This is a genomic window from Streptomyces sp. NPDC001980, from assembly GCF_040296885.1.
GTDB lineage: Bacteria > Actinomycetota > Actinomycetes > Streptomycetales > Streptomycetaceae > Streptomyces.
The window spans coordinates 1-57,671 of the sequence record NZ_JBEOYD010000054.1 but is presented as its reverse complement, the minus strand read 5'-3'; the positions used below and the strand labels follow the sequence as shown (position 1 = coordinate 57,671).

The following is a 57,671-nucleotide window of genomic DNA, read 5'->3' as shown; positions in this document are numbered from 1 at the left end:
CTCCACGAAGCCGTTGGAGGTGCCGGGGGTGAAGCCGCCCGCGAACTGGCCGTCCTTGTTCCTGGCCTGGAGGTAGCCGGTCTGCGGGTTGAAGACGTTCATCCAGTCCTGGGCGCGGGTGGCGAACTTCTCGTAGACGTCCGTCCTGCCGAGCGACTTGGCGAAGGCGGCGAGGGCGTAGTCGGCGCTGTCGTACTCCAGTTGGGTGGAGACCGGGCCGTAGAAGTTGCAGCAGTTGTAGTCGTTCTCGTCCAGCGGGAGGTAGCCCTTGGCGTCCCGCACGGACTCGCCGGGGCGGTCGTTGTTCGGGACGGTGGCCTCGTGCTGGAGGGCGGCGAGGGCCTTGGCCGTGTCGAAGTCCGTGGCGCCGAAGGCGTACGCGTCGGCGATGATGCCGGCGGCCGGGTCACCGACCATCACGTAGCTCTCGCCGTTGTTCGAGGCCCACTTGGGCAGCAGGCCCGTCTGGTCGTAGCCGTTGAGCATCGACGTGACGACGTCACTGGCGACCTTGGGCTCGGCCAGCGCCATCAGCTGGGTCTGGGAGCGGTAGGTGTCCCAGCCCGAGTAGTTGGCGTACTGGGCCTTCTGCCCCTTGGCCAGCTTGTGGATCTGGTTGTCCATGCCCATGTACTGGCCGTTGGCGTCGGAGAAGACGTTCGGGTGCAGCAGGGCGTGGTAGAGCGCGGTGTAGAACTGCGTCTGCTGGTCGGCGGATCCGCCGCCCACCTCGATCTTCTTCAGCACCGCGTTCCAGGCGTCGTGGTTGGCCTTCTCGACGGCGCCGACGTTCCAGTTCTTGATCTCGGTGGCGAGGTTGCCCGCCGCGTTGGCGTCGCTCGTGTAGGAGATGCCGACCTTCGCCGTGACCGTGGTGTTCGAGGAGGTGTCGAAGGTCAGGTACATGCCGTTGGCGCCGGTCGTGGGCGGCTGGGCGGCCGCGGCGGCCTTGGACAGCCGGGAGGCGGCGCTGGCGCTCGGGGCCGCGGAGGCCGTGGCGGAGGCCTTGGCGGCGCTCCCGTGGACCGTCGGGGCCGGCTTCGCCGGGACGGTGAAGTGCTTCTCCTTCAGCGGCTTCGACGTGGACTTCTGCGGGGTCTGGCCGACCTTGCCCGCCTTCAGCGACTTCGCGTCCGGGGTGATGGTGCCGCCGACCCAGGTGCCGCTCGCCGCGAACGGCCGGTCGAACTTGATGTCGAAGTGCAGCGTGTACCGGTTGCTCGCGCCGCAGAAGTGGCCGCTGTCGACCGCGCCGCTGATCTCCTTGCTGTTCACCACCTGGACGCGGGTCCCGTCCACCTGGGTGGCGCCCCCGCTGAGCTTGAACAGCAGGTTCGCCTGCTGTCCCGCCGGGAAGGTGAAGGTGCCGAGGCCGGCGCGGGTGGTGTCGGTCAACTCGGTCTTCACGCCGTTGGCGTCGGTGACCTTGTACGACCCGATGGCGGACTGCTCGTCGGCATGGCTGAAGCCGACGGAGGAACTGCCGAGGTCGCCGGAGAGTGCGCCGGTCACCGGCAGCACGGGCAGGTCGCCCGCGACCGGGCAGCCCGGGCCCGAGACGTGGGTGAGGCTGAAGCCGGAGATCTTCTTGTCGGCGTACTCGTAGCCGCCGCCGTCGGGGCGGTTCGGCGTCGTGTCGGGACCCCACTGCACCATGCCGGCCGGCATGTCGGGGCCGGGGAAGGTGTCCACCGCGCCGGAGGTGCCGATGAGGGGGTTGACGAGGGACGCGGGATCCGTCACGAGGGCCGGCGTCCCGGCGCTCGCGGCCAGGGCGCTTCCCGTCGCCGAGAGCGGCAGGGCTGCCATGCCCAGGACGCAGACCACGGCAAGGCGTCGGCGGAATCTCGCTCGGGTGGAGGGTGGTGCGGCTGAACGTCGGGGTCTCACCATCGGTTGCCTCCGCAGCAGTTCGTGCTTCGCACATCAGGTGTCGGCGCGCCGAAAGTCACCGGAATGCCGGCGACAGGCAACGAATCCGGTCGCTCCCACGGCCTGACAACGTTGCCATGCACGAGAGTTGAGTGAAACGCCTGTGCTTGCGGCATGTCAACGAGGCCAACAGGACTTTCTGAGCGCGAAGTTCGCGGAGAGGCGTGCGCCGGGCTCGATGCCGGTATCGCTTGCGGGAGTTACGGCGCTTCGGCAACGCCCCTACAGCCCCCGGGTGACCAGGCTGAGTGCGTCGGCGAGCTGTTCGCGGTGCCGGCGCAGCGCCTCGGAGGTGACGCCGTCCCCGGCCACGGCACGGGCGAGGTCGTCGGTCGCCACCTTGAGGACGGCACTCATGGTGGCGGCCCGCATCCGGACGTCGAGCAGGTCGGCGGCCCCGCCCGCGCGTTCGGCGAGCACTTCGGTGAACGTGTCCTCCGCGCGTTCCCGGAGCACCAGGTAGACGGCCCGCAGCGCGGGTTCGTCGTGGGTCAGCCGGATCACGGTGAGGACCGCCTCGGCGTCCCCGGCGGACGACGAGTCGAGTGCGGGCTCGTAGGCGGTGCGCAGGTGCTCGGTGAGGTCGACGCCGGGTGGCCAGGCGCGCAGGACCGTCCGGAAGGCCGCGATCGACTGGGTGAGCAGCGGCTCCACACAGCTTTCCTTGCTGGGGAAGTGGCGCCACAGCGTGCGTTCCGAGACGCCGGCCGCCCGTGCGATCTGCTCGCCGGAGGTGGCGGCCACCCCGTGTGCGGCGAACAGCCGGACCGCGTGCCGGGAGATGTCCAGGCGCTGCCGCTGCCGTTGCCGGTCGCTCACCGGGGGCCGTCCCCGGCGGGGCGCTATCGGGCCACTGTCCACCGTCACGTCCTCCATCGGCCGATCCAACCACGCCGGGGCCGCGGGGCGACTGGCCGAAAACATTATTGGCAGTGACTGACAATAAAGTGTTACGGTCGAAGTGCCGGAAGATCGCGTTCCGAGGTCCAGGAGGAGGACCATGAACGGTGCCGCCGAGCGTTCCCGACTACCCTTCGCACGGCCGAACGTGCTCGATCTCGCACCCCTCTACGAGGTGCTGCGCCGGGAGGCGCCGATCACGCCGGTCACCACACCGGCCGGGGATCCGGCCTGGCTGGTCACCCGTTTCGAGGAGGTCCGCGACCTCCTCGGCGACAAGCGGCTCGGCCGCTCCCATCCCGAGCCGGAACGGGCGTCCCGCATCACGAGCGCCGCGGTGCAGGAGGGCCCTTCGGGCAACTACGCCACCGAGGAGGCCGACCACACCCGGATGCGCCGGCTGCTGACCCCGGCCTTCTCCGCCCGGCGCATGGTGATGCTCTCCGATCACGTACGGCAGCTGGTGGACGGCTGCATCGACCGGCTGCTCGCCGAGCGGGCCGCCGCGCCCGACGGGGTGGTCGACCTGCATGCCGGGCTGGCCTTCCCGGTGCCCGTCGCGGTCATCTGCCGGCTGCTCGGCGTGCCCGAGACCGACCGCGAGCACTTCGCCTCGCTGTCGGAGCGCATGGCCGACTACGCCATCGGTGACGAGGCCGAACGGGCGCGGGACGAGTTCAACGACTACATGGTCACGCTCGCCGAGGCCAAACGCGCCCGGCCGGGCGAGGACGTCATCTCCGACCTGGTCCGCGCCCAGAGCGCCGACGCGGACTTCGACTACTCCGAAATGATCAGGCTCTGCGTCGGGCTGCTGTTCGCCGGCCACGAGACCACCGTCAACCGCATCGGGCTGGGCACGCTCTTCCTGCTCACCCGCCCCGACCAGTGGCAGGCGCTGATTGCCGACCCGGCCGGCCGGGTCAACGCCGCCGTCGAGGAGATCATGCGCCTGGGCGCGCCCGGTGACCTCGGTCTGCTGCGCTACGCCCACACCGACGTCGACGTCGCCGGGGTCACCATCCGCAGCGGCGACGCCGTGATCCTCTCCATCAACTCGGCCAACCGCGACGCGTCCGTCTACACCGACGCCGAGACGTTCGACCCCGACCGTCCGGAACGCAACCACCTCGGATTCGGCCACGGCTCGCACTTCTGCATCGGGGCGAGCCTGGCCCGCACGGAGCTGCGCATCGTCTTCGCCGCCCTGGCCGAGCGCCTGCCCGGTCTGCGGCTCGCCAAGGACGTCGACGACCTCACCATGCGCACCACCCTCACCGGTGGGGTCAGCGAGCTGCCCGTGACCTGGTGAGGTCACCACCCCGACACGGGCGTGGTGCGGCTCGGCCGTGGGGCCGGGCCGCACCGCGCCCGCCGCGTCAGCCCTCGTCGCGCAGCCGGGCGGCCAGGGTGGTCAGCGGCTCCGTCTCCTCGGTGTGGCCGAGCGGGGTGAGGCGGGAGACCGCGCCGTCGATCCGGGCGAGGGCGGGCGCGGGGCGCTCCAGGTAGAGGCCCTCCACGACGGCCGCGAGCCGGACGCACTCGGCCCACTCGCCCGCGTGCTCCTGGTCGGCGCCCGGTTCGCCGAGCAGGGTGAGGGCCTTGTCCAGGGCGGTCAGGGCGGTCTCGTACTCCCTGGCGTAGGCGTTGACCCGCCCGTGTTCGTAGGCGAGGGCGCTGTCCAGGTCGCGGCCCCGGGCCTCGTACCCCGCGGCCCGGGCCTCGTCGGCGACCCGGCCCGCGTCGGCGAGCAGCGCGAGGGCGTCGGCCAGGCCCTCGGCCCCCTGGTGCTGGGCCTGGAGGCGGGCGAGTTCGCGCAGGCAGTTGCTGAGCTGCTCGTAGCGCGGGGTCCGCTCGTGCGCGGCGAGCGCCTGGTCCGCGGCCTCGCGGGCCCGGCCGAACTCGCCGGACTCGGCGAGGAGTACGGCGGTCTCCGCGGCGATCATGGCGTGGCTCGCGGGGTCGTCGTCCCAGCCGGCCGACTCGGCCGCGAGGGCGGCGTACTCGGCCGTCGCGGCCTTGAGGTCCTCCCCCGCGTGCAGCGCGCGGGCGCGGCTCAGGCGCAGCTGGGCGACGAGCCGGTCGTCCACCTCCCCGGCGGCGATGTCCGGTTCGGCCAGGAGGGAGTCGAGCAGCGCGATGCAGTCCTCGACGCGCCCCAGGTCGAGGCTGAGCTGGGCCGCGTTGCTGTAGGTGCAGAACGCGTCGATCCGGCTGCCGCGGCGCAGTTCCAGCTCCGCGGAGCGGGTCAGGTGCCGCAGTGCCTCGTCGGGGCGGCCCAGACGCATGGACGCCTCGGCCAGATCACTGTGGAGGCGGGCGATGCCGCCGGCGTGGGACGGCCAGTCGGCTGCCAGTCGCAGGCCCTCGGTCAGGTCCGCGTGCGCGGCCCGTGCGTCCTTGAGGCCGAGCTGGATCCGGCCGCGCAGGGCGAGCGTGCGGGGCAGGTGCCAGGCGGGGCCGTGCGCCTTCAGCCGGTCGAGGAGGGCGTCGATCTCCGTGATTGCGGCGGGCAGGTCGCCGGCGACGGCGTACGTGCTGGCCCGCAGCAGCTGGGCGCCGGAGGCCTGTCCGGCGATGTCGTGCCGGGTGGCGAAGGCGAGCAGCAGGTCCACCTCGGCGAGGACCGGCGCGCTGTGCTCCTCGTTCCTCGACGTCTGCAGCCGCATGCCGAGCGCGGTCGCCCGCAGCCGCAGCAGCCGCGCCTCCTGGTACGGGGCGAGGCCGGGCGTCTCCTCGTGCAGCCGGACGAGGGCCGCGTGGGCGGCGGTCAGCGCGGCGGCCTGCGCCTCGGCCCCGGTGTGCTCTCCGGGAAGGCCGCCCGCGGGCAACAGCGCGCAGGCGCGGGCGAGCGCCGCGTGGCCCGGTGCCCCGGCCTCGTCGTACAGGCCCGCCGCCTCCTCGTACAGGGCGGCCGCCTCGTCGAACTCCTCCTTCTCGCCCGCCCTGCCCGCCTCGTCCTCCAGCAGGTCCGCGCGCAGCCGTACCAGCGGTCCCACGGCCGGGTCGTCGGGGTGGGCGTAGCCGGGCGCGGCGGCGAGGGTGCGCAGCCGGGCCCAGCAGGCCACTGCGTCCGGATGCCCCTCCTCGTCCAGCTCCCGTGCCCTGACGATGAGTTCGGGCAGCGACTCGGGGACGGCGGCGGTCGTGCGGGCGGCGGTGGGGGCGGCTGCCGGGGCCACGTCGTCGAGGCCGCGGGCGCGCAGGGTCAGTTCGAGTGCGTCCAGGAGGGGGGCGCGGTCGAGGCGGGCCCGGCGCCGGTCGGTGTGGGCCGTGGTGCCGTTGCGGGCGTCGAAGCGGGCGGCGAGGTCGTCGGCGCGGCCGCGCACCTCGGCGCGCAGGCCGGCCACCGTCCAGGCGCGGCCCGCGTATCCGGCGGCGGGCAGCTCGCCGTGGCCGAGGGCTTCGACGCGCTGGAGGAGGACCTCGACGCCGGTGAGGAAGCCGAGCACGTCCAGCGGCGAGTCGACCTCGTCGAACAGGTTCCGGTTCTCGGCGAGGAGTTCCAGGCCGCGTGCCTCGTTGCCGGTGAGCGCGCAGAACTCCAGGTGGCGGCCGACCTCACCGGACATCGAGGGGTTGCGGCGGCAGGCGCGGTACCCGGTGAGGTGCAGTGCGCGGGCCTGGTCGGTGCGGCCGACGCGCAGCAGGGGAAGCAGCGCGTACGAGACGGAGCGGGCGGGCTCCTCCTGGCAGGACTCCTTCCCGTCCAGGACGGGCTCCCAGGTGCGCAGCGCCCGCTCGTCGTCGTCCGCGGCGAGGTGGTACAGGGCGCGCTCGCAGATCTCGCAGGCCTCGCAGTCGCTGAGCTGGGTGCGGGTGCGCCCCGCCCACAGTTCGTAGGCGAGGTCGGTGTCCTCGCCGACGTGGGCGGCGAGCCGGTAGGCCTGTGCGTAGGAGGGCTGGAGCGCGAGACCGGCCTTCTCGTACCGGTCGCGCATCTCGGTCAGCCACTGGCGCAGACTCGCGAGGGGTATCTCGGGCAGCGCGACCAGGGCGTTGGCCACCCACTTGAACCGCCAGAACAGCATGTGCCGCAGCCGCTCGTCGAAGACGTCGGGCTGCTCGTCGAAGAGGGTGAGCAGGCGGGCGAAGACCACGGGCGACTTACGGGGTTCGGAGCCGTAGGTGTAGGCCTCCTGGAGTTCGAGGAGCGCGTGGACGAGCGGCCGGGGCTCCGCGAACTGCTCGGCGGCCTCGGCCAGTTCCTCGGCCGTGACGGTGCGGGTCCGGCCGTAGGGGCGCCGGTCGTTCTCCTGGAGCGCCTGGTACAGCTCGTCCGTGTTCTGGGGATGGGGTGCTGTGGGCATCGTCAGCTGTCCTTGCGGAGGGCGTGGGCGAGGAGATCGAGGAAGGAGCGGTTGATGAGGCTCGACTCGGCCGGCCTGAGGGGGCGCCTGGACAGCATCGCGGCCTGCCCGTAGAGGGCTTCGGCGCTGGTGCGGGCCAGTTCGGGCTCGTCGATGGTGACCGCGGTGCGGACCAGCGGGTTGAGCTGGTTGAGGATCAGCTGGGCCCGCGGGGCCTCCTGGCGCAGGTGGCCGAGGATGTCGCCCCACACGCCGCCCTGCTGCTCGCGGGCGAGCTGGGAGCGGGTGCGCTCGTGCCGGGCCTCGCGGCTGTCGAGGAGGAGGGCGGGGGCGGAGGCGGGCTGGAAGGTGCGCAGGGCGACGTCGCAGTCGAAGACGGCGAGGGCGTCGCGGGCCTGCGCGAGGTAGGCCGCGGCGGCGAGTTCCGTCTCCCGGTCGACGGTGTCGAGGTGGGCGGTGAGGGTGCCCGGGTCGAGGTCGGCGACGGCGACCTCGGGCCTGATCTCCGGCAGCCGGTGGACCAGTTCACGGTCGTAGGTGTAACCGCCGTTGACGACGCCGAGCCCGGCAGCCGCGGCGATCGCGGCGACCTGCCGGAACTCCTCCACGCTGGAGGTCACGAGCACGGTGCGGTGGGTGCGCGCGAACTCGTCCAGCGTGGCGTGTCCGTCGGTGGTCTCGAACGGCAGCCACGGCAGCAGCATCCGCAGGATCTCGTCGTCGTGCACGGCCAGCGACTTCACGGCCAGGTGGTGGGTCTGGAGGAAGCGGCCGAGGAGGTCCGGGTCGCTGGCGGCGGTCCGGGCGATCCAGGCGCGCAGCCGTTCGGCGAGGGCGTCCCGCACCGCGGCGAGGGTGTCGTCCTCGTACAGGGACTCCCGGGACGCGGTCGGGCGCAGGCTCTCGGCGTCGAGGACGCAGCGGACGAAGAACGCCCACTCGGGCAGGATCTCCTCGGCCTGCTCGGACAGCAGCATGCCCTTGACGTGCACTCGATGGCCGTGGCGGCGCCCGGCCGGCACCGCCTCGGGGAGCACGCACGCGATGCCCTTCAGGCCCACGGCCGGCAGGTCCAGGTCGATCGTGTCCAGCGGCGTGAAGCCGAAGATCTCCTCGCCGTAGGCGGCCAGCGCGCGGGAGCGTGCGCCCGGTGTGGGGTAGGCGCGCGCCCAGGGCGCGGGCTCGGGGTTGACGGGTGCGGCCGGGCCGCCGGTGCCGTCGTCGAAGGTCACCGGGTGGCGCAGCAGGGAGCCGAAGTGCCGGGCGAGGGCCTGCACCTGGACCGGGCGGGTCCACTCCCCCGCGTCCGCGCGGGGCGTGAGCGTGACGGTGGTGCCGGGCCGCGGGCGGGCGGCGGCGGGCAGGGTGCGGACGGTGTAGCTGCCGTCGCCACGGCCCCGCCACTCCACGGCGGGCGCGTCGGGAGTGCGGGCGGACCGGCTGACGACGTGGATCTCGTCGGCGACCAGGAAGCAGGAGAGCAGTCCGATGCCGAACTGGCCGATGAAGTCGGCACGTTGCTCGGCGACCTGGTCGGCACGCTTGCTGCTGCGGCCGATGGTGGCGAGGAAGGTGTGCACGTCGGCCTCGGTGAGACCGACCCCGTCGTCCTCCACCCGGACCACCGAACCGTCGGCGTACACGCGGATGCCGAACGCGTCGGCGGCGGCGCCCGGTTCGAGGCCGTGCCGGGCGGTCAGCGCGTCCACCGCGTTCTGCAGGAGTTCGCGCAGGTAGACGCGGGGGCTGGAGTAGAGGTGGTGGGAGAGGAGGTCGACGAGGCCGCGCAGGTCCACCTGGAAGGTGCGGTCGGCGCCGGCCGGGCTCGCGGGGGTGTGGGGCAGAGTCATCACAGAGTCCGGGATGGGGTGATCGAAGGGTGGCGAGAGGAAGGTGCGTCAGGCGGCGCGAGAGGCGCCGGTGACGGCGGCCGGCTCAGGCGCGGCGCCGGAAGCGGGCGTACGTCTTCTCCGGCTGCGCCATGTAGGTCCAGGGCCACCGGGTGTAGGCGCCGTCCAGCTCGTGGTAGACCCGCGGGGCCACGACGCTCTCGGCCGCCAGCGACAGGGCCATGGCGAAGATGTTGAAGTCCTCCTGCCAGCCCGGGCGGCGCTCGTAGCCGGGGTGGAGGATGCTGCGCTCGGCCGCGTCCCTCAACTCGCGCTGGATCTCGGGGGTGTCGAGGCAGTCCTTGTCGTCCGACTCCACCCAGTCCTCGATATGGGCCATGGCGACCACGCAGCCGAGGCGATGGCCGTCGGGAGCGCCGGCGAACGCCGTGCGGGCGAACTCCAGGGCCTGGCCCGGCTCGCCGTGCCACCGGGGCTGAAGGTGCGACACCCACTCGAGGTGGATCGCCAGGTCCAGCGGGTCGCGGCGCAGGGCGGCGTCGAGCCGGGCCTCGTTGACGGCGGTGCCCACCGACATGCCGCGGCCCGAGGTGAGCAGGCGCCGCCACGGCGTGATCCACTCCGGCCGCAGCTCGGCGGCTTCGAGCAGGTGCTCCTCGGCGATGTGCAGCCGCTCGTGGAAGAGGCGCCACTGCTCCCGCGAGACGTCCGTGGCACGCGCGGAGCTGCGCGCCTCCCAGCCCCAGCTGATGTGGCGCGCCCCGGATATCAGGAGCGCCGTCGCCCGGTGCTCCTTGTCCTCCTCGGCGGCCCGGCCGATCCAGTCCTGCAGACCGTCCACGTCGGACAGCTCGCCCAGCACCTGGTGGTCGCGGCCGAGATCGAAGTGGGCCGACGCCATCTTCACCGCGTCCCAGTCACCCGACTCCGCCGCCACCAGCAGCGCCATGACCCGGGTGTCCCCGAGGGACTGCAGCTTGTACACCCCGTCCTGCCTGCGCGGCACGGGAAGGGCATGCGGATCCGCCGCCGGTCTCTCCCCGCCTCTGCCGAACAGCTTGCCGAACATGCCGCGCCCTCCCCAGGTTCCGCGTGATCATTCCGGTGCAGCATAAGGGGGCCCACTGACACTGTTTCCACAGGGTTTTCACCGGGAGGTCACGGAGACCGGTCCCGCCGGGCGCGTGACAGGCGCAACGACCTGGGGTTTCAGCGGCGGTGGACGGGTTTCAGCGGCGGTGGACGCTGACGGCGTACCCGTCGCCGTCGTAGGGGTCGGCGTCCCAGGTGGCGAACCGGTCGACGAGGGTGAGGCCGGCCGCGGCGCAGCAGTCGTCGTACTCCGGCAGGGTGATGCCGGGCGGCACGGGCAGATGGGCCTCGTCCAGGCCGAACCCGGCGACCAGCAGACCGCCCGGGCGCAGGGCCGCGGCCAGGCGCTCGACCACGGTGGCCTCGGTGCCGGCGGCGAGCAACGGGAAGACGTTGCCCGCGGCGACCACGAGATCGAAGTCCCCCGCGATGCCGAGCCGACGCGGCTCGAACGCGGCCAGGTCGCCCTGGAACCAGGGCAGTTGCGGCGCCTGCTCCCGCGCCACTGCCAGCATCGACGCGTCGACGTCCACCCCGACGCAGTCGTAGCCGAGCTCCGCGAGCCGGATCATGACCCGTCCGGTACCGCACCCGGCGTCCAGCACGCGCGCCCCGGCGGGCACCAGCGCCGCGCAGAACCGCGCCTCACCGTGCACGTCCTTGCCGCTCCGGGCCACGGCGGCGAACCGGGCGGCGTACTCCCGCCCGGACGTCCCACCGGTCAGCTCATGCCAGCGACTCATGCGACGAACTATAGGCCGACGGTGTGCCGCTCCAGGACGCGCCTGAAGCACCCGCGAAGGCACCGCGAGGACCACGCGGACCACGCGCCACGCGGACCACGACCGTGCGACCGAGGCCGTGCGACCGAGGCCGGAGCGGGTCAGTTCCCGGTTGCCGGACTCAGTTCACGGTTGCCGGAGTCAGTTCCCGGGTGTCCGCGAAAGCCGTCCAGGGAGCGTGGTCGACGACCAGGCGGCGCAGCGTGCGTACCTGGCGCGGTGCGTTCCAGCCGAGTACGCCGACCACCCTGCCGCCGTGTCCATAGGCGGCGGCGAAGTGGCCGTCCGCCGGGTCGCCGTGGACGATCCGCATCTCCGCGTCCGGCGGGAAGATCCCGTACGCCTGGATCCTGGTGTCGTACTGGTCGGTCCAGAAGTAGGGCACGGGAGCGAACGGAGTTGCGTCGCCGAGCAGGTTGCCGACCGCGGCGATGGCCTGTTCGGTGGCGTTCATCCGGTGCTCCACCCGCATGCGGGTGCCGAAGTGCGCGTTGGGCCAGGAGGCGACGTCCCCGGCGGCGTAAATCCCGGCTGCGGCCCGGCAGTACGCGTCGCACCGCACCCCGTCTCCCAGCCGCAGGCCCGACCCTGCCAGCCAGCCGGTCGCGGGCACGGCGCCGAGGGCCAGGACCACGACGTCGGCGGGCAGCGTGGTGCCGTCGCCGAGTTCCACCCCGGTCACCCGGTCGCTCGCGCCGCACAGCCGGCGTACCGGCACCCCGCAGCGCAGCCGCGTTCCGTGGTCCCGGTGCAGGTCGGCGACCAGCTCGCCGACACGGTCCCCGAAGGGACGCCGCACCGGGACCGGTCCCGGCTCGATCACGGTCACCTCCAGGCCCGTGGTGCGGGCCGCCGCGGCGACCTCGGTGCCGAGGAATCCGGCCCCGACCACGATCACCCGGGGCCCGGCACGCAGCGCGGCGCGCAGGGCGATCGCGTCGTCGAGGGTGCGCAGGACGTGGACTCCGGCCAGGTCGCTGTCGGGCAGGCGCCGGGGAGCCACACCGGTGGCGATGACCAGGCCGTCGAAGCCGACGCTCTCGCCGCCGTCCAGGTGCACGCGGTGGCCCGGGACGTCGAGGGCGGTGGCGCGCTGTCCGAGGCGCAGGTCGGCCCGCAGCCGGTTGAGGTCCGGCAGGGAGCGCAGGGTGGCGCGTGCGGGTTCCCAGGCGCCGGTCAGGATCTGTTTGGACAGCGGGGGCCGGTCGTAGGGAGGGCGGGGCTCCTCGCCGATCAGGGTGAGGTGCCCGTCCCAGCCGCGGCGGCGGAGGGTCTCGGCCGCGGTCAGCCCGGCGGCCGAGGCTCCCACGACGACGATCCGCTTCACGGTTCGTCCCCCTGTTCCTCCACCTGTTGCTCCACCTGTTGCTCCACCTGTTGCTCCACCTGTTCCTCCACTTGTTCCTCCACCCAGATCGCCCGGGCCGGGCAGAGCGCGGCGGCCTGCCGGACGTCGTCCGCCAGGCCCTCCGGCGGGGTCTCGGCGAGCAGGACGACGATGCCGTCCTCCTCGCGCTGGTCGAACACCTCCGGTGCGCTCAGCACGCACTGCCCGGAGGCCACGCACTTGTTCTGGTCGACGGTCACAGTCACCTTCATCGGATCCTCCTTTCCCGCGCGGCAGTTGGCCGCGGTCACCAGGTGACGGGCAGTTCGTAGACGCCGTAGACGCTGCCGTCGTGCTTGAACGGGATCTCGTCGAGACCCACGGCGAGCCGCAGCGTGGGGATGCGGCGGTACAGGGTGCTGTAGACGACCTGCAGCTCCACCCGGGCCAGCGGCTGGCCCAGGCACTGGTGGACGCCGAAGCCGAAGGCCACGTGGTGGCGGGGGTTGCGGTCGAGGTCCAGCCGGTCGGGGTCGGGGAACGCCTCGGGATCGCGGTTCGCGGCGTCGTTGGCGAGGACGACGCCCTCGCCGGTGCGGATGGTCACGCCGCCGACCTCGATGTCCGCCAGGGCGACCCGGCGGCGCCCACCGTGCACGATGGTGAGGTAGCGCAGGAGTTCCTCGACCGCCGAGGCGACCGTCTTCGGGTCGCCGCTCGCGCGCAGCCGCTCCAGCTGGTCCGGGTGTCGCAGCAGGGCCAGGGTGCCCAGGGCGATCATGTTCGCGGTGGTCTCGTGCCCGGCGGTCAGCAGCAGCATCCCCATGCCGGCCGCCGCACGCCGGGAGAGCTCACCGGCCCTGACGTGCCGGGCCAGCGTGGAGAGCACGTCGTCGGCCGGGTGGGCGAGTTTGGCGCCGAGCTGCCGGTCCAGGTAGTCGAGCAGCTGCCGGGTGGCCTCCCGTGCCTGCTCCACGGTGCTGGTGCGCGTGATCAGGATCCTGCTGTTGGCCTGGAAGAAGCCGTGGTCGGCGTACGGGACGCCGAGCAGGTCGCAGATCACCAGCGACGGCACCGGCAGCGCGAACGCCTGGACCAGGTCCACCGGCCCGGGCCCGGCGAGCATGGCGTCGATCAGGGTGTCGACGATCTTCTGAATGGCCGGCCGCAGCGCCTCCACCTGCCTGATGGAGAAGGTCGCGGTCACCATGCGGCGGAGCCGGGCGTGCTCCGGATCGTCCATGTTGATGAAGGTCCGCGACTGCCTGCGGCGCTCCCGCTGGGCCGGGCTCAGATGGGGGTAGTGCGGGAGGTCGCTGTCCGAGCTGATCCGCGGATCGGCGAGCAGGGCCCGTACGTCCTCGTAGCGGGTGACCAGCCACGGGGTGCTGCCGTCCCACAGCCGGACCCGGCTGACGGGGGCCCGGTCCCGCAGCGCGCGCAGGGCCGGCGGCGGATCGAAGGGGCAGCCGGCCGCCCGGGTCATGGGGTACTCCGGTACCTGCGCCGACGGCGTCTCGGTGCCGGGGGCCGATGTGATGCTCATGGTTCTCCGCCCTTTCCGAGGTCGGAGACACCGAAGAGCGTGGCCAGGAGGCTCAGGAGGCCGGTTCGCCGCCGGAAACAGTCGGCTGCGGGGCGGGGCGGAGCATCCGCCGCACGAGGGGCAGGGCCGTCCGCATGGCCTCGCCCAGGGCCCGCACGTCCTGCCCGGGCAACGCGGCCAGCATGTCGGCCACCCGCGCACACTGTGCGCGCCGGCGCCCGGCCATCAGCTCCCGCCCGGCCTCCGTGACGGCGACCAGGCGGACCCGCCCGTCCCCGGGATGGCCCACCCGTGTGGCCAGGCCCTGGTCCTCCAGTCGCTGCACCAGGGCGGTCATCGACGGTTGGGCGATGCCCTCCGCCGCCGCCAGCGCGGTCAGCCGGACCGGGCCTTCCCGCTCCAGCCTGCTGAGCGTCGCGGCGGTGGTCAGGCTCATGCCCTGTCGCTCCGACAGGAGGTGCCTGACCATCTCGGTGGCCAGCTCGTTCAGCGCCGCCGCCACCTCCTGGTGACCCTCTTCGGATGTCTCATCCATACCGCCAGCTATATCACCTCACTATATAGTTTGTCTATATTCTCCATCTATATAGACAAACTATATAGATTAGTGATATACAGGCCGCAGACCGTCAGGGATTCCGGTGACAACCAGGGCGCCGCGACGGCGCCGGAGGAAGGTGATGACCATGACCTGCACCCAGGCCCCTCGCAGGTGGTCGCTGGCACACCGCCCGGAAGCCGCCGGAGAAGCCCGCAGGATCGCCAAGGAGCTCCTGACCCGGTGGAGCGTCGGCGAGGACGCGGCCTACTCGGTCCTTCTGACCGTCTCCGAACTCGTCACCAACGCCGTGGAACATGCCCGGCCCCCGCTGGACCTCGGACTGAGCCGCGACCCGGGCACCCGGCGCGTGCACATCGAGGTGTCCGACGGAGGCCCTGCCGCCCTGCACGGCGACTGGGCAGCCGGTTGCGCCCCCGACGAGCGCGGCCGCGGGCTGGACATCGTCGATCGGCTCACCGCCGCACGCGGCGACCGCGAGGAACCCGGCCGCGCCGTCCACTGGGCCGACGTCACCGGCGCGGCCGGTTGAGGGCGCCGGCCGTCAGGCGCCGAAGACCTGGAACTCGGAGACCTGCCCGGCCGGCCAGCCGTTGTTGGCGGTGAAGGTGAGTCGCACGTAGCGGGTGGTGGCCGTGGCGGGGAGGGCGAGGGTCGCGGTGTTTCCGGTCGCCGGGTCGAAGGTGTAGCCCGCGGAGGCGAGCAGCTGGGTGAAGGTGCCGCCGTCCGTGCTGCCCTGGACGGAGATGGTCTGGGTGCGGGTGGCCCAGGCGGTCGCCGGGGGAAGGTTGAGAACGATCCTCCTGACGCCGGTGGCGGCGCCCAGATCGACCTGGACCCACTGCGGGAAGGCGTTGTTGGCGGACTCCCAGTAGGTGTTGGTGTCGCCGTCGGTCGCGTTGGACGAGGCGTAGATCTGGGTGTGGCTGCTCTCCGAGGTGGGGCGGTGCAGGGCGAGGTTGGTGGTGCTGGAAGGGGGGTCGGTGGTGACGGTGACCTGGTTGGAGGGCTGCGACACGTTTCCCGCGGCGTCGTAGGCGACGACGTCGAAGGTGTACGCGGTGGACGCGGCGAGGCCGGTGACGGTGAACGAGGCGGCGCCGGTGGTGCCGACCTGTGTGCTGGTCGAGCCGGACACCTGCAGGATCCGGTAGCCGGTCACGCCGACGTTGTCGGTCGACGTGTTCCAGGCCAGCGAGACGGAGTTGCCGGTGTGCCCGGTGACGGTCAGGCCGCCCGGCGCGGCCGGCGGTGTGGTGTCGCCGGTGGGGACGACCGGCTGGGTGGGGCGGGTGGCGGTCAGCGCGATCTGGCCCTTGAGCATGCGGCCGCCGTCGCCGGTCAGGCGCAGGTAGTAGTCGGAGGAGCAGGCGGTGCCGTCCTCGTCGAGGGCGAGGAATCCGGAGTCGGTGGGCACCCATGCCTGGGTCTCGGCGGTCTTGGCGATCTGGTTGCCCTCGTTGTACTCGTCGAACATCGAGATGTAGATGCCCTGCACCCCGGCCCGCACCATGTTGTAGAACTGCCGCCACATGAAGTCGCCGTGCGCGCGCTGCCGGCCGGAGACGTCACCGGGCAGCACACAGGGCTGGAAGTCGATGCCGTTGGCGTTGCAGTCGGCCTGGTCGGGGACCGTGTACGTGTTGTACGCGTTGTCGGCCTCGGTGACGTTCCCGATGGCGCCGACCATCCACGGCGAGATCATGTTGAAGGCGTGGTAGACACCCAGGAAGCCGGGCTGCGAGCCGCCGGTCCCCGTCCGCCATTCGCGCGGGACGCCTCCGATGACGTAACACCCCTGGCCCTTGAACCAGTTGACGACGTCGAGGCAGGCGTCGGCGGTGAAGGGGTGGTTGGGGTCGTTGAAGCCGAAGCCCCAGATGCACACGACCGGCTTGCCGTTCTGCTTCGCGTACGCCGAACTCGCCGTGTGCGCGGACATCTTGTTCGTCCAGTCCGTCTTGATCTCGGACTGCATGTTCGTCCAGTTGGAGACGTCGTACATGATGTAGAACTTCCGCCCGTAGGCCTCGGCGGCGCTGCGCACCTTGGTCGCCATGGCGTCGCGGGTGGGGCCCTCGCCGCCGGTGGGGTTGAAGCGTTGCAGGGCCGCGGTGTCGATGCCGTTCTGCTGCATCCACAGGAAGTGGGTGTTCACCGTCTGCTGGTCGTACGAGGAGAACAGGGTGGCGGGCCGGCCGTTGCCGAGGGCGGCGTACGAGGTCTGGTACGTGCTGGTGTAGTCACGCATGTCGGGCCAGCACTTGATGTTGGTGTTGGTCGGGGACGGCGACCGGCCCCAGTCCTGGCTCCAGTGCCACCAGCCGTTGATGGGCGCGCCGTCGCCGACGCAGGCGAACCAGCCCTGGTAGCCGACGGTGATCTTGCCGACGACGTCGCCCGGCGCGCTGGCCGCCGACGCGGCCGGGGCGAGTACGGTCTCGGTGGCGCCCGCGGCTCCCACCGCGGTGGCCGCCACCGCGGCCCTTAAGAAGACTCTGCGTGTGACACCCATCTGGACTCCTCTGGTCGAGTGGCCTTCGGTGGCCGGTGCCGCCGGGCGCGAGCCCGCCCGGCGGCACCGGCGGGGCGGATCAGGTGTTCCAGACCTGGAACTCGGAGATCTGACCGGCGGGCCAGCCGTTGTTCGCCGTGATGTTCACCCGGAAGTACCGCTGGGTGGTCGCGGTGAACGTGATGGTGACCGTGTTGTTGGTGGTGGGGTCGAAGGTGTACGTGGCCGACGACTTGATCGTGGAGAAGGACGAGCCGTCGGTGCTGCCCGACAGGGACAGCGTCTGATTGCGGGCACCCCAGGTCGCGGGGAGCTGGAGGACGACGCGGCTCGCGCTCTGCGCGGAACCGAGGTCGGCCTGGACCCACTGCGGGAAGGCGTTGTTGGCGCTCTCCCAGTAGGTGCCCTGGTTGCCGTCCGTCACGTTCGACGACGAGTACACGTCGGTGTGGCTGGACTCGGTGGTGGCCGCGCCGGCCGCCAGGTTCCTGCTCACCGTGCCGGCGCCGGTACCGGTCAGCGCGACCGTGGTGGTGCCGTTCGACGCATTGCTGGAGATGCTGAGATCACCGGTACGGGTGCCGGACGCGGTGGGCGTGAACGTGACGGCCACCGTGCAGGAGGCCCCTGCCGCGATCGACGACCCGCAGGTGTTGGTCTGCGAGAAGTCGCCCGTGACGGCGACACCGGAGACCGTCGCGGCCGCCGTACCGGTGTTGGTCACCGTGACCGTCTGCGCGCTGCTCGCGGTGTTGAGCGCCTGGGTGGCGTACGTCAGCGACGTCGGGCTGGCCGACAGGGTCGCCGGCGAGGAGCCGCCGTCGCTGGGGAACACCTCGAAGTCCGACAACTGGGCGGCGTTCCAGCCCGTGTTGGCGGTGATGTTCACCCGCACGTAGCGCGCCGTGGCGGCGCTGAACGTGATGGTCGCCGTGTTGTTGTTGGAGTTCGGGTCGAAGGTGTACCCGGCCGATGCCTTGATCGTCGAGAAGCTGGAGCCGTCCGTGGACCCCTGCACCGACAGCGTCTGTGTGCGGGCCGACCACGCCGTCGCGGGCGGGAGCTTGAGCACGACCTTGCCGACGCTGTAGTTCTGGCCGAGGTCGACCTGCGCCCACTGCGGGAACGAGCCGTTCGTGCCCTCCCAGTACGTCGACGCGTCCGTGTCGGTGAGGTTCGAGGCGACGTACGGGCTGTTGCTCGAACTCGCCGTCGCCGGCCGCCCGGCGGCGATGTTGGTGGTGGAGTCGATGCCGCTGCCGGACAGGGCGACGACGGTCGGGCTGTTGTTGGCGTTGCTGGTGACGGTCAGGCTGCCCGTGCGCGAGCCGCCCGTGGTGGGCTTGAAGCCGACGGTCACCGTGCAGGACGCGCCGACCGCGAGGGTGGAGCAGTTGTTGGTCTGGCTGAAGTCACCGGTCGCCGACACGCCCGAGACGGTCGCCGACGTGGTGCCCGAGTTCGTCACCTTCACCGTCTGCGTGTCGGCCGAGGAGCCGACCACCGTGGCGGCGAAGGCCAGGCTCGCCGGGTCGGTGTTCAGGACCGGGCCCGGCGCGGTGCCGGTGCCGGAGAGGGTGACCGTGTTGGTGACCCCGCCCGCGTTGACGGTCAGCGTGCCGCTCCGGCTGCCGGTCGCCGTCGGCGCGAACTTCACGCTGACGGTGCACGAGCCGTTCGCCGCGATCGACGAGCCGCAGGTGTTGGTCTGGGAGTAGTCGCCGCTGGTCGAGATCGACGAGACGGACGCGGCCGTGTTCGTCGGGTTGGAGACCGTCACGGTCTGTGCGTCGCTCGTCGAACCGGTCGCCACCGAACCGAAGTTGAGCGCGCCCGGGGTGGCCGTGACGCCTTCGGACGGGTAGGGCGGGTAGACCGGAGCCGGCCACCCTCCGCAGTACGGCGTGCCGCTGATGCCGGAGTTGCCGCCGCCGTCGGTCACCGTGAAGCTCCCGACCGAGCAGCTGTACACCGGCGAGGAGTAGCCGACGCCGGTCGCCGTGACGTTGGTGAACTTCGCGGCGCCGCCGGTCTGTTCCTGGAGGGCGAAGGTTCCGGTGCCGGCGATGGTCACGTTGTTGAGGTTGACCCCGCTGATGGTGCCCTCGACCCACTGGATCGCCTCGTACGGGCTCTGCTGGATCAGTGCGTTGGTCACGTTGATCGGGCCGGTGATCGCGCCCTGGCTGCCGTCGAACCACAGCGCGCCCACGCCGAACTGCCAGTTCGGGTCGAGGCTGCCGTCCCGGATCATGGTGTTGTCGGAGATGGTGGTGGTGCCGACCGGCGTCGACGAGAAGCGCTGCCCCACGTGGATGCCGCCGCCCTGGGTGATGCCGGAGTCCACCACCCGGTTGCCGCTGACGGTGTTGTCGTGGCCGCCGTAGATCGCGATGCCGTTGGCGAGGATCTGGAGTGACACGGTGTTGTTGGAGATCGTGTCGTTGGCGTCGGCGCCGATACCGGAGTCCGCCCAGGTGGCGATGCCGTCGTCGCCGGTGTTGCGGATGTCGCTGTTGGTCACCTTCGAGTTGGTGACGCCGCCGTGGAAGTTGATGCCGTCCGCGGTGGTGTCGCGGATGCGCAGGCCGCTGAACGTCAGACCGTCCATCGGCCCGTCCATCCAGGCGCCGACCTTCATGTGGTCGATCCACAGGTCGGAGACGGTCGAGTTGCTCATCGCGCCGCCGATGCCGTTGACCTGGGCGCTGTCGTTGCGCTCCTGCACGTTGCCGAAGACGGCGAAGTTCTGCAGGTGCACGCCGGTGCTGGGCGAGGGTGCGGAGTTGCCGTAGAAGCCGGGGGCCGTGCCGGTGACGGTCGAGTACCACATGCCGGCGCCGGCGATCGTGACGTTGTTGACGCTGATGTGGCCGGGGATGTTGTAGGTGCCCGGCGGGATCCACACCGTGCCGCCGGGTCCTGCCGCGCTGATCGCGGCGTTGAACGCGCTGGTCGCGTCGGTCGCGCCGGTCGAGTCGGCGCCCTTGCTGGTCACCGACACCGACCCCGAGGGTGCGGTGAGGGCGGCGCCGACCTGCTCGAAGTCGGCGAAGTCGATCGTGTACGAGGAGGCGGTGTCGCCCGAGTCGACCTGCAGCTTGAAGGTCGTGCCCGCCGGGTAGCTGGTGGAGAACAGGCGGTGGGCCTCGTCGTAGAAGTGGTGCGGGTTGCTGCCCGGCGTGTTGGTGAAGGGGTAGCTGCCGTAGTACCAGCTGTAGGCGTTGGTCAGGGTGAAGTCGGGCTGCTTGACGCCGTTGATGTACAGGGACAGCGCGGCGGTGTAGACCGAGCCGCCCGAGGTGTCGGGGATGCTGTAGCGGAAGTTGATCGAGTTGGTCGCCACCGGCGTGGTGAACGTGACGTACTGGCCGGTGCCCTGGAGGGTCGTCGCCTTGCGGTACGACGCCTCGTCGGCCAACTGGCCCTGGGTGTAACTCGGGCCGATGGTGGTGCCGTTGGTGGCGGAGTTCTCCGCCTGCACCTCGACGTACGGCAGGCTCGCGCCGCTGCCGCCGGTGGCGGCGGCCGCCGCCGCGGCCGGCTGGACGGCCAGCGCGAAGACGCCGGCGACGGTCAGCATCGCGGTGCTGACCGCCCAGACGAGGGCTCGTCTCAGATCTCGGATGGAATGGAACACTTACCACTCCTTTCATCACGGGATGCCCGAACTGTTCCGCCGGCGCCGCCAGGGGCGGGAGGGGAGGCGGGGGGTGGTGATGACGCACGGGGGACCGTAATGTCGTCGACATCGACACGCAATAACTAGACAGAACATTGCAACAATAAAAATTCAGCATGCAAGATCTAATGCACTGGGGCCGCGGGCGTGCCGGTGCCGCCGGACGGGGTGTCCGGCGGCACCGTTGGACGAGCGGCGGTCAGGAACTCCAGACCTGGAACTCGGACACCTGGCCCGCGGGCCAGCCGTTGTTGGCGGTGACGGTGACGCGGAGGTAGCGCTGGGTGGCGGCGGGGAAGGTGAGCGTGACGGTGTTCCCGGTGCCCGGGTCGAAGGTGTGGGCCGCCGAGGATTTCAGGGTGGTGAGGGTGGTGCCGTCGGTGCTGCCGCCGAGGGTCAGGGTCTGGGTGCGGGCGCCCCAGCCTGCGGGCAGCTGCAGCACCACGCGCGAGACGCTGCGGGCCGAGCCCAGGTCGACCTGGACCCACTGCGGAAACGTGTTGTTGGCGCTCTCCCAGTAGGTGGACCGGTTGCCGTCGGTGACGTTGCCGGAGGGGTAGACGTCGGTGTGGCTGGACTCGCTGGTGGGCCTGCCCGCGGCGAGGTTCGTCCCGGTGGTGTCGGTGCCCGCGGCGAAGTCGAGGTGGTTGATGTTCCAGCCGCCGGTGTCCTGGGCGAGGGTCAGGGTCTGCCTGCCCGCGGGCAGGGTCACGTGGGTGGTCACGGTGGCCCAGGTCTGCCAGTCGCCGGTGGCGGGCAGGTCGACGGCGCCGGTGAGGTTCGTACCGGCGGCGTCCGACAGGTGCAGCGCGCCGGCCACCGCGGACGGGGCCGCGACCCGGAGGCCGAGGGTGTAGGTGCCGGCGGTGGCGACGTCCACGGTGTAGCGGAACCACTGTCCGCCGCCGGTCCAGCCCAGGTTGTAACCGCCGCCGGTGTCCGAGGTGGTGTCCAGGTCCACCCCGTCGGCGCGGTAGGAGTTGGCGTTGCCGTTGACGGAGGTGACGTTGTAGGCCACGCCCTGGCCGCCGGTGTCGTAGTTCTCCGCCTGCACCGTGCCGGGCACGGCGGCCGGGGTGCCGCCGTAGGGGCCCTCGGGAGCGGGCGGCGGCCAGTGGTTGTCACTCAGCGTCGCGACGAACCCGGTGGAGTTGTTGACGAAGGCCGAGGCGCCGGAGGGGAGCCCGGTGACCGTGTTGCCGGTGATCGTCGCGGAACCGGTGGGCGCGGGGTAGAACGGCGGCGAGATCGCGATGCCGTTGCGGCCGGGATCGCCGACCGTGTTGTCCTGGAGGAGGGTGTTGGTCGAGGTGGAGAAGCCGATCCCGTCGTAGAGGGAGTCGGTGACGGTGTTGCCGGTCACCGTGACCTTGTCGACGGTCCCGGTGTTCTGTCCGTCACCGCCGTTCCCGACGTGCAGGGCGGGCTGGCCCTGGCTGTAGGCGTTGCCGCCGGAGCGGACCACGGTGTTGCCCGTCACGGTCGCGGACAGCAGGTCGCTGCCGTTGACACCGAAGCGTCCGGCCCCCAGACCGATGTAGCGGGCCGTGTCGCTGATGTAGTTGTCCTTGACCTGGTGGCCGCTGCCCCCGTAGATCCCGACACCCTTGCCGCCCCACGGCGCGATCGAGGTGTTGTCACTGACGGTGACATTGGTCATCGGGTTGTAGTACGTCTTGGAACCGTCGCTGTTCGTGTTGTAGTTCACCGAGTTGATGGCGATCGCGTCGTCCCCGGTGCCGCGGACGAAGTTGTTCGTGACCGTCAGGTCGTTCCCGGTGTCCGCGCCCAGCGACACGTTGTTGACGTTGATCCCGTCCGCCCAGACCGACGTCAGCCTGCTGTTCTGCACCGTGCCGCCGGTCCCGGAGGCCCAGAAGCCCGACATGGTGTGCTGGGTCCAGATGCCGTCGGCCAGCCAGTCGGTGCCGGTGGTGTCCATCGCGCCGCCGTCGCCGCCGACGGTGCTCCGGCTCACGGCGTTGGCGTCGATGTGGAAGTTCCGCACGGTGCAGGAGGTCAGGTCGAACAGGGCCGCCAGCGGCGTGCTGTTGGGGACGGGGACGTCACGGTAGATCGTGCTGTACCAGAGGCCGGCGCCCGCGATGGTGATCCCCTGTGCGTGCAGTCCCGTGGTGCCCTTCACGTAGAAGGTGCCCTGCGGGATCCACAGGGTCCTGCCCTGTGACTGGGCCTGGTCGATGCAGTTCTGGATGGCGGCCCGGCTGTCCACCGCCTGGCTGTCGGCCGCACCGTCGGTGGGGGTGTCGTCCGACACCGCACCGCAGCTCGTGATCGAGATCGAGTTCGCCGGCTGCGTCTGCGGCGCCGGCGGGTTCTCCACGTCGACGGAGTCCACGTCGTAGAAGGACGCGCCGTTGCCGGAGTCCTTGCGCAGCGAGAACGTGGCACCCGCCGGGATGGGGGTCCCGGTGACGAAGGTGTGCGACTCGTCCCAGAAGACCCTCGGGTCGCCGTCGGCCGGGTTCTGGTTGTCGCTCGTGTTGTAGTTGCCGTTGCCCTCGTACACCCAGCTCTGCCGCGAGTTGAGGTTCAACGACTGCCGGAACACCCCGTTGACGTACAGGTTCAGGGTCCCGGTGACACCACCGCCGGACGCCGAGTCCGGGATGCTGGCGCGGACGTTGAGGAAGGAGATCGGCTGCCCGGTGGTGTTCGTCCACTGCACCGACTGGCCCGTGCCGTCCAGGTGGACGTAGGAATGGCCCGACGCCTCCAGGGCGGCGCTCGAGTACTCGGTCGTCGGCGCGGAGGTCAGCGACCGGACGGCCGCGCCCCCGCCCGGCGTTCCCGCCTCGGCCTCGTAGACCGAGAACGGCGTCGTGGCACCCGCCGTCGCCTGCGCCTGCCGGGGAGCGGGGGCCGTCACGTCGGCGCGGAGCGTCCTGGACGGCGGCGCCTCCTGTGCCGCGGCGGCCGGTAAGACGGACACGCACAGCGCGCCGACCGCGGCGACGGCGGCCACCGCCAGTCGCCGGGGTCTGGGGATCGTCAGCATGTGGGGGCTCCTTCGAGGAATGCGGGAATCCGGCGCCCCGACCGTACAGATCCCTCCTCCACCCCGCTAGATTCCGACAAAGTAAAGAATGAATTACGCAAGTGGCCGCAAATTCTTTGCCGGAATACGCAAAACCGCAGATTTGCCCGTGACCGCGACATGCGCGTGCGAGACGGCTGGACCGCGCTGCGAAGATCAAGGGGGGGTCGCCTTGTGCGGTGGGAACAGCCTGCCCGGCCGGCACTGTTGCACCGGCCGGGGAACAGGCACCGCGGGGATGGGAGGACACGGACCAGAGGTTCGTCCACCCCTGCGTGATCCGGGACCCTCGGGTCCGCGGTACACCCGGTGATCTGCTATTCAGGGACGCCCGCTCAGATACCCGCCGCGGACCCGGACCGAGACCTTGTCACACAGGAGGACTGTTTCATGAACGACCGGCCCTTGACGCTGATGGCGGTACACGCCCACCCCGACGACGAGGCCACCGGAACCGGAGGCGTCCTCGCGCGGTACGCGGCGGAGGGCATGCGCACGGTCCTGGTGACGTGTACCGACGGCGGGTGCGGCGACGGACCGGGGGGTGTCAAACCGGGCGAGCCCGGGCACGATCCGGCGGCCGTCGCCGCGATGCGGCGTCAGGAACTCGAGGCGAGCTGCGACATCCTGAAGATCAGCCATCTGGAGATGCTGGACTACGCCGACTCCGGAATGATGGGCTGGCCGGCCAACGACGCCCCCGGGTCCTTCTGGCGGACACCCGTGGCGGAGGGCGCCGCCCGGCTCGCGGAACTCATGCGGCGCTACCGGCCCGATGTGGTCGTCACCTACGACGAGAACGGCTTCTACGGCCACCCCGACCACATCCAGGCCAACCGCATCACGATGGCGGCGCTGGAGATGACCGAACCGACCCCGAAGGTGTACTGGACGACGGCGCCGCGCTCGATGATGCAGCGGTTCGGCGAGGTCATGCGCGAGTTCGGTGCGGACGTACCGGAGCCGGATCCCGCGGAGGCCGCCGCGATCGCGGAGATCGGACTCCCCGACGAGGAGATCACCACCTGGGTGGACACCACCGCGTTCGGCGGCCAGAAGTTCGACGCGCTGGCCGCGCATGCCAGCCAGGGCGAGAACATCTTCTTCCTCAGGATGGGCCGGGAAAGGTTCACCGAGCTGATGGGCGTGGAGACCTTCGTCCGTGTCCAGGACTCCACCGGCGCGGCCGCACCCGAGAACGACCTCTTCGCCGGACTGCGCTGACCCGCCCGCCCGCGGGGCCGGTGTCTCTTCCACCCCTTCGAGGACGGCGGCTTCGCCCTCCTCGAAGGGCCCGGAGGAAAGATGCCGGACCCGGGGACCGCACCGGCGCCGGGACGACGCCGAAGGCCCAGGTCAGCGGCTTAGGAGTGGTGGTAACCCCCCGGAGGTCCGGAGGCGGTCCCCCTGCAGATCCGGTAGCTGGCCCGCTGTCGGCGCGGAGCGGCCGTGCCCAGACTCGGCGGCATGACCTTCTCCCTCGACGCTCCCGTCGCGGCCGCAGCGGCGGCCGCCCCCGCGCGGGCCTCCGGTCCCGGCAGCGATTTCGCCGGACTCTCCCAACGCATCGGCGAGGCAGGCCTGCTGGACCGGCGCCCGGGCTACTACACCGTGCGGCTCGGTTTGGTGATCGCGGCTCTGCTGGGTGGCGCGGCGGCCTTCTTCGCGCTCGGCGACACCTGGTGGCAGCTGGCTCTCGCCGCCGCCATGGCCCTCGTCTTCGGCCAGGTGGCGCTCGTGGCACACGACCTGGCTCACCGGCAGGTCTTCCGCCGGCGCCGCCCGAGCGAGACGTGGGGCCGCCTCTTCGGCAACCTCGCCATCGGCATGAGCTACGGGTGGTGGATGAACAAGCACACCCGTCACCACGCCAACCCCAACCACGAGGAGCTCGACCCGGACGTCGCGCCGGACATCCTGGTGTGGTCCACCGACCAGGCACGCAACAGCGGCGGCCTGGCCCGGCTCGTCGGCGGCCACCAGGCGTTCCTGTTCTTCCCGCTGCTGACGCTGGAGGGTTTCAACCTGCATGTGTCGAGCGTGCGGGCGCTGCGCTCGCCGTCCATGAAGAACCGGGTGTCGGAGGGCGCGCTGCTTCTCCTGCACTTCGCGGCCTACCTGTCCGCGCTGTTCCTGGTGCTCTCCCCCGGCAAGGCCGTGGCGTTCCTCGCCGTGCACCAGTGTCTCTTCGGTGTCTATCTCGGCTGCACGTTCGCCCCGAACCACAAGGGCATGCCCACCTTCACCGGCGACGAGCGGCCCGACTTCCTGCGGCGCCAGGTGCTCACCTCCCGCAACGTGAGGGGCGGTCGGGTCACGGACGTGCTGCTCGGCGGGCTCAACTACCAGATCGAACACCACCTGTTCCCGAGCATGCCCACACCTCATCTGCGACGCGCCCAGGTGATCGTGCGGGAGTACTGCGCGGAGATCGGTGTGCCGTACTACGAGACCGGGCTGCTGCGGTCCTACCGCGAGGCCCTCACCCACCTGCACCGGGTGGGAGAACCGATCCGGCGCCGGCGCAGGGCGTCCTGACCTCAAGGGGGGGACGGGCACCAGGTCCTCGTCTCCGGCACGGCCTCCGGAAAGGCAGCAGTGGTCGCCGTGGTCCGCCAACGGGATTTCGCGGACGTGCCGTGGCTCAGCCCAGGGTGTCCAGCAGAGCGGTGACGTAGGCGTCCAGCCGCCCCTCCGCCGTCCGCGTCGTCAGTTCCGTCCTGCCCGCCTCCTGCCACGGCCGCGCCAGCCACCGCACCCCCGTCGAGAACGCCAGAGCGTCCAGCAGCCGCCAGTACAGCCGTTCGCTCGCGGCCGCGGCGAGCACCCCGCCGGCCTGCTCGTACGCCTCGGCGAACCGCAGACCCCACGCCGGGCCGTGCAGCATCGCGAGATTGGTGGAGCAGTGCGCCACGTCGAGATCCGCCGGGCCCCAGGAGGTCTGCACCCAGTCGACGACCCCGGTGATCCGGGGACCGGCCGGGCCTGGCGGCTCCACGTCGAACAGCACGTTTCCGGGGTGGAAGTCCCGGTGCAGGAACCGCCCTTCGTAGGGTGGCGCCGGCTTGCGGATCACGTCTGTCGCCGCCGCCCATGCCACCGCGTCGGCACCGTCCGGCGGGACGACGGCGTCGGCGGTCGTCCACGCCTCGTACTCCGGGGGACGCACGGCGGGCCGCAGCGCGTGGATCGCCACGAGCTGGCGGGCCAGCGGAGGAACGCGCACCTCCAGTCCCCGGTCGTCTAGGACCGTCCGGCCCGGCAGGTGCGTCATCAGGAGTGACGGATACTCGCAGTGCGCGGCGGCCGGATCGACCGCGACGGGTCCGGGAGCCGGCACGCCTGTCCCCGTGAGCAGGGCGAGGACGCCGGCCTCGCGGTTCAGCAGGTCCTCGGCGTGCGCCACGAACGACGGGGCGACGAAGGTCCGCAGCACCAGGTCACGGATGCGCCCGTCCCGCGTGCCGATGGTCAGCCGCCGCATCTCGGCGGTGATGCCCCCGTGCAGTGCCTCGGTGGCGACGACCCGTTCGCCGACCGCCAGATACCGGCCCACCCAGGCCAGGGCCAACGGCCGGACGGCCCCTGCCTCTTCGTGTTCGGACACCGTGCCACCCCATCATCCGGGCGGCGGCACACGCAAAGGGTTTCGCCGCGGGCGCGATGGCTGGCGGCCGGGCGGGTCCGCGGAGACGGGGCTGATCGGACAAGCCCCGGGGCTACGGGGCGCTGCTCGGGGGTCGCAGGGCGGCGGCGCCCGCCCGCATCATCGCGGACACCGGTGCCGCTGCCCACTGCACCAGGTCGCGCGGCAGACCGGCGTCGAACTCGATGGTCAACCGGACGTACCGGGTGTGCAGCTGAGTGACTTTGACGGGACGTGGTGCGACGGTGTCCGGGCCACGCTGCAACGCGGCCCGGTAGGTGTCCTTGCGCTGATTCATGCCTTGTCCTGTCGCTTGATGAGTTCGTCTGCGAGGTCCATGTACGCCGACCCTTTGGCCGCCACCGGGCCTCCGAACGACTGGGCGTACAGGTCGAGCCGCGGAATGTGGGTGGACAGCACGTCGAAACCCCGCTCGGTGAGAGCTTCGCGGGCGTCGGCATCGGGACCTGTACGGGTGGCGTCGGCCCGGTTCGTCCTGTTCAGCAGAACGGCGGCGTGGGCCGGGTGGGCGCGCAAGGACTGTACGTCGCCCATCTCGCCACCGATGGGCGCCATGCGATCCAGCTCGATGGGAGCCGGAGTGACCGGCACGATCCATTCGCTCGCGTATCTCATGATGCTGCGGGCGATGTGCGCGTGGTCCTCCATCTGCGGAGCGTCGAACACGACGGCCTGCCGGTCGCCCAGGAAGTCGTTCACGCGCCGGTGCACATCGCCCACCGGAAGGGCGACCACGGGAAACGGGAAGCCATCTGCCAACTCGCTCCAGCGCAGCGCGGAGGAAGCGGGGTCACTGTCGACCAGCAGCGGTGGGACGCCCGACTCGTGGAGTGCGTGGGCCAGCCAGACCGCGCTGGTCGTCTTTCCCACCCCGGGCTTCAGGTTCACAAAGGCATAACTCAGCGACACACGAGCCAACGTAGGGGCGCGAGCGCCTGCCGGCCGTCGAGTCGGGGCACACGGGAGCGTCGTTCACCCTGCGGCGCCGGTGAATCATTCGTATGGGCCAGTACGGAAGTCGCAAGGCCGAGGGGTTCGGGTGCCGATAAAGTCATCCATGCAGGTCGCGGCTTCGATCGTTGACCTTCGGCTGGACTCGGCGCTCGCCCCGACGTCTTCAACCACACAGGGCACCGGGGGCGTCATGATCTGTCGTGCTGCTGCGCCTGGCCTGTTTTACTGCGACCAACACCATCGCTTTCCTGCGTCTGCTGCCGATGAGCAACAGGGAGAAGGGCATCGAGACACTGGCGCTGAGGCACCAACTGCTGGTCCTGCAGCGCCAGGCCGGCAAGCCCGGGGTCGAAGACATCGACCGCGCTGTCCCCGCCGGGCTGCTCCACCACCTCCCCTGGACACACTGCGGCGGCTCCTTCTGCTGGTACGCCCGGACACGAGGCGCTGCCCCCTGCGGTCTGTTCGAGGTCCGAACCCCGACCGGAGCACGCCTGTACGTCTTCGCAGCCATCGAGCACTCCACGATGCGCATCCGGATCCTCGATGCCGCCGCACACCCAACCGCGGACCGGGTTGTGCAGTCACCGACTCAGCGGAACCCTCCGCGAGTACCAACATGCTGCCTGAGCAGGCCGGATGAATGGTCGGCATTCGCAGAGTCGGCGGGCGAACTCCATCACGACGAAGTTCTTCATCCTCACCGCATAGGAACAGGCCATGTCAAGCCTGCTGGGGCGGCCTCACGGAGGCTGCCCCAGCAGGCCATCTCGTCAGTGATGGCATTCAAGAGGTCGAGGCTCTCGGCTGACGCCGTCAGGAACTCACTCATTGCCATCAGCCCGCCATCAGGGTCGGACACCAGCCGAGGGTCACTGGAATCCGAACCTGCAGTACCACTCGCGGAAGAGATCCGCCCTTTCGGCGACTCCGTACAACACGGTCCAGCAGGCTCGTGCCCGGGCGTGACCCCGGCACGGACGGCCGTGGCCCCTGGAGGCCCGCCGTGGGCAGACCTGTGCCGAGTTCCGCAGGCAAGAGGTCTTCTTCACCGTACTGGCCCCTGCACGACGCTGCTGTACTCACCTCCGCCAGGGCGGTCGAACAGCGGTACGGGAACGGTCGGTGCCGGAGCATCGTACTGCCGGTCGCCGTTCCGCCCCGTCACCAGGCTGGTGAGGCGGCCGGAGGGCTCCACGCCGAGTTCGCCGGCCAGCAGGGCGCGAAAGCGCTGGTACTCGCGGTGTGCCTCGACGAGGTTGCCCTCCGCCAGGTGCACCAGGATGACGGCACGTCGCGCACTTTCCCGCAGCGGGTCGCCGCGGACGGCCGCGAGCGCCGTGTCCAAGGCAGCCGCGTACTCTCCGCCCATGCACAGCGCGGTGGCGGCTGCCTCCAGTGCGTGGAGGTGGAGTTGACGCAGCCGGTCCCGCTCGAAGACCACCCAGTCCTCGTACCATCCGGGCAGTAACTCGCGGATCCGCAGATTCGGCAGATCATGGCTCCTGGTGCCGGAGTCGGTCGACCGGGCGGTGACCCGGTGGGCGAACTCGGTCACGTCGGCGCTGACGAAGCTCGCCAGCGCCACCTCGCGGTGCTCTCCGGTGACCAGTCCCGGAACCACCTGGTTGATCCGCCAGACAGTCGTCCGGAGACTGCCGAGCGCACGTTCCTCGGGCGCCTCCCCCCACAGACTGCCTGCGACGACCGTTCGCGGCGAGGGCCCCTGGATGGTCAGATAGGCCAGCAGCCGCTGGGCGCTGTCCGCTAAGTGGATCCGATCATCGCCTATCTCCAGACGGAAACCATCGAACAGCTTGAGGTGTCCGCGCTTGGTCATCGTCCGCTCGGGCACGACGCTGGACGCCACTTGTTCCCCCCTCTGAACTTGTTGGTATCCGCAACACTTGCCGATATCCGCAACAAATGTAGGCGGCCGGACGGGTCCGAGGTGCCGGTGTGAAGAATGTGACGATCCTGTGACGGGGGCGGCCGTAGCCTCATGCTCGGCGAGCCACCGGCCGCCTGACCGTCCGGCCTTCGCGCGCGGCCCGCCGCGCCGGCGGCCCGGAGAAGGGAGCACCGTGACCACCAGCACTCCCTACCCCGGCGTCTACGTCCAGGAGATCGCCAGCGGGGTGCGGACCATCACCGGCGTCGCGACCTCCATCACGGCGTTCCTCGGCAAGACCCGCCGCGGCCCGGTGGATCGGGCCACGGTCGTCAACGGCTTCGCCGATTACCAGCGGATCTTCGGCGGGCTGTCGCCGGACAGTACGGTGAGCTCCGCGGTGCGCGACTTCTTCGCCAACGGCGGCGGCCAGGCGCTGGTGGTCCGGGTGACTCCCGGCGCCGTCAAAGCGACCCTTGCCCGGCTCACCCGCCCGGCGGCGACGCCGAGCGGCAAAGCCACCGCCGCCGACACCGCCGCCGACACCGGCACGGACCTGGTGCTGGTGGCCGCCGAACCCGGTTCGTGGGCCAACCAGCTGACCGCCGCCGTCGTCTACGACACCACCATGGACCTGACCGAGGTGGCCACGAGGCTCGGCACGACGGCCGACACGCTGTTCAACCTCGTCGTCACCGACGGCGGCACCGGGCAGCAGGAGACCATCCGCAACGTCACCGTCTCCGGAAGCGCCCGGCGGCTGGACGACGTGCTGCAGGCCGAGTCACGGCTGGTGCGCGTGCCCGGCACGCCGGGCCTGCCCGCACAGCGCCCCAAGGAGACGACCGCCGGTCAGCCGCTGGCCGTGGCCGAGGCCGACGCCGGCACGGACGGCGGCGATCTGACGGAGGACGACTACACCGCCCCCGCGCTGCAGGCCACCCACGGCGGACTGTACGCCCTGGACCAGGCCGACCTGTTCAACCTGCTGTGCATACCGCCGCCGGTCGCCGGGGGCGACACCCCGCCTGGTGTCTACCAGGCGGCGCTCGCCTACTGCGTGCGGCGCCGGGCGGTGCTCATCGTCGACCCGCCGGGCGGGATGACCGTGGCGACCGCCGCCACAGCCCTGTCCGGCCTCCGGCTCACCGGCCCGGACGCGCGCAACGCGGCGCTGTACTACCCCCGCCTCCTCCAGTCCGACCCGGCGGCGGGCGGACGGCTCGGCACCTTCCCCGCGTGCGGGGTGATCGCCGGGGTCATCGCCCGTACCGACGCCTCGCGCGGAGTGTGGAAGGCTCCCGCCGGACTGGACGCCGCCCTCACCGGCACGGCCGATCTCGCGGTCGGCCTCACCGACGCGGAGACCGGCGAGCTCAATCCGCTGGGCGTCAACTGCCTGCGGTCGTTCCCCGGCGCCGGGCTGGTGGTCTGGGGCGCGCGGACGCTGCGCGGCGCGGACCAGCTGGCCGACGAGTACAAGTACCTGCCCGTGCGGCGGCTGGCCCTCCACATCGAGGAGAGCCTGTACCGGGGCACGCAGTGGGCGGTCTTCGAGCCCAACGACGAGCCGCTGTGGGCGCAGATCCGGCTCAATCTGGGGGCGTTCATGCAGGGCCTGTTCCGGCAGGGGGCCTTCCAGGGCACCACCGCCCGCGACGCCTACTTCGTCAAGTGCGACCGCGAGACCACCACGGCGGACGACGTGAACCTCGGGCGCGTCAACATCGTCGTCGGCTTCGCACCGCTGCGCCCCGCGGAGTTCGTGATCCTGCAGATCCAGCAGATCGCCCAGGCGTAGGCCGCACCGGGCACGAGGAGCAGACCATGGCCCAGTTCAGCGTGAACGCGCAGCGCTTCGATCCGTACAAGAACTTCAAGTTCCGGGTGCGCTGGGACGGCCGCTATGTCGCGGGCGTCAGCAAGGTCGGAGCACTCAACCGCACCACCGAGGTGGTCACCCACCGGGACGGCGGAGACCCCAGCAGCAGCCGCAAGTCGCCGGGCAGAACCGAGTACCAGGCCATCACGCTGGAGCGGGGCGTCACCCACGACACGGACTTCGAGACGTGGGCGAACAAGGTCTGGACGCACGGCTCCGGGCTCGGCTCCGAGGTCTCCCTGCGCGACTTCCGCAAGGACATCGTGATCGAGGTCTACAACGAGGCCGGCCAACTCGCCCTCGCCTACAAGGTGTTCCGCTGCTGGGTGTCGGAGTACCAGGCGCTGCCCGAGCTCGACGCTAACGCCAACGCCGTCGCCATCCAGCACCTCAAGCTGGAGAACGAGGGCTGGGAACGCGACCTCGACGTACCGGAGCCGACCGAGCCCGGCTTCACCCCGCCCGGCGGGTGACGCGCATGATGAGGCAGGCAGTGGACGCGGCGGACCCGTCGTGGACGCTCGCGGCCTGGGAACGCGGGCTGCGCGAGGACCCGTTGGACCGGGCCGTGACACTGCTGTCCGCGGTCGCCGGGCTGGGGCGCGAGGAGGCCGAGCGCACCGAACTGGGTGACCGGGACGCGGCGTTGGCCGCGGCGCTGGAGCAACTCGCCGCAGGCACGGCCGTATGGGGCTGCGTACGCTGCGGAGAGTGCGGCGAGCGACTCGACGTGCCGGTCCATCCGGCGGCCCTGCCCCGCGGGCCGCGGTACGACCCGGCGCGGCCGCTGGCGGTGGAGGTCGCCGGCGTCCGGATCGCCTTCCGGCTGCCTGACACCGGTGACCTGCGGGCGCTGGCCGGCACCGACGATCCGCGGGCCGGCCGGTGGCTGCTGCTCGCGCGCTGCCTGCCGGACGGCGCGGACGGCATCGACGAGGAGGCCGCGGCGGTGATCGAGGCCGCGATGGAGGAGGCCTCGCCGGGCGCCGCGGTGACCCTGGCCGTGGACTGCCCGGTGTGCGCGGCGTCGACCGTCGCGGCCCTGGACGTACCCGCCCTGCTGTGGGCACAGGTACAGACCCGGGCCCTGGCGCTGCTGCAGGAGGTGCACGTGCTGGCCCGCGCCTACGGCTGGACCGAGCCGGACGTGCTCGCCCTCAGCCCCGCGCGGCGCGCCGCGTACCTGGAACTGGCCGACGCATGAGCGGGCTGCTGACCGACCTCGTCGAGCGCGCCCTCGGGCTCGTGCCCGTGCTGGAGCCGCGGCCGAGGTCGCGGTTCGAACCTGTGGCCGAGGACGGGTTCGAGCTTGTCGCGCCCGAACCCGTGGCCGGCCTCCCGCGGGCGGCCAGGGCGCGCCAGGACGCGCGCCCGCCCGACGCCGGCATGGCACCCGCGCATGCCCCACGGCGGGAACAGCAGGCTGAGCAACCCGTCCCCGGACCGCCGGACCGGATCGCCCCCGCTCACGAGGCCCGTGACCCCGACGCGCCCGCGCCCGTAGGCGACGTGACGCCGCGACAGAAGGAGCAGGCCTCCCAGGCCTCCGCGCAGCCGGCGCCCGCACCCCGCCCGGGCGGGGAACGCCCAGCCACCGTCCGGCAGACAGGACACCAGCCAAGCCCGGAGAAGCCGGTCCGGCCGTCGCCTCCGGTGCGGCCCGCCGTGGACCGCGACGTCCCCGAGGAGCCGCCCGCCGCCGTGGGCGGGCGTCCGCGGGGCCGTTTCGCCCACGGTTCCGCCGCGGCCGAACCAGCCCCGCGTACGGAGCCGGCCGCCAACGGCCCCGTACGGGAGCCCGGTACCGCCGCCTCCGGCGTGCCTCTCGGCAAGCACGGCCCGCTGATCGCAGGCCGGGAGGACGGCGGCGCGGCCGCTCCCCCGCCCGCCGGGGGCACGCGCCCGGTCTCCAGGCCCATGAGCCCCCCGGGAGAGCCGGCCGGCCCGCCACCGGACCCGGCCGTCGTCCGCGCCGCACTGCGGCAGGCCCTCCCCGCGACGCGGGCCGTGGCGGGCGGTGCCGGGGACCCGGAACGGGCCACCGCGGCGCCCCACATCACCGTCAACATCGGCCGGGTAGAGCTGCGCACCGCGGCGCGGCCCGCCCCTTCCGGCACCACCCGTCCCGCCGGCCCCGGGCCGCGCCAGGACCCGGCCGACGGCGCCCGGCCGTTGTCGCTCGCCGACTACCTCGCCGGCCGCGACCAGGGAAGTGGCACATGAGCAACCACCTCGCCGTCGCGATGGTCACCGCCGTGATCAGCCGGCTGCTGAGCGAGTCGCTGGCGGCGGCCGGGCCCGGCGGTGTGGAGAACGCCACCGTGACCACCCTGCGCCCGCAGACCCTCGCGGCAGCGGCGGACGACACCCTGCACGGCATCAACGTCTACCTCTACCGGGTCGTCCCCAACGCGTCCTGGGCGGCGTCCGCGCTGCCCGCCCGCCGTGCCGACGGCACCCTGGTGGACCACCCCCGGCAGGCGGTCGACCTGCACTACCTCCTGACCTTCTCGGGCGACGACTCCGCGCTGGAACCGCAGCGGCTGCTCGGGCTCGCGGTCACCACGCTCGCCGCGCATCCGGTGCTCAGCCGCGAACTGGTGCGGTACGTGGTCCGGCAGGCGGCGCAGACGGATCCGGCCGGCTGGCAGCAGTACGCGGACCTCGACCAGCAGCCGGACGTGGTCCGCACGAGCCTGCTGCCGCTGGACGTGGAGGAGATGAGCAAACTGTGGTCGATGCTCTTCCACAGCCCCTACCGGCTCTCCCTCGCCTACCAGGCGACGGTGGTGCTGCTGGACGACCTGGAGCCCCCCGCCGCACCCGCGCCCAAGGTGCTCGCCCGGGTGGTGACGGTGGAGCCGTCGACCGCCGTTCCCGCGGTCGGCGGAGGCTGAGCGGCCGATGACCGAGCCCACCGAGCCCACGGAGCCCACCGCCGAGCCCAGGAACGCCTGGCTGTCGGCCAACCACCGCTATCTGGTCGCGGCGCTGGAGATCCTGCGCTGCCGGCTCGCCGACGACCCCGCGCCGCTGCGGAAGGCCCAGGGCGCCCGCAACCGGGCGCGGCGTGCCATGACCGAGCCGCCCGCGCTGGACCGGATCGCGGACGGCTTCGGCCTGTCGCCGTTCGAGCGGGACGCGCTGCTGATGGCCGCGGGCCCCACGCTCGACACGCCCTTCGCGCACGTCTGCGCGCAGGCGCAGGGCGACAGTTCGCGCACCTATGCGACCTTCGCCCTGGCCCTGGCCAAGCTGCCCGGGGCGCATTGGACCGCCCTCAGTCCGGCGGGCCCGCTGCGCCGGACACCGCTGCTGCGGCTCGCCCATCCCGACATCCCCACGACGAGCGCGCTGTACGTCGAGGAACGGATCCTGCACGCGCTGGCCGGTCTCTCGTACCTCGACCCCGAACTCGAACCGTACGTCGCCCCGCTCGCCGAGCCCGAGACGCTGTCCCCCGCGCTCGCGGAGGCCGCGCGGGCCGTGGCGGCGATCCGGTCGGCCGAGGGGGCGTCAGGAGCGGTGCCGGTGCTGGTGCACGGTCGGCAGCGGGCGGGACTGCGGCATACCGCGGCCGCGGCATACCGGTCGGCGGGGCTGCGGCCGGTCTGTCTGCGGGCGGCGGATCTGCCGGCCGACCCGGCGGCCCGGGACCGGCTGGCGCGGCTGTGCGAACGGGAGTCGGTCCTGACCGGGATCGGCTGGATCATCGACGTGGACGACGCGGTGCCCAAGTGGGGCCGGACGGCGATGGACCTGGCGGGCCGGCTGGCGGCGCCCGTGGTGGTGACCGCGCGAGAGCCCTTGGACGGGCCGGGGCCGCGCCGTCCCGTCCGGGTGGCGGTCGGCCGCGCCTCGGCGGCCGAACTGCGCACCGTCTGGCGGCAGGCTCTGGGCCCGGCCGCCGCGGGCCTGGACCGCTGGATCGACATGGCCGCCGGTCAGTTCGACCTGGACGCGGACGACGTGGCCGCCGTGGCCGGGCAGGTTCGGCAGGTTCCGGCGCCGGCCGACGGCACGGCGGCCGACCCGGACGACACCGGGGCGCGGTTGTGGGACGCCTGCCGCCGCCAGGCCCGGCCCGCCCTGAACGGCCTGGCCGAGCGGATCGAGCCCCGCGCCCGCTGGGAGGACCTGGTGCTGCCAGCCACCCAGGTACGGGTGCTGCGGCAGATCGCCGCCCATGTACGGCACCGGCTCACCGTCTGGGAGGACTGGGGCTTCGCCGCTCGCAGCGGCCGGGGCCTGGGCACCGCCGCGCTGTTCTCCGGGCCCAGCGGCACCGGCAAGACGCTGGCCGCCGAGGTGATCGCGGGCGCGCTACGGCTCGACCTGTACCGCATCGACCTCAGCCAGGTGGTCGACAAGTACATCGGCGAGACCGAGAAGAACCTCAGCCGGGTCTTCGACGCCGCTGAAGCCGGCGGCGCCGTCCTGCTCTTCGACGAGGCCGACGCGCTCTTCGGCAAACGCAGCGAGGTCAAGGACAGCCACGACCGGCACGCCAACATCGAGGTGGGGTATCTGCTCCAGCGCATCGAGGCCTACCGGGGGCTGGCCGTCCTGACCACCAACCTCAAGGACTCCCTCGACCCGGCGTTCCTGCGCAGGCTGCGCTTCTCGGTCCCCTTCCCGTTCCCGGACGCGGCCGCCCGCGAGGAGATCTGGCGGCGCGTCTTCCCCGAGCGGACGCCCGCCGAGGGCCTCGATCCGGCGGCGCTGGCCCGGCTGTCCGTCTCCGGCGGCACGATCCGCAACATCGCCCTCGGCGCCGCGTTCCTCGCCGCCGACGCGGGCCGCCCAGTGAGCATGGACCATCTGCAGGCCGCGGCCCGCACCGAATACGCCAAATTGGAACGCCCGCTGACCGGTGCGGAGGTGGCCGGATGGACGGCGCGGTGAGCGGAGGGGGGTGCTGATGCCCGGAGGAGACAAGACGGTACTCATGGACAAGGGCGAGACGGAGTACAGGACCGAAGAGGACATGGTCCAGGAGGCACCACCGATACAGCCCTCGCCACCGATGGGTCACAACCTCTTCGAGGTCCCCATGAACGTGCTGGTCCCCACCCCCTCCGCGGACTCCATGGACGCGGAGACGACGACCTCGTCACCGCTGGTCCCCACAGACTCCACGGACTCCATAGACGAGGAGACGACGCCCTCCACAGGCTCCATGGACGAGGAGAGTTCGGGCCATGTGAAGAAGGCGTCCAAACGGGCGCGGGAGGACTCCGCCGAAGAGGACAAACAGACCAAGAAGAAGCGCGACCCACGCACCTGGGCGCAGGGCAAACTGCAGGTGTCCTGGGACTGGAGGAACAAGGTGGTGCACCTGAGCCAACGGCCGCAGAAGCAGTTCAGCGGCAGCAAGGGCGAAGGCGCCCACACCGTGGCCTGGACGGTCGTGGATCGCGCCGTCCAGTCGAATCTGAGCGGCTCGGCGAACGCCGCCGAGGCGGTCGAGCGGCTCTGGTCCATGGTCATGCACCTGGCGGAATCGCCGTTGACCAGGATCGCCCCGCCCGAAGGCCGGACCCTGCGCACCATGCAGCACACGGACGTGACGGTGGAGAGCGTCGCCTATGGCAACCTGATGAGCAGTCTCGACCTGGCCGAAGACGAACCGGACAAATACCTCAACCAGTCGATCAAGGACTTACTGGTCTGGCGCAACACTCTGCCCTTCGCCGCGGTCCAGCGGGACGCCCCCGGCGCCGGGGAGGGCACGTACGCCCCTCGGCTGGCGAACCGCGAGGGGCTGCTGCGGTCCGCCTGGAAAGGCCGGAAGCTTCCGGGGTCCACCGTCGAGGAGATCCAGTTCTCCACGTTCAAACTGGTCGACACCGTCGCGTTGCTGGACGAGCTGAGCGAACAAGTGGAGGACCCCGACTCCGACGAGAAGCGGCAGAAGTACGACGACGGCACGGCCGAGGCCACGTTCGCCGCGGTCGTCACCACCCTCCTGGACGAGGTCTCCCGCTGGGCTCCCCTGTCGCTGCGGGCAGCGGGGCTGCACGTTCCGGACGCCGAGGCGCCGCAACGCGCGGGCACGGTCACGGAAGCCCTGGAGGACTACCTGGCCGCCGAACTGAGGGAGGCCACGGAGGAGGACGCCCGGCTGGAGACCCAGCACAAGCGCGAGGGGGGAATGTTTCAGCGGCCCTACGTCCGCGTCAAGTCACGGAAGTGGCAGGCGCGGGTCGACTGGTTCGAGAGCCACAAGGACGCGGTGCAGGAGCAGCTCGAGACGACAATGAAGTGGATAGGGGACTACAAGTTCGACCCCGCCTACGTCACCCGTTCCCCGGAACGTCTCGCCGTCGCGGCCGACTTCACCAACGGCAAGCTGAAGCTGGAAATCGACGGACGGCCCAAGTCGCCCTTCTCCGGCAGCGAGGGCAGCCACATCACCGCCTGGGAGCTGGAAAAGCGCGCCACCATCACACGCCTGGCCGGAAAGAACGGGGCGGGCGTGGAGCAGGAGCTCAAGGCCATGCTCGCGGAATGCGACACAACTCCCGCCGTGGCCCTTCTGAAGTACCTGCCCGCCGAGGAGCGCGACCTCACCACTGGGCTTATGGCCACGGCGAAGAAGGAGCTGACCTCGGCGGTCGAGAAGGTCGAGAAGGCCGAGGAAGCCGCGAAGCTGGGCAAGGACAGCGACATACGACCGCTGATCGTCGAGGCGGTCAGGGCGTACCAGGACTACCGCAACGTCCTGCCTTTCGCCACGACCTTCGCCGGAAGCCGCGACGGACACGGCGAGGGGGCGGCTCTGCAGAACGCGGACAAGGCCAGCCAAGAAGCCCTCGAGAGCCTCAAACCAAAGCTCTACGACAAGAAATCGCTCCTGGACGAAATCGGGTTCCTGGAGGTGGAGAAGCACAGCGAGAAAATCATCGCAGCCAGGAAACAGGAGCACGACATCCAGTTCAAGCGGGCCTTCCCCAAGTTCAAGTGATCCACCGCCACCGGACCGGAAGGGACACGGCATGACCCCGGACCTGACCGTCGCCATCGACACCCTGGTCGTGGAGGTGGACGAGCCGACCGCGCGCGCCGTCGCCGAGGGCCGTGTCGAGGCCCTGGCGCCGGCGCTGCTGGCCGCGCTGCGCGACCACCCGGCGTTCGCGGAAGCCGCCCGGCGGGTCAGCCGGCGCCCAGCCTGATCACCCACAGCGTCGGCGCGTGCAGGGCCACCGTCCCTCCGGCGGTGCCGGTGGCCGTGAGCTGCAGGGTGTGACTGCCCGCGGCCACCTGGACGGTGCCCATCGCGGTGACCGGCACCCACGTGCCCGCCGGAACGGCCAGATAGCCGACTCCCCACTCCTTGGCGCCGTCCTTGCCGGTGGAGACCCCGTCGACCACGATGCGCATGGCCAGTGCGTGGTTCACGTCCGAGGTGGTGCCGTGGCCATGGCCGACGAGCAGCAGGGTGGCGGGCGTCTGGAACTGGATCTGCTGGCTGATCATCGTGACCGTGGACACGATGTTGTCGAAACCCACCTGCCCGTTGTCCGGCCTCAGCAGTTGCACGCCGAGGGACTGACTGCTCAGCGCCGGTGCGGTCAGCCCGCCCTGCGCCGTGAGCGGGCCGGTCACCGTGCCGCCCGAGAGGTCGAGCTTGCCGGTCTCGTGCCGCAGTACGGCTGCGGCGAGATCGTTCCAGTCGGCGGACCGCACCGGGTCGCCGGGGGCCTTGTCGGCCAGGTTCTGGTCGAGCGTCATCGCCGTGTCTCCTCATCGGCTCGCTGCCATCGGCAGATCACTGGAAAACCCCCTGATCGAACGACGAGTTGTCGAACACCGCGCCGTCGGGGGAAAGCTGCACCCAGAACCAGCAGGTGAAGTCGGCGCCGCGCACGTCGTCCACGGTCGGCAGCAGCAGGTCGGTGCCACCGTCCTCGGGCCGGATCCGGCCGAGCGCGAGGCCGTTGAGGACCCGCTCGGGGTCGGCCGCGTGGACCACGGCGCGGCCGCAGACGGTGAGACGGCAGTAGAGCCGGTCGGCCAGTGCGCCGTCGAGCAGCCGGATCGTCAGCTGCTGCAGCCAGTCGTGGAGCGGGGCGGCCGGCTCCCAGGTCAGCTGCTGTCCGGCGACGGCGGTACGGCCGGCCAATGTCACCGGCTGGGTGCCCAGGACCGCGCCGGGAGGCAGGTGCCAGTCGGCGCGGTCGGCGGACGACAGCGGAAACGGCAGGTCCATGGTGACCGTGAGCACCGGGCGGCCGGTGGTCACCACCGGGACGGGCGGGCCGTCCAGCGCCACGGCCAGGCCGCCCAGCAGGTCCGCGGGGCTGATCCCGGTGTCGTTGCGCAGCTCCCGGGCGGCGCCGGTGAGCCGGACGTCCACGACGTGCAGGCCGGGGGCGAACGGCGGCGAGGACGGGTCGGGGCGTGCTTCGGCGAGCGGGGTGAACAGCGCCCGGCAGTCGTATGTCCTGGTCCAGGCGCCGTCGTTGAGGTCGAGCAGGGCGATGGCGGCGGTGTGGTGCTCGATGCCGTCCGGGGGCCGGAACGCCGGCGTGCCGTCGGGGTCGCGGGGCCATTCCACGGTGCCGGCGAGATCAGGGTCGAGGTCGGTGTCCTCCCAGGCGGCGGTCCTGGCCGGGATCAGCCAGTGGTCGCCGGTGCGGTGCGACGCGCCGTCCTCGAACTCGACCTGTACGCCGTCCTCCAGGTCGACCCAGCCGCCGCCGACGGGTACGGCGCCGGGCGAGTCCCAGCGCCGTACGACGACCGGGTCGGCGAGGTCCCCGTCGGCCGGGGCGGGGCCGCTCCATTCCGTCACGCGCAGCGTGGTGCCGTCGGCCTCGCCCAGGCGGCCCAGGAAGCCGGGTTCGTGGCGCCGGGTGCGGGCCAGGTCGCAGACCTCCACCCAGTCGCCCTTGGCGAAGCCGAGCCGTTCGTCGCGGGCGGGGGTGTCGATCGCCAGGGTGGTTGCGGTCGCGTCCGTGGTCAGGCGTACCACCAGGGCGGCCACCGAGCCGTTGTCCCGCGACCACACGAACGACGGGACGTCCTCGCCGCCTCTGTGGATCTCGACCCGGTACAGCTGGTTCTCCAGGCGGCGGTAGCCGGCCGAGGGCGGGATGACGCACGGGGTGGTGGCGGTGGCGTCGGGCTCGGCGCGGGCCCGCAGCCGCCCGGACGGCAGGCTGTTCCGCGGTGCCCAGGGCGCGGCGACGTCGGCGGGCACCGCCTCGGGGTTGGGCGCCGGCTCCAGCCGCACCTGCCAGACGGTACGGCTCCTGGTGCCGGTGTCGGGGCCGCCGAGGGCGACCTCGCGCAGTTCGGGGCGCTCCAGGGCGGTGAGGTGTTCGCGCCACACGTCGAGGTAGGCGACGTAGCGGCCCTCGCCGGTGGGCAGCGAGACGCCGGGCAGCTCGGGCTGGGCGGCGAGCGGCACCTGGGCGTCGATCTCGCACAGCACACCGTCGACGTAGTACCGCCCGGCGGACAGCGTCAGGTCCGCGCCGGGGCTGGCGGCCGGGGTGCCGCCGCCGGGAGTGGTGATCGCGAAGCCGGCCGCGTCCTTGGGGCCGCCGTGGACGCCGACGGCGTCCCGGGCGGTGGTCTCGTCCAGGTGCAGCTGGATGTCCAGCTGCTCGTTCCAGTCGGCGTCGAGCGCGACCCGGCCCTGTTGCAGCAGTACGCCGCGGTAGTGGTTGCCCGGACGGAACGTCCGCCGGGTGAAGTCGCCCTTCATCGCTGTACCTCCGCCGTGGTCCGTTCAGTCCGCTGAGTCCGCTGAGTCCGCTCAGTCCGCAAGGAAGACACCCGCCTCCAGGCCGAACCGCAGGTGGTCGTCGAGCCGGCCGGTCAGGTCGGCCAGCCGCCTCGGTTGCCGCACGAAGCGGTACGCGCCCATCTCCTCGCCGTTCTCCGCGCCCTCGGCGATCTCCGCGGGGCAGCGCGCGGCGAGCCGCCCGAAGCCGGGCGCGGCCGGGTCGAGGGCGTCGAAGGCCGGGGCGACCCGGCCGGCCGCCGCGTCGTCGGCGGGCTGGCAGCGGTAGCGGCGCGGGACCCGGGAGTCCGGTGGCGCGTAGCTGAACCGCAGGTAGCCCTGCTGACGCCAGACGACCTCGGCGCGGTCGCGCAGGATGCTGTCGCTGACCGTCAGGCTGCGGGCGCTGGTGCGGCCCAGTACGGTGCTCGCCTCGATCCCGACGTCCGCCGGCTGCGCGTCGAGGGCGAGGCCGCCGGCGCGGGGACCGACGATGCTGTCGGCCAGATCCAGCGCGGGGACGTCGCTCAGCCGGACTCCGGCGCAGACGGTGCGCAGCAGCCGTACGGCCAGCCGCGGATTGGCCTCGGCCGAGATCAGGCCGCCGTCGGGGAGGGTGGCGGCGCGGTCGCCGACGAGGGTGCAGCCGGACACCACGAGACTGTCGAGGTTCCCGGGCGCGACGGTGATCCGGCCTTCGACCGACAAGCCGTCCAGGACCAGCTGGGACGGTTCCGGCACCTGGCCGCCGGGGGCCGCCGCCTCGATGGTGCCGGTCAGGTGCGGCCGCAGGCCGACGGCGCCCAGGGCGGCGGGGCGCCCGCCGGCGGCGAGCACGATCAGCCGGTTGCCCGGCGGGATCAGGATGCGCCGGGGGCCGGTGAGGTCCTCGTCGTAGGTGGCGCTGTCCTGGACGGCGATGACGCCGACCTGTCCGGGGCGCGGGTCGGGGCGCTCGTTCCAGGCGGTGACGGCTGCGCCGAGGGTGGTGACGGTGGGCACGGACGGGTCGCCGGAGCCGGCGAGGTCGCGGCTCACGGCGATCTGCCAGTCGGGCGCGTCGGGCCAGGGGGTGCCGGCGGCGGCGAGCGCGGTCATCAGGGTGGCCCGGCGGTCGTACGGCCCGGCGCCGAGGTCGCCCGGGGAGCCGTAGGAGTAGGCGACGCGCACCCGCTCCGGCGCGCTGCCGGGTGGCAGGGTGAGCCGGCCGAGTGCCGGGTCGACGGCGACCTGCGGGGCCGCGCCGTCGGACGGTGCGGGCGGGCGGTCCCAGTCGGTGAGGTCGGCGCAGATCAGCCGGGCGGGCTCGACCGGGCCGTCGGGCAGCGTCACCGTCAGCAGCGGGTCGGGTCCGTCGAGCAGCGTGGACGGGGATCCGGCGCGGAGCGCCACCAGTTCCTGATGCAGCCTCAGGCGGCGCAGCGGGGCCGGGGCGTCGGTCTCCGCTGCGGGGGCCGCGGCCGAACGGGGCCGGCTGAACAGCGGCAGGTCGCGCCCGGCCGGGTCGAACGTCCAGCGGCCGGCCGCCGCATCCACCGCCCGGGCGTCCACGCCGGTGCAGGGATGGGCGGCGAGCCGCCACAGGTGCAGGCCGACCACGCCGATGTTGTGCCGGCCACGCCCGCGGTCGGCGTGGCGGACGTCCACGGTGCGGGCGGTCCGGTCGAAGGGGGTGCCGATGAGGGCCAGCCGGGCGGTGTCCCGCAGGTCGGGGGTGCGGACGTCGCCGGGGCGCGGATGGTTGACGTTCTGGGTGGTGCCCAGCAGCCGGAAGTACTCCACGACCCGGACCGGCCGGCCGGTGATGTCGCGGGCGGCCTCCTCCAGCGCGCCGGGGGTGCCCTTGCGCCGCCGGTTGGCGAGGGTGTGGGCGACCAGGGCGCGGCGCGGGACCGCGCCGCCGGGTCCGCCGGTGAGGTTGCCCGGCCCCAGCAGGTCGGCGAGGTACGGCAGCACCCATGCGGCGCAGGTCTCGACGAACCAGTTGTCGTAGAGCCCGTCGATGTCCTCGCGCAGGCGCAGCAGTTCCTCCTCGACCACCTCCAGCAGGGACCGCAGAGGGTGGCCGAGTTCGGCGTCGCGGCTGCGGTGGACCTCGGGCAGCAGCCGGTAGACGGGGCGGTCGGGGTCGGCGGGGGTCACGGCACCAGCTCCGTCACGGTGATCCGGCCGGGATCGGCCAGCAGCAGCTCGGCGGGGAGCACCCCGGTCCGGCCGAGGCGGGCGGGGCGCGCTATGAGCACCTCGGCGACGGCGTCGCCGTCGGGGGCGTCGCCGAGGTGCAGCGCGCGTACGGTGGCGGCCAGCACGCCGGGCACCTGCTGGACGAGGGTGAGCACGCCGGAGGCGGGCACGGGCTGGGCGAAGTCGCCCCGGTCGAAGGAGTAGGCCGTGCGCAGCGCCTCCTGCACCGCGCCGGCGACCTGCTCCCACTCCCGGTCGGGGGCGGCCAGGACGGCGACGGCGACGGCGAAGGACAGTGGCCGGTAGCTGTCCAGGCCGAGGCGGCCGGGGGTCCGTCCGGCCGCGTCCATTGCGGCGCGCAGGGCGGCAAGCGTGTCCGCGGGCACGTCCGCCCCGCCGGAGCCGGCCACGGTGAGGTGCACGAAGGGGTGGCGCGCGCCCGGCAGGGCCGTGGCCGTGGCCTTGGCTATGCCGGCGAAGACGCGGGCGAAGTCCTGGTGGTCGTCGAGGGAGACGACCCGGTCGAAGGTGCGCACCGACAGCGGCGCGGCGGTCCTGCCGTCCGCCGGCCCTTCAGGGGCGGTGCCGCCGGTGGCGGGCAGGGGGTTGGTCACGTCCCGGATGCCCAGCGGCCGGACCGGGAGCAGGGAGAGCGCCCCGACGGTCACGTTGCCCGCGGGGCCGGTGCCGCTGCGGTAGTCGGCCCGGACGTTGTCCTGCCCGGACCGCAGGCGGGCGCCGCGCTCGCCGTCGCCGAACAGTACGCCGACGGATCCGTCGTCGCCGATCCTGACCACGTACCCGCGGTCGTGGGGGCCCAGTTCGTACAGCGAGGCGGCCTCGGTCCACTCGACGTCGTCGACCCGGACGCGCAGCGAGTCGCGTACTCCGCCGGGCACCGCCGCGGTGGTGTGGGTGAGGTCCCCGCGCAGCAGGGTGAAGCTCTGGTTGCCCGTCGCGCCGTCGCCGCTGCCGAGCACCTCGTCGGTGACGCTCTCCCCGGCGGTGGCGGCGACGACGTTGCCCAGTACCCGTACCGAGGCCGGATCGAGCGGCAGCGCCAGCGGCTCGGCGAGGGTGAGCTGTGTGCCGTCGGCGGTGGCGGCGCTGTCGGCGACGGTCACGGGCTGGGCGGTGGGCCGGCCGTCCGGGGTGCTGCCGGTCACCAGCACGGTGCTGCCGCGGGTCAGCTCCAGTGGCCGGTCCAGCAGCAGGTCGGTCCCGGTCACCGGTGCGGTGACCGGCTCCTCGGCCAGCCGGAGGCGCTCGCTGCGGGCGTCCACCGTCGTGGTGCGGCGGTCGAAGGGGGCGATCGGGCCGGAGCCGCGCAGCCGCAGCCGGGTGGTGGTGGCGGTCAGGCCGAAGTCGGCGGCGGCGGACAGGTCCGCCGTCACCACCTCGTACAGCTCCGCCAGGCCCGGGGCGCGCAGCACCAGCCAGGAGCCGGGCAGCACCTCGGTGTAGGGCGCGTCGAGGTCGAGGACCGGGTCACCGCCGTCGGCGGGGTCGGTGAGCGCGAACCCCGGCCACTGGGTGGGCAGTGGGATCGTCTCGCCGCCGTCCGCCGGGCCGGAGGGTGCGTAGTTGCGCCGGACGATGTCGGGCATGAGCCGCCAGTCCGGGGCGTTGTGGCCGAAGACCGCCGCCCGCTGCCGGAACGCGTACACCTCCACCGGCGCGGGAACGGCCGGAGCTTCCGGGTCGGTCAGGTCCAGCGGCTCGTCCCAGCGGACCACGGTGGTCGCCGGGCTCCCGGAGGCGTCGGCGGGGTGTGGCTCGACCTCGGTCAGCACCCGCAGTTGCCAGGGCTGCAGGCCGTCGGGGCGGCGGACGAGCAGCGGGTCGCCGGGGCGCAGGCCGGTGGTGACGCCGTCGAGCAGCATCTGGGCGGCGCCGGTGGTGATCCGCTGCGTGCGGCTCAGGCGCAGCCGCATCGCGTTGCGTTCGGCGCGGGCGGTCAGCTCCTCGGCCGTTTCGAAGGTCTGCGGCAGTTCGCCCTGGCCGGGGATGCTCTGCACCCGGGTGCCGGCCGGGACGACGGCCTGGGCGCCGGGATCGACGACGTCCTCGACGGTGAAGGACAGCCAGGTGGCGGCCGCGACGCCGGGAGCGAGTTCGTAGCCGATCGCCCGGGCGAGTTCGAGCACCGACCGGCGCTCGGTGGCGGTGCGCAGAAAGCCCTCTCGGGCGATCCGCTCCTGGTAGAAAGTGACGATGTCGGCGACCGTGGCCCAGGCGTCCAGCAGGGCGGCCGCGGGGTCGGCCGCGTCCTGCGTGGTCAGGGCGGGCAGCCGCAGGCGCAGTGCGGTCAGGGCGCGGTCCAGCACCTCGGCGTGCGTGCCGGCGCGGTAGGACAGGCCGGTGCGGCCTGCCGGGTCGGCCGGCCGGGCGGGGGCGGCGGGCGCCGCGGTGTCGTCGGGGTTCACGCGCCGCCCTCCGTCAGGAAGTCGATCCGTCCGTGCTCCGGCCGGCTGGGGTCGTTCATGCAGCGGGGGACCTCCTGGCGGCCCATGGCGATCAGCCCGGCCGCCCGCTCGCCCGCGGCCGGCCGGCCCCAGCGCTGGAAGCGGTTGGGTCTTGGCGGGGTGTCGTCGGTGTCGGTCCAGAGCACGCCGGGGACGCCCGAGGCGGCCGCGACCACGTGGCTGAGATAGACCGGCCGGCCGAAGGCGAGTCTCGCGGGATGGAAGAAGCCGGGGGTGCCGTCGGCCCGCAGCCCTGCGGTGAACACCTCCAGCAGGTCCCGTCGCACGTCGCTGCCCAGATGTCCGGGCGCGACGTGCACCGTCAGGACGATGTCCAGCGACACCGGGACGACCGCGGTCACCCGCACGTCCCCGCCGGCCATCCGGTAGTCCTCCAGGTACGCGGCGGCCCGGGCCCGGAACGCGCGGTCCGCCGGCAGGCCGTCGGCGCGCTCCACGGTGACCGTCTCGGTGTACCACGAGCCGGTCCAGCGACGGGCGGCGACCGCCTGCCGCACCTGCGGCAGACGGCCCGTCACCTCGGCGTAGTCGGCGTCGGTGACGGCCCGCTGAAGGACCCGGAAGGCCTGCGGCGCCCATTGCCGGACCTGCTCGACCGGTTCCGGGTCGGTGCCGCCCGCGGCCGGCAGCGGGTTGCCGACGCGGACGCCGGTGACCGGCACGGACAGCCGGGTGAGGGTGTCGCGGCCCACGTTGCCCGCCGTGCCGCCGCCGGTCCGGTAGGCGGCGGTGAAGGCCGTCCCCGGGACGGGGGCGCGGCCGCCGTCCTCGTCGCCGAAGCGCAGGTAGGCCCGTCCGTCGTCCTCGGTCTCCACGACGCACTGCGCGGCGTACGGGCCCGCGTCCAGCAGGTCGCGCACCGCGGTCCAGGGTCCCGTCCCGTCGTGCAGCGCGGCCAGCGCGGGCAACGCCAGGGCCGGGTCCACGGCGAGCGCCTCGGCGGCCGGCCGGCCGAGCGCCTGCCTGTGGTCGTACGGCACGGCGTGGGCGAGCCCGGGGCGCGCGAGCCGGGGCCGGTAACGGCCGCGTACCGGGACCTCGGCCGGAACCAGCGGCTCGGGGCCGACGAGGGTGCCGTGCTCGGCCGGCACGACGTTGGCCCGGGCCACCGTGGCCCCCACGGTGCCGGAGTCACCGTCCGGGAACCGCCACAGCCGCAGCGGGAACGGCGGTGCGTCCTGCCGGAACCAGCTCACCCGCACCAGTTCGGTGCCGGTCAGCGGGTCGGTGTCCGCGACCGGGTCCGCGTCCAGGCGCACCGCCCGGCGCCGGATCGGGTCGGCCGTCCCGGCGGTCCCGTCGTCGCCGAGCACCTCCTGCAGGACCAGCACGTCACCGGCTGTCAGGCCGAGCCCGGAAGGGGTGCCGACCAGGGTCGCCCCGGTGGCGCCGGCCGGCAGCCAGGCGCGCTCCTCGCCCCAGGCGTACAGGTCGACGGCGTTGCGGGCGCTGCGGGCGGTCAGCGGGTGCAGGGTGTGGAAGACGGCATCGGTGCCGCCGTCCGCCGCGCCGGCCTCCGTGCCGGCCGGGAACGCGGTGCCGTCCGCGCCCGGGTCGGCGTCCAGGGCGAGCCAGACCCGGGCGGCGGCCCCGTCGTGCATCGGGTAGTCCAGCAGCCGGGCGTGGCGGCGCACCGACACCCGGCGGCGTGCGGTGCCGAGGTAGGCCTCGGTGGCCACCGCGTCCTGGGCATAGGCGAGTTGGTCGCCGAGGTGGGCGAGGATCTCCGTGACGGTGACGCCGAGGTCGGCGGGGCTGCGGTCGCTCCAACCGGGCAGCAGCAGTGACAGCCGGTCCAGCAGCAGCCGGCGCAGCCCGGCGTAGTCGCGGCTGAGGTAGTCGGCGGCCGGCACGGGCGCGGGCACCGCCGGGACGGTGCGCGGCGGGCGCGGGTCGAGGTCGGCTGGGCAGTCCACCTTGAAGGTGAACGGCATCTGGGAATGCCGCGGGTCGAAGCCGTACCGCCGCGGGTCGGTGAGCACCAGGGTGTACGGGGAGAAGTCGCCGGCGGAGCCGGTGCGCACCACCAGCAGCCGGTCGGGGTCGGGCAGCGCCCCGAAGGCCGCCACGTCGCCTTCGGTGACCCCGTCCGGGCCGGTGACCTGGGCCGCGGCGAGGCCGCTCGCGGGCAGCGCCCACACCACCGGCACCGGGTTGAGCGTCCGGTCCCCGCGGACGCCGCCCACGACGGTGAGCGAGCCTGCGTCGAGACCGGCCGGCACCGGGCGCAGGCAGCGCACCAGCAGGGTCCGCTGGGGCGGCACCTGCGGCGGATGCCCGTCGTCGACCTCCAGGCCCTCGAACGCGTTGAGCGTGCCGTCCGCATGGACCGCCGCGAGCCGCAGCCGCGTCACGTCGCCGGACCCGCCGGGGGCGCCGTACACCGGGGTAGCCATGTCGGACGCCATGTCAGACCGCCCGGGTGATGACGGCGGTGACGGGGACGGGCGCCGTGCGGGTGCGGTACTGCACGGTGACCCGGACGGTGGCGTCGTCGGCGACGACGTCGACGGCCTGCACCTCGATCTCGGCTCCCAGCCACTGCTGCAGCGCCGCCTGCACCAGCGCCCGGGTGGCCGTGGCCAGTTCCCCAGAGGCTGGTTGGAACAGCAGCTGCCGCAGGCCGCTGCCGAAACCCGGCCGGTTGACGCGTTCACCGGGCGCGGTGAACAGCACCTGCTCGATCAGCCCGCGCACGTACTCGTCGTCGTCGGCGCTTGCGGTGCGGCCGCGGTGGTCGATACGGAAGGGAAAGCCGATGTGCACCGGTCACACCCCCCGCACCCGGCGCTGGACGGCCATCTGCACGGTCAGCGGGGTGCCGGTGGGCGTGCACACCGACGGGCTGTCGGACAGCACCACCGGCACGTCGCCGGCCAGCACCCGGGAAGCGCCCTTGGCCCACAGCGCGCTGACGCACGGCCCGGTGCCCGGCTGGGCGGGCAGCGGGCAGTGGCGGACGGTGTACATGTCGGTGGCGACGGTCACCGGGAACCCGCCGACCTTGACACGGGTAACGGGACCGGGCCCGGTTGCCGGCGTCACCTCACCGGTGTGCGCGCAGGCCACGGTGGTACCGGCGTGCAGCAGGTAGCCGGGCATCAGACGACCTCCAGGGCACCGTCGTTGACCGACACCGAGGCCGGGGTCAGCTTCACGCTGGCCTCGCCGTTGATCAGCTCGATGCTGTCGGCGGCCAGGGCCAGCCGCAGCTCCGAGTTCACCAGCGGCGGGGAGACCACGACGGTCAGCCCGCCGAAGCCGGGCCCGTCGTCCACGGTCACGGTCACCCCGTCGGTGCGGAACACCTTCGTCTGCGCGAGCGCCGGTGTGACGGGCAGTTGGCCCGTGCTCCAGAAACAGCCCGCCCATATCGGGTAGTCCGGATCGCCGCCCTCGAACTCCACCCACACGTCGGCACCCACCGGGGGCAGCGCGAACAGCCCTACCCCGGGCCCGGCGTAGGGCACGCAGGGCATCGCCCAGACCCTGATGCTGTCCCCCAGGACGGCCGGGCAGCTGACCTGCACCCGGCCCAGCTGCCTGGGGTCGGCGTTGTCGGCCGCCTTCCCCCGGTACTTGCCGTAGAAGCGGCTCATCGCGCACCCTCCCGCGTTCGGCCGGCGGCCCTGCCGCCGTGGATCATGGCCCGCTTCCGGATCGTCGGTGCGGTCACCGCCTCACCGCCCCGCCCCGGACGGCGGTGGCAGCAGCGGCACGGTGCTCCCGGTGCCCTCGCGGGACAGCGTGAACTGCTGGCTGTGCCGGCCACGGCCGAGGGTGTGGGTGACCTGCCGCACGTAGTACAGCCCGTCGTGCTCCCACCCCGCCCCGCGTACGCCCACCAGGCCGCCCGCGGTGAGCAGCGTCCCGTAGCGCAGGGTGTCCAGCGTCCCGGTGGCCACCAGCGCGTCGTTGGACGCCTCGGCCGTGCCCTGGACACGGGCGGCCGCCTGCACCGCGCTCGGCCCGCTCTCGCGGAACGCCACCGTGCGCACGTTCGGCAGGTTCACCGCCCAGTCGGGCGCGGCGGCCAGCGGCGGCCGCAGACTGCCGGCCCCGCGCACCGGCAGCACGGTGTCGCTCAGCGGGTCGAGGACGGACCCGGAGACCTGGACCGGGGCCAGCGGGTCGCTCCGGAAGGTGATCTGCTGCACGTTGGCGGCCGGACCGCGGCCGACCGACAGGGCGGGGGCCGGCGGTCCGACGCGCCTGGGAGGCCCCCAGTAGGCGGTGTTGACCAGCGGCGCCGGACCCGGAGTGACGTAGAAGACGTAGCCGAACCGCCGGGCCATCGCGGTCAGGTACGCCAGGTCGGTGCCCTGCTGCACCGGGGTCCGGTCGATCGGCAGCGGCGGGTCGACCACCGGCGGCGGGATCACCTTGGGCACCAGGCCGTACCGGGGGTAGCCGAGGATGAGCCGGGTCGCGATGGCCGCCTCGTCCTGGGCGGGGTGGGCGGCCGACTTCTCCTCCAGGTCCATCATCACGCTGACGTCCTCGCCGGTGACCGTGAGCCGGGTCGAGCCCGGGACCGTACCCGGCGTCAGCTCGCGGTGCGTGATCACTCCGTCCATCAGGACGAGCGGCCGGCCGCCCGTCGTGACGATCAGGACCACGCGGTGGAACGCCCGCAGCCGGCCGCCGGTCAGCTGCGGAAAGTCGACCAGCCCTGTGCCGCGGTCCCGTCCGGCCCCCAGCACCAGCTGGAAACCGGACCGGGCATCGGCGGAGGACGTCACCCGGACCTCCTCGATGCACCGCACCAGCTCCGCGGGAGCGGCAACGGGCACCGACGGCCCGAGAAGCACGGTCAGCCTCGTGCTGCCCGACAGCATGCCCGGCCCTCCCCTCGTGCCCGCCGCGGCCCGCTAATCACGGCTGCGGAAAGGGGACGCGGACGGTCCCGCCGATGCGGTCGTCGGCGGTGAGCTCGTCCGGGTGGATGACCAGGGCGGCGTCGCACACCCGCCAGAACTGCGTGGGATCGCCGAGGTACGCGGCCGCCACCAGGTCAGGCCGGTCGCCGCGGGCCACGGTGTGCAGCGCGAGCGTCTGAAGGCCGCCGGGCGCCGGCAGGAACCTGCGGCGCAGACAGCGCACCTCGCGGGCGCCGCCGGAGGGGTCGGGGACCAGGGCCGTCGCGATCTCGGTGGTGGCGTAGCGGCTCGTGGGATCGATCACCGTGCCGCTCCGGAGGTGCCGATGCCGGTCGCCGCGGCCCCGGCCGCCAGGGCTCCCAGCCGCAGGGGCGCCGAGACGCTGCCGAGCACGGCCAGCGCCTCCTTCGCGACCTGATGGACGAGGAACAGGTGATACCCCGGGTCGGTGATCGGCAGATCGCTGTAGGACAGCACCCGCAGCTCCAGATCCACCCGGGCACGCAGCGGGGTCAGGTCGGCGTCGTAGGCCTGCTCCGCGATCGAGAAGCCGCTCAGCCGCACCGGCAGCACCCGGCCGGGGCCCCAGACGAACAGCGTCAGCGGCGCCCGCGGCGGCACCAGCTCGATCGTGCCGAGCAGATCGAGCGCGTCGTTCGCGAGGACGGCCGCGCTCTGCGGGTACAGCATCATCTCCAGAGCCGAGAGCTGCGGATACACCCCCAGCAGCGCGGCCGCCGAATCCTCCGCGGCCGGCCGGTCGTTGGCGTCCAGTTCCACGGCGAGCGAGATCGTCTCGATCGGCGCGCCGTCCAGCCGCAGCGCCTCGTCGCGGGCCCCGCCGTGCGCGTCGTCGTCCGTCCCGGCGGCCGATCGCGCCCGCAGCCGACGGGTCATCTCCTCCGGGTTGTACTGGAACACCACCGTGGAGGCCACGGGGTTGCTCTCGTCCACCGCGACCAGGGCGCCCCGCAAGGCCCGGGGAACGTCCGTCACCCCGGTCATGGGCACCCACCGCACCTTCCACCCCGGATCCGCATACGGTGATGGTGAACTGGCCCCGTCACCCCGACGTCACAGTGCCGTCACGGCCCTCGTCTCTCGGCTTTCCCGGCCGTCGGGTGGAACGGCGACACGCCATGGCGGCACCAGACTTCGACTCCCCGACCTGCACGGTTGTAAGTGGCAAGACGTCAGATGACCCCGCAGAATCCAGCGGAACGTCCAACGGAGCGAAGCCGGGCCGTAGCGCCTTCTGGGTCCGGAGCCTGTCATGGGAGAGGGGCGGTTCGAACCGTTCCACGAGACCGGGTGCGCGGCACCCTGGAGGAGGAGGTGTGACGGCGGGAGAGGAAGCGTGATGCGAACCAGCGACGAGATCTATCACCGGGTCCGCTGGGACCCGCGGTTCGACCCGGCCCGGTTCGTACTGGGGATCAGCCAGCGCAAGGGTGCCTCCAAACGCATCGCGCTGCCCTCCTTCGTGCCCGGGGGCGACATCCCGTGGCACCGGGTGGTGTTCATCGAGGCGGACGGCGAGGTGGTCTGGGACCGGGCGACAGGGGTGGACCGCATCGACGTGTCGGGCGCCGGCCGCGTGCGGAACCCTCAAGCGGACCCGAGCATCGGGCGGGGAGAACCCGTCGGCGTCCTCGGCTTGTCCCTGACGGCCCGCACAGCGGTGGCCTGGATCCCGCCCGCGGAGCTGTGGCCGCCGATCCAGGACATCCGCCGGGATTACGATCCGCAGATCCACCGCTGGCCGCCACACGTCAATGTGCTCTTCCCCTTCGTACGGGAGTCCGACTTCGAGCGGGCCGCCGCGCTGCTCGCCGCGGCGACGGCCGAGACGCCGATCTTCACCGCCCGGCTGGACGGGGTGCGGACCTTCCAGCACCGGGCCTACTCCACCGTGTGGCTCGACCCCACGGCGGCAGGCAAGGCACCGTGGGCGGACCTGCACCGCGTACTGCAGCAGCGGTTCCCGCGCTGCCATGGGCCCGCCAAGAACTTCACCCCGCACCTGTCCCTGGGCCGGACCCGGGATCCGCGGCGAGCGAGCGCCGACTGCGCCACCCGGCTCGACGCCATGACGGCGACAGTCTGGGAACTCGTCCTGCTCTCGCGCAGGGGTCACGGACCGATGCGACCACGGGCCACGATCGCCCTGCGCACGGGCGAGGTCCGCCGGCTGCCCGCGCCCGGCATCGAAGCGCCTGGCCCGGAGGACACGGCATGGCTCTCCGAGATCTCCGACAGGTGAGGCCATGACCAGGTGGGGCGAAACGCCGCCGGGGGTTCAGGTCGCATGGGCGGAGTGTCCGAGCCGCCGCTGACGAGCATGCCGTGCTCGCGCCTCCATCCCACCAGCCCGTGCTCGCCGAGCAGTCGGCGCCGTCGCCGATGCCGGCCACAGCAGCCCCGGCGGTCTCCCACCTTCGCAGCCTGGAGATCTCCCTGACCTACGATCCCGCGGACACACCCCGGGCAGGAGGGATCATCACCAGCCGGCCCGAAGCCTGCGCCACGACCTCGGCCCGGGGTCCGCTCCGGCGTCGAGGCGGGCTGGTACCGGGCCAGGTGCCGGTCGAGGCCTCTCGCCTCCGTATCGCCACACGGCCTGCACCGATCGGCGAGAGCAGATCGACCACGCGCCGTCCGGCCGTCGAGCAGAGCCTCGGCGACGCTCTCGCAACGTGGCATTCGCCATAATTCACCCACTTCAGGATGGATGGATGAATAAATGTAGTTCTTTGAAGTCGGTTGCACTCCTCCGGTAACCAGCTCCGAGGATTCAACGACCAGCGGCATGGGAGAAGCGTTTGATCACGGTACGTAAGCGAGGCATCGGGCGGATGGCTACAGTCGGCGCACTCGGCGGCGTACTCGCACTCACGGCCCTAGGCGGCACCAGCAACGCTGCCACCAGCGGCAACGATGCCGGGAATCAGCAGAAATCGTCTGCGCAGGTAGATCAGGCGGGCGCCCAGGACACCTCCGACGCCCGAATAAAGATCACGCCCGGTCAAGGCGCCTACGGCGTCGGGATCAACGGCCCCGTAGAAGTCACCGTCAGCAACGGCAAGCTCACCAAGGTGACCATGACCGCCGTCGCGACCGGTACCGAGATTCCGGGCACCCTGTCCGCGGACGGCACGTCCTGGAAGCCGAACGGCGCGCTGAAGCGGGCCACCCGATACCAGGTCGCCGCAGAGGCCGAGGACGCCAAGGGCCGCTCCGCCACCGGGAACGCCACGATCACCACGGTCTCCCCGGCCAACGACTTCGTCGGGCACCTCTCCCCCCAGGACGGCTCGACCGTCGGCGTGGGCATGCCAGTGACGGTCAGCTTCGACAAGGCGATCGGCGACAAGGCCGCCGTGGAGGCGGAGATCCAGGTCAGCTCCAGCAGCGGGCAGCAGGTGGTCGGCCACTGGCTCAACGACGCCCGCCTGGACTTCCGCCCCGAGAGCTACTGGAAGCCCGGCTCCACCGTCACCGTCAAGCTCACCCGCCACGGCATCCAGAAGACGGTCACGTTCAAGATCGGCCGGAGCCAGATCAGCACCGTGGACGCCAGGACCAAGCAGATGACCGTCGTACGGGACGGCAAGACGATCAAGACCATCCCGATCTCGTCCGGCAGCCCCGAGCACCCGACGCACAACGGTCGGATGGTCATCTCCGAGAAGTTCAGGCAGACCCGCATGAACGGTGCGACCGTCGGCCTCATGAAGGACGGCAAGCCCGCGTACGACATCAACGACGTACCGCACGCCATGCGCCTGACCACCTCGGGCACGTTCATCCACGGCAACTACTGGGGTGCCGACTCGATCTTCGGCAAGACCAACACCAGCCACGGCTGCGTGGGTCTCAACGACGTCAAGGGCGGCAGCGACGGCAAGCAGCCCGCCGCATGGTTCTTCGACAACTCGATGATCGGTGACGTCGTGATCGTCAAGAACTCCGCGGACAAGACCACACTGGCCCCGGACAACGGCCTCAGCGACTGGAACATGCCGTGGACCGAGTGGGTCTCGGGCAGCACGACCGGCTGACACCGCTTCGCTCCGCGTGCAGGAAGCCGACGAAGCCGGTTCTTGCAGAGGCCTGGAAAGGGCACCTGAGCTGGGAACACTCCCAGACAGGTGCCCTTCGTCGCTCGCGCTCGCGGTGAAGCCACGAGGCGAAACGCTTCCCCACTCGTCCAGCTCCCGCGGGCGGTTGCCGATCCCCGAGGGGCCCTGATCTCCCCGACACGCATCGGGGGTTGCAGCCCCCCGTTCGAGTGCGGCCGTCCGCGCCCGGTAGCCGGCGACACGCACCGCCTCGTCACTCACCCGAAGAGAGCAATCACGGTCCGTTATCCCCTTGTCCCCATTGCCCCATCCCCCATTCGGAGTTGCGTCCGCACGGGGGACATGAGGCCGTGGGAGTCGTGTCCTGCCGGATCTCACCCTCAGGAGGAGACATGGACACGAGGAACAACGGCCAGCCGGCCGACAAGCTGAGCGTCGTCTTCACCGTCCGAGTGATCGAGGGCGGCGAGCAGGGATTCCTGGATGTGTACGACCAGCTCCGCAAGTCCGTCGCCCGGACCCCCGGCCACATCGTCGAGAGGCTGGGAGCACCCGTGGACGACTCCCGGCAGTGGGTCATCACCAGCGAGTGGCAGACGGCCGGGCACTTCTTCGCCTGGCAGCAGAGCGCGGAGCACCGCGCGCTGGTGGCTCCGCTGCGCCAGTGGGTCGACTCGACGCATTCGCTGCGGTTCCGAGTCGTGAAGGAGACGACGGGGGTGACGTCATGACGCGCACCGCCAACGGCACCGTCGCCGTACTCGGGCTCGGCACGATGGGCTCCGGTCTGGCCGCCCGCCTCCTCGACCGGGGAATACAGGTCCGGGTCTGGAACCGTACCCCGGAGCGGGCCGAACCGCTTGCCGAGGCAGGCGCCTTCGTCGCCCCGCACCCCGCCGACGCCGTCGCGGGCACGAGCGCCGCCGTCTGCGTCGTCGCCGACGGCGAGGCCCTCGGCTCCGTGCTGCGCGGACCAGACGGCGTCCTGTCCAAGGGCTCCTATCCCGGTGTCCTCGTCTGCGCCAGCACCGTCTCCCCCGAAGAGGTCATCCAGATCGCCGGGGACATCCCCTCGGTCGTGGACGTGGGCATGCTCGGCAACCGCGACCATGCCCGTGACGGCGAGCTTCGGCTCTTCGTCGGCGGCGAGGAGCAGGCGTTCAACGCCTGCCGCCCGCTGCTGGAGGCGCTGGGCAAGGAGGTCGTCCATCTGGGCGCACTCGGTTCCGGCATGCGGATGAAACTGTGCCTCAACCTCTTGATGGGTATTGAGGTGCAGGCCCTGGCCGAGGTCACCGAGCTGGCGACCGCCTGCGGCCTCGACCGGCAGTCGGTCCTCAAGACCATCGCGGGCAGCGGTTTCGCCTCTCCGGTCATGGCGTTCAAGTCGAGGCGCCTGGGTTCCGGCCGTTTCGAAGAGCCGGACTTCCGGCTGCGGCTGATGGCGAAAGACCTCATGCTCGCTACCAAACAGGCGGCGGCAGTCGGCCTGAGTCTGCCGCTGGCGACCGCCGCGGCAGAGACCCACGTCCGTGCCACCGAGCAGGGACTGGGCGACCAGGACTGTGCCGCGGTCACCCGCGCACTCACACCGAAACCGGGCAGCGACACGTGATCATCGACATCCACGGGCATCTCTCCCCGCCGGAGGCGGCCGAACGCTTCCCCATGCCCCCGAGCTTGACCGACGTCGACGGCATGCTCGCCGCGCGCGCCGAGGCCGGCATCGACCTCACCATCATCGGCAGCCCCGTCGGCGCCGGAGCGATGGCACGGGTACCGGGCGTGGACAACTACGCGCAACCACGAGACCGGCTGCGCAGTTTCCACGCCTGGATGTCGGGGCTGATCGCCAGGTTCCCCGACCGGTTGCGCGGCTATGTGTACGCCAACCCGTTCGGCGACGACGATCACCTCGAAGGAGTGCGGGAGACCCTGGCGGACCCGGCCTTTGTCGGCCTGATCACCACGTCCAGCGTCCACGGGGAGCTGCTCGGCTCCCCGCGCGCCGACTCCTTCTTCGCGCTGGCCGCGGAGGCGGGCGTACCCGTCCTGGTACACGCCCCGGCCGAACCGGTCGGCACGGAACGGGTCGACGAGATCGGCTTCGTCGAGCAGATCGGCCGGTTCGGCGACGTCACCATGGGCATGGCCATGATCGCCTTCGCAGGGTGGCTGGACAAGTACCCGGATCTGCGGCTGATCGGCGCGACCGGCGGCGGCGCGATGGCGCTGCTGCCGGAGCGCCTGCAGACGGCGGCGCGCCCCCGGCACTGGGCCGGTAACACTTTGGTCCACTACTCTAGTATTTATTTTATTCATTTTATATAGTGCTCTGCAGTTTATTGTAATTAATAAG

At 72.1% G+C, this 57,671-nt stretch carries 45 protein-coding genes and 1 pseudogene (1 of these 46 running past the window's edge); 17 read left to right on the top strand and 29 right to left on the bottom strand.

Translation table 11 applies throughout. The annotated features are described in order from the left end of the window. Together ABT137_RS45240 and ABT137_RS45235 are read right to left on the bottom strand one after the other, a co-directional pair. A protein-coding gene (locus ABT137_RS45240; RefSeq protein ID WP_351718536.1) for a lectin crosses the window boundary here: on the bottom strand, positions 1–1,809 show its 5' portion. 1,521 nt of this gene lie to the left of the window's left edge; the window shows 1,809 of its 3,330 coding nt (coding positions 1–1,809); its start codon is at positions 1,807–1,809; the stop codon falls past the left edge of the window. A 345-nt stretch (positions 1,810–2,154) separates the two neighbouring features. After that, entirely contained in the window at positions 2,155–2,751 is a 597-nt protein-coding gene (locus ABT137_RS45235; protein WP_351718533.1) for a TetR/AcrR family transcriptional regulator, read from the bottom strand. A gap of 181 nt (positions 2,752–2,932) precedes the next feature. On the opposite strand from ABT137_RS45235, the gene ABT137_RS45230 reads away from it, so the two are divergent. Further along, positions 2,933–4,144, top strand: coding sequence for a cytochrome P450 (locus ABT137_RS45230; protein WP_351718530.1), 1,212 nt, complete (start codon positions 2,933–2,935; stop codon positions 4,142–4,144). A 67-nt stretch (positions 4,145–4,211) separates the two neighbouring features. Here ABT137_RS45230 and ABT137_RS45225 read toward each other — a convergent pair whose 3' ends face one another. The 8 genes and pseudogenes from ABT137_RS45225 to ABT137_RS45190 all read right to left on the bottom strand — a co-directional run bounded on the left by ABT137_RS45225 (position 4,212) and on the right by ABT137_RS45190 (position 14,274). Further along, on the bottom strand, positions 4,212–7,142 hold the full coding sequence (locus tag ABT137_RS45225; RefSeq protein WP_351718528.1) for a hypothetical protein: 2,931 nt from the start codon (positions 7,140–7,142) through the stop codon (positions 4,212–4,214). Positions 7,143–7,144: 2 nt separating this feature from the next. Further along, positions 7,145–8,992, bottom strand: a complete 1,848-nt coding sequence (locus ABT137_RS45220; RefSeq protein WP_351718527.1) for an HSP90 family protein — start codon at positions 8,990–8,992, stop codon at positions 7,145–7,147. Between the two features lie 85 nt (positions 8,993–9,077). Continuing rightward, complete coding sequence (locus ABT137_RS45215) at positions 9,078–10,061, bottom strand: hypothetical protein (protein WP_351718525.1); 984 nt, start codon at positions 10,059–10,061, stop codon at positions 9,078–9,080. A gap of 160 nt (positions 10,062–10,221) precedes the next feature. Next, positions 10,222–10,827, bottom strand: a complete 606-nt coding sequence (locus tag ABT137_RS45210; protein ID WP_351718522.1) for a class I SAM-dependent methyltransferase — start codon at positions 10,825–10,827, stop codon at positions 10,222–10,224. Between the two features lie 160 nt (positions 10,828–10,987). Continuing rightward, positions 10,988–12,193: an NAD(P)/FAD-dependent oxidoreductase gene (locus tag ABT137_RS45205; protein ID WP_351718519.1), complete on the bottom strand. Its 1,206-nt coding sequence runs from the start codon at positions 12,191–12,193 to the stop codon at positions 10,988–10,990. A 74-nt stretch (positions 12,194–12,267) separates the two neighbouring features. Continuing rightward, positions 12,268–12,459 (bottom strand): annotated as a pseudogene (locus ABT137_RS45200) (ferredoxin); the annotation flags it as partial. 41 nt (positions 12,460–12,500) lie between these two features. Next, positions 12,501–13,739, bottom strand: coding sequence for a cytochrome P450 (locus ABT137_RS45195; RefSeq protein WP_351718517.1), 1,239 nt, complete (start codon positions 13,737–13,739; stop codon positions 12,501–12,503). Between the two features lie 52 nt (positions 13,740–13,791). Further along, positions 13,792–14,274 carry a MarR family winged helix-turn-helix transcriptional regulator gene (locus tag ABT137_RS45190; RefSeq protein WP_351718515.1) on the bottom strand — a complete coding sequence of 161 codons (483 nt, stop codon included), beginning with the start codon at positions 14,272–14,274 and terminating at the stop codon, positions 13,792–13,794. Between the two features lie 151 nt (positions 14,275–14,425). Here ABT137_RS45190 and ABT137_RS45185 point away from each other — a divergent pair, with 151 nt between their 5' ends. Further along, entirely contained in the window at positions 14,426–14,830 is a 405-nt protein-coding gene (locus ABT137_RS45185) for an ATP-binding protein (protein WP_351718512.1), read from the top strand. A gap of 12 nt (positions 14,831–14,842) precedes the next feature. On the opposite strand, the gene ABT137_RS45180 is transcribed toward ABT137_RS45185, so the two are convergent. The 3 genes from ABT137_RS45180 to ABT137_RS45170 all read right to left on the bottom strand — a co-directional run bounded on the left by ABT137_RS45180 (position 14,843) and on the right by ABT137_RS45170 (position 23,514). Next, positions 14,843–16,813 (bottom strand): discoidin domain-containing protein, encoded by a 1,971-nt coding sequence (locus ABT137_RS45180; protein ID WP_351718509.1) that lies wholly within the window; start codon positions 16,811–16,813, stop codon positions 14,843–14,845. A 79-nt stretch (positions 16,814–16,892) separates the two neighbouring features. Then, positions 16,893–20,453 (bottom strand): choice-of-anchor D domain-containing protein, encoded by a 3,561-nt coding sequence (locus ABT137_RS45175; RefSeq protein ID WP_351718506.1) that lies wholly within the window; start codon positions 20,451–20,453, stop codon positions 16,893–16,895. A 241-nt stretch (positions 20,454–20,694) separates the two neighbouring features. Continuing rightward, positions 20,695–23,514 (bottom strand): discoidin domain-containing protein, encoded by a 2,820-nt coding sequence (locus tag ABT137_RS45170; protein ID WP_351718505.1) that lies wholly within the window; start codon positions 23,512–23,514, stop codon positions 20,695–20,697. A gap of 429 nt (positions 23,515–23,943) precedes the next feature. Between ABT137_RS45170 and ABT137_RS45165 the strand changes: the two genes are divergently transcribed. Together ABT137_RS45165 and ABT137_RS45160 are read left to right on the top strand one after the other, a co-directional pair. After that, positions 23,944–24,777: a PIG-L family deacetylase gene (locus ABT137_RS45165; protein ID WP_351718502.1), complete on the top strand. Its 834-nt coding sequence runs from the start codon at positions 23,944–23,946 to the stop codon at positions 24,775–24,777. Between the two features lie 243 nt (positions 24,778–25,020). After that, positions 25,021–26,091 (top strand): fatty acid desaturase family protein, encoded by a 1,071-nt coding sequence (locus tag ABT137_RS45160; protein WP_351718541.1) that lies wholly within the window; start codon positions 25,021–25,023, stop codon positions 26,089–26,091. A 106-nt stretch (positions 26,092–26,197) separates the two neighbouring features. Here ABT137_RS45160 and ABT137_RS45155 read toward each other — a convergent pair whose 3' ends face one another. The 5 genes from ABT137_RS45155 to ABT137_RS45135 form a co-directional block, all read right to left on the bottom strand. Continuing rightward, positions 26,198–27,160, bottom strand: coding sequence for a phosphotransferase family protein (locus ABT137_RS45155; RefSeq protein ID WP_351718499.1), 963 nt, complete (start codon positions 27,158–27,160; stop codon positions 26,198–26,200). Positions 27,161–27,272: 112 nt separating this feature from the next. Then, the gene (locus ABT137_RS45150) at positions 27,273–27,497 is read right to left on the bottom strand and encodes a hypothetical protein (protein ID WP_351718497.1); all 225 of its coding nucleotides are present in this window, start codon (positions 27,495–27,497) and stop codon (positions 27,273–27,275) included. After that, positions 27,494–28,129 (bottom strand): nucleotide-binding protein, encoded by a 636-nt coding sequence (locus ABT137_RS45145; protein WP_351718538.1) that lies wholly within the window; start codon positions 28,127–28,129, stop codon positions 27,494–27,496. The genes ABT137_RS45150 and ABT137_RS45145 overlap by 4 nt, the downstream gene beginning before the upstream one ends. Before the next feature lie 233 nt (positions 28,130–28,362). Continuing rightward, on the bottom strand, positions 28,363–28,563 hold the full coding sequence (locus tag ABT137_RS45140; RefSeq protein WP_351718495.1) for a hypothetical protein: 201 nt from the start codon (positions 28,561–28,563) through the stop codon (positions 28,363–28,365). 659 nt (positions 28,564–29,222) lie between these two features. Next, positions 29,223–30,044: an AfsR/SARP family transcriptional regulator gene (locus ABT137_RS45135; protein ID WP_351718493.1), complete on the bottom strand. Its 822-nt coding sequence runs from the start codon at positions 30,042–30,044 to the stop codon at positions 29,223–29,225. A gap of 214 nt (positions 30,045–30,258) precedes the next feature. Here ABT137_RS45135 and ABT137_RS45130 point away from each other — a divergent pair, with 214 nt between their 5' ends. Genes ABT137_RS45130 through ABT137_RS45095 form a run of 8 tightly spaced genes read left to right on the top strand, consistent with a single transcriptional unit; the run spans position 30,259 to position 39,122 of the window. Continuing rightward, positions 30,259–31,866 carry a phage tail sheath family protein gene (locus ABT137_RS45130; RefSeq protein WP_351718490.1) on the top strand — a complete coding sequence of 536 codons (1,608 nt, stop codon included), beginning with the start codon at positions 30,259–30,261 and terminating at the stop codon, positions 31,864–31,866. 26 nt (positions 31,867–31,892) lie between these two features. Continuing rightward, positions 31,893–32,420 (top strand): phage tail protein, encoded by a 528-nt coding sequence (locus ABT137_RS45125; protein WP_123974405.1) that lies wholly within the window; start codon positions 31,893–31,895, stop codon positions 32,418–32,420. Positions 32,421–32,425: 5 nt separating this feature from the next. Then, entirely contained in the window at positions 32,426–33,151 is a 726-nt protein-coding gene (locus tag ABT137_RS45120; RefSeq protein ID WP_351718488.1) for a hypothetical protein, read from the top strand. Further along, the gene (locus ABT137_RS45115; RefSeq protein ID WP_351718485.1) at positions 33,148–34,170 is read left to right on the top strand and encodes a hypothetical protein; all 1,023 of its coding nucleotides are present in this window, start codon (positions 33,148–33,150) and stop codon (positions 34,168–34,170) included. The genes ABT137_RS45120 and ABT137_RS45115 overlap by 4 nt, the downstream gene beginning before the upstream one ends. Beyond that, a complete protein-coding gene (locus tag ABT137_RS45110; RefSeq protein ID WP_351718483.1) occupies positions 34,167–34,844 on the top strand; it encodes a Pvc16 family protein in 678 nt (225 codons plus the stop codon). Before ABT137_RS45115 ends, ABT137_RS45110 begins: the two co-directional genes overlap by 4 nt. Positions 34,845–34,851: 7 nt before the next feature. Next, positions 34,852–36,852: an ATP-binding protein gene (locus tag ABT137_RS45105; RefSeq protein WP_351718480.1), complete on the top strand. Its 2,001-nt coding sequence runs from the start codon at positions 34,852–34,854 to the stop codon at positions 36,850–36,852. Between the two features lie 16 nt (positions 36,853–36,868). Then, positions 36,869–38,914 carry a hypothetical protein gene (locus ABT137_RS45100; protein ID WP_351718479.1) on the top strand — a complete coding sequence of 682 codons (2,046 nt, stop codon included), beginning with the start codon at positions 36,869–36,871 and terminating at the stop codon, positions 38,912–38,914. 31 nt (positions 38,915–38,945) lie between these two features. Next, positions 38,946–39,122: a hypothetical protein gene (locus ABT137_RS45095; RefSeq protein WP_351718477.1), complete on the top strand. Its 177-nt coding sequence runs from the start codon at positions 38,946–38,948 to the stop codon at positions 39,120–39,122. Here ABT137_RS45095 and ABT137_RS45090 read toward each other — a convergent pair. The 11 genes from ABT137_RS45090 to ABT137_RS45040 all read right to left on the bottom strand — a co-directional run bounded on the left by ABT137_RS45090 (position 39,103) and on the right by ABT137_RS45040 (position 52,235). Next, positions 39,103–39,681: a carbohydrate-binding protein gene (locus tag ABT137_RS45090; protein WP_351718474.1), complete on the bottom strand. Its 579-nt coding sequence runs from the start codon at positions 39,679–39,681 to the stop codon at positions 39,103–39,105. The two genes, ABT137_RS45095 and ABT137_RS45090, sit on opposite strands and share 20 nt — an antisense overlap. Positions 39,682–39,718: 37 nt before the next feature. Further along, positions 39,719–41,662, bottom strand: a complete 1,944-nt coding sequence (locus ABT137_RS45085) for a DUF6519 domain-containing protein (RefSeq protein WP_351718473.1) — start codon at positions 41,660–41,662, stop codon at positions 39,719–39,721. Between the two features lie 51 nt (positions 41,663–41,713). Beyond that, positions 41,714–43,822: a phage tail protein gene (locus tag ABT137_RS45080; RefSeq protein WP_351718469.1), complete on the bottom strand. Its 2,109-nt coding sequence runs from the start codon at positions 43,820–43,822 to the stop codon at positions 41,714–41,716. Continuing rightward, positions 43,819–46,290 carry a putative baseplate assembly protein gene (locus tag ABT137_RS45075; RefSeq protein WP_351718466.1) on the bottom strand — a complete coding sequence of 824 codons (2,472 nt, stop codon included), beginning with the start codon at positions 46,288–46,290 and terminating at the stop codon, positions 43,819–43,821. The genes ABT137_RS45080 and ABT137_RS45075 overlap by 4 nt, the downstream gene beginning before the upstream one ends. Next, entirely contained in the window at positions 46,287–48,746 is a 2,460-nt protein-coding gene (locus ABT137_RS45070) for a putative baseplate assembly protein (RefSeq protein WP_351718465.1), read from the bottom strand. Before ABT137_RS45070 ends, ABT137_RS45075 begins: the two co-directional genes overlap by 4 nt. 13 nt (positions 48,747–48,759) lie before the next feature. Further along, on the bottom strand, positions 48,760–49,116 hold the full coding sequence (locus ABT137_RS45065) for a GPW/gp25 family protein (RefSeq protein ID WP_351718463.1): 357 nt from the start codon (positions 49,114–49,116) through the stop codon (positions 48,760–48,762). A gap of 3 nt (positions 49,117–49,119) precedes the next feature. Continuing rightward, entirely contained in the window at positions 49,120–49,452 is a 333-nt protein-coding gene (locus tag ABT137_RS45060; RefSeq protein WP_351718460.1) for a hypothetical protein, read from the bottom strand. Continuing rightward, complete coding sequence (locus ABT137_RS45055; RefSeq protein ID WP_351718458.1) at positions 49,452–49,949, bottom strand: phage baseplate assembly protein V; 498 nt, start codon at positions 49,947–49,949, stop codon at positions 49,452–49,454. Before ABT137_RS45055 ends, ABT137_RS45060 begins: the two co-directional genes overlap by 1 nt. 81 nt (positions 49,950–50,030) lie before the next feature. Continuing rightward, positions 50,031–51,188 carry a hypothetical protein gene (locus ABT137_RS45050; protein ID WP_351718457.1) on the bottom strand — a complete coding sequence of 386 codons (1,158 nt, stop codon included), beginning with the start codon at positions 51,186–51,188 and terminating at the stop codon, positions 50,031–50,033. 37 nt (positions 51,189–51,225) lie between these two features. Further along, on the bottom strand, positions 51,226–51,534 hold the full coding sequence (locus ABT137_RS45045) for a hypothetical protein (RefSeq protein WP_351718454.1): 309 nt from the start codon (positions 51,532–51,534) through the stop codon (positions 51,226–51,228). Further along, the gene (locus ABT137_RS45040; protein ID WP_351718452.1) at positions 51,531–52,235 is read right to left on the bottom strand and encodes a hypothetical protein; all 705 of its coding nucleotides are present in this window, start codon (positions 52,233–52,235) and stop codon (positions 51,531–51,533) included. The genes ABT137_RS45045 and ABT137_RS45040 overlap by 4 nt, the downstream gene beginning before the upstream one ends. 355 nt (positions 52,236–52,590) lie before the next feature. Between ABT137_RS45040 and ABT137_RS45035 the strand changes: the two genes are divergently transcribed. From ABT137_RS45035 to ABT137_RS45015, 5 genes are all read left to right on the top strand, one after another. Continuing rightward, positions 52,591–53,493 carry an RNA repair domain-containing protein gene (locus ABT137_RS45035; protein ID WP_502984678.1) on the top strand — a complete coding sequence of 301 codons (903 nt, stop codon included), beginning with the start codon at positions 52,591–52,593 and terminating at the stop codon, positions 53,491–53,493. A gap of 592 nt (positions 53,494–54,085) precedes the next feature. Next, a complete protein-coding gene (locus ABT137_RS45030; protein ID WP_351718451.1) occupies positions 54,086–55,291 on the top strand; it encodes a L,D-transpeptidase in 1,206 nt (401 codons plus the stop codon). Between the two features lie 413 nt (positions 55,292–55,704). Next, positions 55,705–56,043 (top strand): antibiotic biosynthesis monooxygenase family protein, encoded by a 339-nt coding sequence (locus ABT137_RS45025; protein WP_351718449.1) that lies wholly within the window; start codon positions 55,705–55,707, stop codon positions 56,041–56,043. Beyond that, positions 56,040–56,927 carry an NAD(P)-dependent oxidoreductase gene (locus ABT137_RS45020; RefSeq protein WP_351718448.1) on the top strand — a complete coding sequence of 296 codons (888 nt, stop codon included), beginning with the start codon at positions 56,040–56,042 and terminating at the stop codon, positions 56,925–56,927. Before ABT137_RS45025 ends, ABT137_RS45020 begins: the two co-directional genes overlap by 4 nt. Then, the gene (locus ABT137_RS45015) at positions 56,924–57,643 is read left to right on the top strand and encodes an amidohydrolase family protein (RefSeq protein WP_351718447.1); all 720 of its coding nucleotides are present in this window, start codon (positions 56,924–56,926) and stop codon (positions 57,641–57,643) included. Before ABT137_RS45020 ends, ABT137_RS45015 begins: the two co-directional genes overlap by 4 nt. The last annotated feature ends 28 nt before the right edge of the window (positions 57,644–57,671 follow it).

Excerpts from the sequence above, each read along its gene's own strand:
- ABT137_RS45230 (WP_351718530.1), top strand. The coding sequence starts at position 2,933 with ATGAACGGTGCCGCCGAGCGTTCCCGACTACCCTTCGCACGGCCGAAC.
- ABT137_RS45225 (WP_351718528.1), bottom strand. The coding sequence starts at position 7,142 with ATGCCCACAGCACCCCATCCCCAGAACACGGACGAGCTGTACCAGGCG.
- ABT137_RS45220 (WP_351718527.1), bottom strand. The coding sequence starts at position 8,992 with ATGACTCTGCCCCACACCCCCGCGAGCCCGGCCGGCGCCGACCGCACC.
- ABT137_RS45215 (WP_351718525.1), bottom strand. The coding sequence starts at position 10,061 with ATGTTCGGCAAGCTGTTCGGCAGAGGCGGGGAGAGACCGGCGGCGGAT.
- ABT137_RS45210 (WP_351718522.1), bottom strand. The coding sequence starts at position 10,827 with ATGAGTCGCTGGCATGAGCTGACCGGTGGGACGTCCGGGCGGGAGTAC.
- ABT137_RS45195 (WP_351718517.1), bottom strand. The coding sequence starts at position 13,739 with ATGAGCATCACATCGGCCCCCGGCACCGAGACGCCGTCGGCGCAGGTA.
- ABT137_RS45190 (WP_351718515.1), bottom strand. The coding sequence starts at position 14,274 with ATGGATGAGACATCCGAAGAGGGTCACCAGGAGGTGGCGGCGGCGCTG.
- ABT137_RS45185 (WP_351718512.1), top strand. The coding sequence starts at position 14,426 with ATGACCTGCACCCAGGCCCCTCGCAGGTGGTCGCTGGCACACCGCCCG.
- ABT137_RS45180 (WP_351718509.1), bottom strand. The coding sequence starts at position 16,813 with ATGGGTGTCACACGCAGAGTCTTCTTAAGGGCCGCGGTGGCGGCCACC.
- ABT137_RS45170 (WP_351718505.1), bottom strand. The coding sequence starts at position 23,514 with ATGCTGACGATCCCCAGACCCCGGCGACTGGCGGTGGCCGCCGTCGCC.
- ABT137_RS45165 (WP_351718502.1), top strand. The coding sequence starts at position 23,944 with ATGAACGACCGGCCCTTGACGCTGATGGCGGTACACGCCCACCCCGAC.
- ABT137_RS45160 (WP_351718541.1), top strand. The coding sequence starts at position 25,021 with ATGACCTTCTCCCTCGACGCTCCCGTCGCGGCCGCAGCGGCGGCCGCC.
- ABT137_RS45150 (WP_351718497.1), bottom strand. The coding sequence starts at position 27,497 with ATGAATCAGCGCAAGGACACCTACCGGGCCGCGTTGCAGCGTGGCCCG.
- ABT137_RS45125 (WP_123974405.1), top strand. The coding sequence starts at position 31,893 with ATGGCCCAGTTCAGCGTGAACGCGCAGCGCTTCGATCCGTACAAGAAC.
- ABT137_RS45120 (WP_351718488.1), top strand. The coding sequence starts at position 32,426 with ATGATGAGGCAGGCAGTGGACGCGGCGGACCCGTCGTGGACGCTCGCG.
- ABT137_RS45115 (WP_351718485.1), top strand. The coding sequence starts at position 33,148 with ATGAGCGGGCTGCTGACCGACCTCGTCGAGCGCGCCCTCGGGCTCGTG.
- ABT137_RS45110 (WP_351718483.1), top strand. The coding sequence starts at position 34,167 with ATGAGCAACCACCTCGCCGTCGCGATGGTCACCGCCGTGATCAGCCGG.
- ABT137_RS45105 (WP_351718480.1), top strand. The coding sequence starts at position 34,852 with ATGACCGAGCCCACCGAGCCCACGGAGCCCACCGCCGAGCCCAGGAAC.
- ABT137_RS45100 (WP_351718479.1), top strand. The coding sequence starts at position 36,869 with ATGCCCGGAGGAGACAAGACGGTACTCATGGACAAGGGCGAGACGGAG.
- ABT137_RS45095 (WP_351718477.1), top strand. The coding sequence starts at position 38,946 with ATGACCCCGGACCTGACCGTCGCCATCGACACCCTGGTCGTGGAGGTG.
- ABT137_RS45090 (WP_351718474.1), bottom strand. The coding sequence starts at position 39,681 with ATGACGCTCGACCAGAACCTGGCCGACAAGGCCCCCGGCGACCCGGTG.
- ABT137_RS45085 (WP_351718473.1), bottom strand. The coding sequence starts at position 41,662 with ATGAAGGGCGACTTCACCCGGCGGACGTTCCGTCCGGGCAACCACTAC.
- ABT137_RS45070 (WP_351718465.1), bottom strand. The coding sequence starts at position 48,746 with ATGGCTACCCCGGTGTACGGCGCCCCCGGCGGGTCCGGCGACGTGACG.
- ABT137_RS45060 (WP_351718460.1), bottom strand. The coding sequence starts at position 49,452 with ATGCCCGGCTACCTGCTGCACGCCGGTACCACCGTGGCCTGCGCGCAC.
- ABT137_RS45055 (WP_351718458.1), bottom strand. The coding sequence starts at position 49,949 with ATGAGCCGCTTCTACGGCAAGTACCGGGGGAAGGCGGCCGACAACGCC.
- ABT137_RS45050 (WP_351718457.1), bottom strand. The coding sequence starts at position 51,188 with ATGCTGTCGGGCAGCACGAGGCTGACCGTGCTTCTCGGGCCGTCGGTG.
- ABT137_RS45040 (WP_351718452.1), bottom strand. The coding sequence starts at position 52,235 with ATGACCGGGGTGACGGACGTTCCCCGGGCCTTGCGGGGCGCCCTGGTC.
- ABT137_RS45035 (WP_502984678.1), top strand. The coding sequence starts at position 52,591 with ATGCGAACCAGCGACGAGATCTATCACCGGGTCCGCTGGGACCCGCGG.
- ABT137_RS45030 (WP_351718451.1), top strand. The coding sequence starts at position 54,086 with ATGGCTACAGTCGGCGCACTCGGCGGCGTACTCGCACTCACGGCCCTA.
- ABT137_RS45025 (WP_351718449.1), top strand. The coding sequence starts at position 55,705 with ATGGACACGAGGAACAACGGCCAGCCGGCCGACAAGCTGAGCGTCGTC.
- ABT137_RS45020 (WP_351718448.1), top strand. The coding sequence starts at position 56,040 with ATGACGCGCACCGCCAACGGCACCGTCGCCGTACTCGGGCTCGGCACG.